The 41,163-nt window shown below is 48.6% G+C and carries 45 protein-coding genes and 3 pseudogenes; 33 read left to right on the forward strand and 15 right to left on the reverse strand.

Annotated elements, in window-relative coordinates; all coding sequences use genetic code 11:
• The first annotated feature begins 118 nt into the window (after positions 1-118).
• Positions 119-325, forward strand: a complete 207-nt coding sequence (locus JCM2765_RS19030) for a zinc-ribbon domain-containing protein (protein WP_082405026.1) — start codon at positions 119-121, stop codon at positions 323-325.
• Between the two features lie 82 nt (positions 326-407).
• Here JCM2765_RS19030 and JCM2765_RS06760 read toward each other — a convergent pair whose 3' ends face one another.
• The 3 genes from JCM2765_RS06760 to JCM2765_RS06765 all read right to left on the reverse strand — a co-directional run bounded on the left by JCM2765_RS06760 (position 408) and on the right by JCM2765_RS06765 (position 1,594).
• Positions 408-716: a hypothetical protein gene (locus JCM2765_RS06760; RefSeq protein WP_156301707.1), complete on the reverse strand. Its 309-nt coding sequence runs from the start codon at positions 714-716 to the stop codon at positions 408-410.
• Positions 717-731: 15 nt separating this feature from the next.
• Positions 732-899 carry a hypothetical protein gene (locus tag JCM2765_RS17555; protein WP_162838523.1) on the reverse strand — a complete coding sequence of 56 codons (168 nt, stop codon included), beginning with the start codon at positions 897-899 and terminating at the stop codon, positions 732-734.
• Between the two features lie 107 nt (positions 900-1,006).
• Positions 1,007-1,594, reverse strand: coding sequence for a helix-turn-helix transcriptional regulator (locus JCM2765_RS06765; RefSeq protein WP_082405027.1), 588 nt, complete (start codon positions 1,592-1,594; stop codon positions 1,007-1,009).
• Between the two features lie 23 nt (positions 1,595-1,617).
• Here JCM2765_RS06765 and JCM2765_RS17110 point away from each other — a divergent pair, with 23 nt between their 5' ends.
• From JCM2765_RS17110 to JCM2765_RS06790, 6 genes are all read left to right on the forward strand, one after another.
• Positions 1,618-1,758: a hypothetical protein gene (locus tag JCM2765_RS17110; protein WP_156301708.1), complete on the forward strand. Its 141-nt coding sequence runs from the start codon at positions 1,618-1,620 to the stop codon at positions 1,756-1,758.
• Positions 1,759-2,088: 330 nt separating this feature from the next.
• Positions 2,089-2,346 carry a Mor transcription activator family protein gene (locus JCM2765_RS06770; protein WP_054735290.1) on the forward strand — a complete coding sequence of 86 codons (258 nt, stop codon included), beginning with the start codon at positions 2,089-2,091 and terminating at the stop codon, positions 2,344-2,346.
• Between the two features lie 104 nt (positions 2,347-2,450).
• Positions 2,451-2,732: a Mor transcription activator family protein gene (locus JCM2765_RS06775; protein WP_054735293.1), complete on the forward strand. Its 282-nt coding sequence runs from the start codon at positions 2,451-2,453 to the stop codon at positions 2,730-2,732.
• 17 nt (positions 2,733-2,749) lie between these two features.
• Positions 2,750-3,382, forward strand: a complete 633-nt coding sequence (locus JCM2765_RS06780; protein ID WP_054735295.1) for a zinc-ribbon domain-containing protein — start codon at positions 2,750-2,752, stop codon at positions 3,380-3,382.
• 2 nt (positions 3,383-3,384) lie between these two features.
• Positions 3,385-4,191: a zinc ribbon domain-containing protein gene (locus JCM2765_RS06785; protein WP_054735298.1), complete on the forward strand. Its 807-nt coding sequence runs from the start codon at positions 3,385-3,387 to the stop codon at positions 4,189-4,191.
• 22 nt (positions 4,192-4,213) lie between these two features.
• A complete protein-coding gene (locus JCM2765_RS06790) occupies positions 4,214-5,062 on the forward strand; it encodes a hypothetical protein (protein ID WP_054735301.1) in 849 nt (282 codons plus the stop codon).
• Positions 5,063-5,149: 87 nt separating this feature from the next.
• Here JCM2765_RS06790 and JCM2765_RS06795 read toward each other — a convergent pair.
• The 3 genes and pseudogenes from JCM2765_RS06795 to JCM2765_RS06805 form a co-directional block, all read right to left on the reverse strand.
• A pseudogene (locus tag JCM2765_RS06795) lies at positions 5,150-6,495 on the reverse strand (dihydrolipoyl dehydrogenase family protein).
• A gap of 63 nt (positions 6,496-6,558) precedes the next feature.
• Positions 6,559-6,987, reverse strand: a complete 429-nt coding sequence (locus JCM2765_RS06800; RefSeq protein ID WP_054735303.1) for a MarR family winged helix-turn-helix transcriptional regulator — start codon at positions 6,985-6,987, stop codon at positions 6,559-6,561.
• Between the two features lie 76 nt (positions 6,988-7,063).
• Positions 7,064-7,666: a stage II sporulation protein M gene (locus JCM2765_RS06805; RefSeq protein ID WP_162231400.1), complete on the reverse strand. Its 603-nt coding sequence runs from the start codon at positions 7,664-7,666 to the stop codon at positions 7,064-7,066.
• A 132-nt stretch (positions 7,667-7,798) separates the two neighbouring features.
• Between JCM2765_RS06805 and arsC the strand changes: the two genes are divergently transcribed.
• Positions 7,799-8,209 (forward strand): arsenate reductase (thioredoxin), encoded by a 411-nt coding sequence (arsC, locus tag JCM2765_RS06810; RefSeq protein WP_054735309.1) that lies wholly within the window; start codon positions 7,799-7,801, stop codon positions 8,207-8,209.
• Between the two features lie 218 nt (positions 8,210-8,427).
• Positions 8,428-9,599: pseudogene (locus JCM2765_RS06815) on the forward strand (multidrug effflux MFS transporter).
• A 58-nt stretch (positions 9,600-9,657) separates the two neighbouring features.
• Here JCM2765_RS06815 and JCM2765_RS06820 read toward each other — a convergent pair.
• Entirely contained in the window at positions 9,658-11,130 is a 1,473-nt protein-coding gene (locus JCM2765_RS06820) for a UbiD family decarboxylase (RefSeq protein WP_054735314.1), read from the reverse strand.
• 109 nt (positions 11,131-11,239) lie between these two features.
• On the opposite strand from JCM2765_RS06820, the gene JCM2765_RS06825 reads away from it, so the two are divergent.
• Positions 11,240-12,124, forward strand: a complete 885-nt coding sequence (locus tag JCM2765_RS06825; RefSeq protein WP_054735317.1) for a LysR family transcriptional regulator — start codon at positions 11,240-11,242, stop codon at positions 12,122-12,124.
• Positions 12,125-12,189: 65 nt separating this feature from the next.
• On the opposite strand, the gene JCM2765_RS06830 is transcribed toward JCM2765_RS06825, so the two are convergent.
• Together JCM2765_RS06830 and JCM2765_RS06835 are read right to left on the reverse strand one after the other, a co-directional pair.
• On the reverse strand, positions 12,190-12,870 hold the full coding sequence (locus JCM2765_RS06830) for a DUF4097 family beta strand repeat-containing protein (protein ID WP_054735321.1): 681 nt from the start codon (positions 12,868-12,870) through the stop codon (positions 12,190-12,192).
• Positions 12,870-13,433 carry a TetR/AcrR family transcriptional regulator gene (locus JCM2765_RS06835; RefSeq protein ID WP_054735324.1) on the reverse strand — a complete coding sequence of 188 codons (564 nt, stop codon included), beginning with the start codon at positions 13,431-13,433 and terminating at the stop codon, positions 12,870-12,872. Before JCM2765_RS06835 ends, JCM2765_RS06830 begins: the two co-directional genes overlap by 1 nt.
• 156 nt (positions 13,434-13,589) lie before the next feature.
• Between JCM2765_RS06835 and JCM2765_RS06840 the strand changes: the two genes are divergently transcribed.
• Positions 13,590-13,955, forward strand: a complete 366-nt coding sequence (locus JCM2765_RS06840; RefSeq protein ID WP_054735328.1) for a Rid family detoxifying hydrolase — start codon at positions 13,590-13,592, stop codon at positions 13,953-13,955.
• Between the two features lie 279 nt (positions 13,956-14,234).
• On the forward strand, positions 14,235-14,669 hold the full coding sequence (locus tag JCM2765_RS06845; protein WP_054735331.1) for a hypothetical protein: 435 nt from the start codon (positions 14,235-14,237) through the stop codon (positions 14,667-14,669).
• A gap of 81 nt (positions 14,670-14,750) precedes the next feature.
• Here the strand turns inward: JCM2765_RS06845 and JCM2765_RS06850 are convergent, their stop codons facing one another.
• Positions 14,751-14,981 (reverse strand): hypothetical protein, encoded by a 231-nt coding sequence (locus JCM2765_RS06850; protein ID WP_054735333.1) that lies wholly within the window; start codon positions 14,979-14,981, stop codon positions 14,751-14,753.
• Positions 14,982-15,312: 331 nt separating this feature from the next.
• Between JCM2765_RS06850 and JCM2765_RS06855 the strand changes: the two genes are divergently transcribed.
• From JCM2765_RS06855 to JCM2765_RS06870, 4 genes are all read left to right on the forward strand, one after another.
• Positions 15,313-16,038: an ABC transporter ATP-binding protein gene (locus tag JCM2765_RS06855; protein ID WP_054735336.1), complete on the forward strand. Its 726-nt coding sequence runs from the start codon at positions 15,313-15,315 to the stop codon at positions 16,036-16,038.
• Complete coding sequence (locus JCM2765_RS06860; RefSeq protein ID WP_054735338.1) at positions 16,035-17,195, forward strand: ABC transporter permease; 1,161 nt, start codon at positions 16,035-16,037, stop codon at positions 17,193-17,195. The genes JCM2765_RS06855 and JCM2765_RS06860 overlap by 4 nt, the downstream gene beginning before the upstream one ends.
• A gap of 112 nt (positions 17,196-17,307) precedes the next feature.
• Entirely contained in the window at positions 17,308-17,949 is a 642-nt protein-coding gene (locus JCM2765_RS06865; RefSeq protein WP_054735342.1) for a TetR/AcrR family transcriptional regulator, read from the forward strand.
• Between the two features lie 158 nt (positions 17,950-18,107).
• Positions 18,108-18,728, forward strand: a complete 621-nt coding sequence (locus tag JCM2765_RS06870) for a PepSY domain-containing protein (protein ID WP_054735344.1) — start codon at positions 18,108-18,110, stop codon at positions 18,726-18,728.
• A 211-nt stretch (positions 18,729-18,939) separates the two neighbouring features.
• Here the strand turns inward: JCM2765_RS06870 and JCM2765_RS06875 are convergent, their stop codons facing one another.
• From JCM2765_RS06875 to JCM2765_RS06890, 4 genes are all read right to left on the reverse strand, one after another.
• Complete coding sequence (locus JCM2765_RS06875; protein ID WP_054735347.1) at positions 18,940-19,743, reverse strand: hypothetical protein; 804 nt, start codon at positions 19,741-19,743, stop codon at positions 18,940-18,942.
• A 166-nt stretch (positions 19,744-19,909) separates the two neighbouring features.
• Positions 19,910-20,221: a transposase gene (locus JCM2765_RS06880; protein WP_054735350.1), complete on the reverse strand. Its 312-nt coding sequence runs from the start codon at positions 20,219-20,221 to the stop codon at positions 19,910-19,912.
• A gap of 79 nt (positions 20,222-20,300) precedes the next feature.
• Positions 20,301-21,704: a collagen-binding domain-containing protein gene (locus tag JCM2765_RS06885; protein ID WP_054735363.1), complete on the reverse strand. Its 1,404-nt coding sequence runs from the start codon at positions 21,702-21,704 to the stop codon at positions 20,301-20,303.
• Positions 21,701-21,916: a hypothetical protein gene (locus JCM2765_RS06890; RefSeq protein ID WP_054735365.1), complete on the reverse strand. Its 216-nt coding sequence runs from the start codon at positions 21,914-21,916 to the stop codon at positions 21,701-21,703. The genes JCM2765_RS06885 and JCM2765_RS06890 overlap by 4 nt, the downstream gene beginning before the upstream one ends.
• 371 nt (positions 21,917-22,287) lie before the next feature.
• On the opposite strand from JCM2765_RS06890, the gene JCM2765_RS06895 reads away from it, so the two are divergent.
• A complete protein-coding gene (locus JCM2765_RS06895; RefSeq protein ID WP_054735368.1) occupies positions 22,288-22,743 on the forward strand; it encodes a nitroreductase family protein in 456 nt (151 codons plus the stop codon).
• A gap of 20 nt (positions 22,744-22,763) precedes the next feature.
• A complete protein-coding gene (locus tag JCM2765_RS06900; RefSeq protein WP_054735370.1) occupies positions 22,764-23,018 on the forward strand; it encodes a nitroreductase family protein in 255 nt (84 codons plus the stop codon).
• A gap of 71 nt (positions 23,019-23,089) precedes the next feature.
• On the opposite strand, the gene JCM2765_RS06905 is transcribed toward JCM2765_RS06900, so the two are convergent.
• Positions 23,090-23,713, reverse strand: a complete 624-nt coding sequence (locus tag JCM2765_RS06905; RefSeq protein WP_054735373.1) for a sugar O-acetyltransferase — start codon at positions 23,711-23,713, stop codon at positions 23,090-23,092.
• Positions 23,714-24,098: 385 nt separating this feature from the next.
• Here JCM2765_RS06905 and JCM2765_RS06910 point away from each other — a divergent pair, with 385 nt between their 5' ends.
• The 15 genes and pseudogenes from JCM2765_RS06910 to JCM2765_RS18070 all read left to right on the forward strand — a co-directional run.
• Positions 24,099-24,311 carry a hypothetical protein gene (locus tag JCM2765_RS06910; protein ID WP_054735375.1) on the forward strand — a complete coding sequence of 71 codons (213 nt, stop codon included), beginning with the start codon at positions 24,099-24,101 and terminating at the stop codon, positions 24,309-24,311.
• A 5-nt stretch (positions 24,312-24,316) separates the two neighbouring features.
• On the forward strand, positions 24,317-25,063 hold the full coding sequence (locus JCM2765_RS06915) for a sugar ABC transporter substrate-binding protein (protein WP_162231401.1): 747 nt from the start codon (positions 24,317-24,319) through the stop codon (positions 25,061-25,063).
• Between the two features lie 11 nt (positions 25,064-25,074).
• Positions 25,075-26,430 carry a sugar ABC transporter ATP-binding protein gene (locus JCM2765_RS06920; protein WP_225352023.1) on the forward strand — a complete coding sequence of 452 codons (1,356 nt, stop codon included), beginning with the start codon at positions 25,075-25,077 and terminating at the stop codon, positions 26,428-26,430.
• Positions 26,431-26,573: 143 nt separating this feature from the next.
• Positions 26,574-26,858, forward strand: a complete 285-nt coding sequence (locus JCM2765_RS06925) for a hypothetical protein (protein ID WP_054735380.1) — start codon at positions 26,574-26,576, stop codon at positions 26,856-26,858.
• On the forward strand, positions 26,849-27,553 hold the full coding sequence (locus JCM2765_RS06930) for an ABC transporter permease (protein ID WP_054735385.1): 705 nt from the start codon (positions 26,849-26,851) through the stop codon (positions 27,551-27,553). Before JCM2765_RS06925 ends, JCM2765_RS06930 begins: the two co-directional genes overlap by 10 nt.
• Before the next feature lie 368 nt (positions 27,554-27,921).
• Positions 27,922-28,527 (forward strand): NAD(P)H-binding protein, encoded by a 606-nt coding sequence (locus JCM2765_RS06935; protein ID WP_054735408.1) that lies wholly within the window; start codon positions 27,922-27,924, stop codon positions 28,525-28,527.
• A 33-nt stretch (positions 28,528-28,560) separates the two neighbouring features.
• On the forward strand, positions 28,561-29,604 hold the full coding sequence (locus tag JCM2765_RS06940; protein WP_054735387.1) for a zinc-dependent alcohol dehydrogenase family protein: 1,044 nt from the start codon (positions 28,561-28,563) through the stop codon (positions 29,602-29,604).
• A 210-nt stretch (positions 29,605-29,814) separates the two neighbouring features.
• The gene (locus tag JCM2765_RS06945) at positions 29,815-31,143 is read left to right on the forward strand and encodes an MFS transporter (RefSeq protein WP_054735390.1); all 1,329 of its coding nucleotides are present in this window, start codon (positions 29,815-29,817) and stop codon (positions 31,141-31,143) included.
• A 13-nt stretch (positions 31,144-31,156) separates the two neighbouring features.
• Positions 31,157-31,573 (forward strand): MerR family transcriptional regulator, encoded by a 417-nt coding sequence (locus JCM2765_RS06950; protein ID WP_054735393.1) that lies wholly within the window; start codon positions 31,157-31,159, stop codon positions 31,571-31,573.
• A 648-nt stretch (positions 31,574-32,221) separates the two neighbouring features.
• Positions 32,222-32,422, forward strand: a complete 201-nt coding sequence (locus JCM2765_RS06955; RefSeq protein ID WP_054735395.1) for a KxYKxGKxW signal peptide domain-containing protein — start codon at positions 32,222-32,224, stop codon at positions 32,420-32,422.
• Positions 32,423-32,433: 11 nt separating this feature from the next.
• On the forward strand, positions 32,434-33,675 hold the full coding sequence (locus JCM2765_RS06960) for a lectin-like domain-containing protein (protein ID WP_054735398.1): 1,242 nt from the start codon (positions 32,434-32,436) through the stop codon (positions 33,673-33,675).
• Positions 33,627-36,479 (forward strand): beta strand repeat-containing protein, encoded by a 2,853-nt coding sequence (locus JCM2765_RS06965; RefSeq protein WP_054735401.1) that lies wholly within the window; start codon positions 33,627-33,629, stop codon positions 36,477-36,479. Before JCM2765_RS06960 ends, JCM2765_RS06965 begins: the two co-directional genes overlap by 49 nt.
• A gap of 32 nt (positions 36,480-36,511) precedes the next feature.
• Positions 36,512-39,721, forward strand: a complete 3,210-nt coding sequence (locus JCM2765_RS06970) for a beta strand repeat-containing protein (RefSeq protein WP_156301711.1) — start codon at positions 36,512-36,514, stop codon at positions 39,719-39,721.
• 11 nt (positions 39,722-39,732) lie between these two features.
• A pseudogene (locus JCM2765_RS06975) lies at positions 39,733-40,881 on the forward strand (Ig-like domain-containing protein); the annotation flags it as partial.
• A gap of 27 nt (positions 40,882-40,908) precedes the next feature.
• A partial coding sequence (locus tag JCM2765_RS18070) for an Ig-like domain-containing protein (protein WP_225352025.1) occupies positions 40,909-41,163 on the forward strand: 255 nt, incomplete at its 3' end.

Raw genomic sequence — 41,163 nt, forward strand, 5'->3', positions numbered from 1 at the left:
ATAAAAATACTTTAGTTCCTGAGTAAATAATTTATTTATAATATTTAATCTGGATAGGTTTGTTAGATGCAAATTTCGAAACGCGCGGAAATAGACTAATTAAAGGGAGATATATGTAATGAAATTCTGTCCAAATTGCGGTCATAAATTAACGGAGAACACCCAGTTTTGTTCAGCGTGTGGGTTACTGCTAATCAATAAGCGGTTGGTAACGCAATTAAGCACATTAAATTTCAGTTTAGAAATCGAGAATGGGCGACAGCGCGACCCCTTTGCCTTTCCAGAACTTGACGACCTCTATCAACAACTTCGATTAAAAAAATAAAATAAAAATCTCGTAAGCATTTACGATAAATGCTCTTGCGAGACTTCATATTTATGTGAACAAATATGTGGCAGCACTTTATTCAAATAATTCCACGTGATGAGGCCTCTTGCTTCAACGCGTATTGTTTGGGAATAGATAAATCAGCACCTTGTTGAACTTTTCGAATTTCTTGACGAATTTGATTATCTGAAAAGTTACTATAAATGTCGGCCGCATGGTCAATTTTAGTTCGAGTTCTTTCTTGCTTATCTTGAAAATTATCAGAAGCTTTTATTAATCGCTCTTGTGCTTCTTCGCTCGTAGCATATTTGACACCTTTAACAACGCCTTTAGCAATTAACTTTGCACTACCGGTTACGGCAACGCCTAGCATATCTCTAAGCCCCATAAAAATCGTCCCCTATCATTTCTTACGCGAAGAACCTGCATCGCTTCGTTTCTTGCGCCATGATCCATCACTATTGCGTGAACGAACATCACCATTGGTTGGACCTGACTTAACGACTGGTCCACCAGCGGTGTGAGGGTTGCGGTTAACTTTTTTCTTTGAAAGCGAATCAAATAATCCCATGATGAAGCCTCCCCTTAGAATTGAATAACTACAACCTTATTTTATCATGTAAGCGCTTTATAGTCACTTAGTGAAGTCAATTAGAGTTGAATGAAACAAATTAGTTATTATAAGTACCGCTTTCGCATCAACTCAATCTCCTTCCCAATCCCCTGCACCAAACTCTCCGGCCCCAACACCCGCACATTAGCTCCCTGACTCAACAACCACATCATCACGCCCCGCTCCCCAAACACCTCAGCCTCAATCACCACAGAACCCCCAGCATCCGGTTGCCGGTTCCGCAACCCGTCATCGGTAATAATTTCCTCATCACCATTCGCCAAATACCGCTTCACAACCCGCGCAGTTGGTAACCGATCCAACGCGGCTTCAACGATGCCCCAGAACTGGAAGCGTACGGTGATCAGGGAGCCGGGATACATGAACTGGATGCGCTGGCGGAACTGGCCGTCTTCGAAGCGGTCAGCGCGAGAACGGGTGATAGTGGTATCAGCGGTAGTGTAGCCCTGGATACGGTCGGCACGGTAGAGGAGGTTGGACGCGTACTTTTCGTTGTAGGACACCACGTAAAAATAATATTCAGAGAAGATAATGGCCTCGGGTAGAATTGTCCGGGTGACCGTTTGCTTGTCGCGACGCTGGTAGGTAATGACCAGCGTCTTTTTTGTCGAATGGCCTGACTGAAGTCCCAGAGGCTGTTGAGGAGGTTTTGGTGGTGGTGCACTGGTTCGTAGAAGAAGGCTTCGTTTTTGATAATCGGTTCAACGGCTTTGCGGTCGCTGGTTTTGATCAGTTGGAGGAGGCCACGCAACGTGCTGTTAAGTTCCTGCTTATTGAGTGCACGGCTAGCCAGTAGCACCTTGATGAGCACGAGAACTTCTCGGGGTGTAAGTTCATGTTGTTCGGACACGAGTTGGTAGCCGGCGTCGGTGTGCACGATGGATTGGTGCGCGCTGGTGTCGGCTAAAAAGACGTTCAATTCACTGATGTCACGCTGAATTGCCCGGGGGCTAACCTCGAATTGCTGCACGAGGTCGGTTTTTTGGAGACGAGCGCCGTTGAGAAGGTCGTAGAAGATTTGGAGTTGTCGAAAGTTTTTAGCCATTTGATCACCTTTTTGATTCTGGTAGACGAAATCTGTCTATCTAATTTGATACCTTGAGTATATCAAAAAGGAGTGGTGAAGATGACAGAAATCGACCAACAGGCCCTACACGAACTTTATAGTCAGTTAAATACCTTGGTGGGCACCGAAAATATGTTGAAAATCTGGCGGGTATTTAACGGCATGCAGGTGACATTTCCGGCACACCTCTACAGCCGCCAACTCGCGGCATTACGGATTCAGCAACTGTACGATGGCACCAATACCCGAGACCTCGCTCGCCGATACCAGTACTCGCAAAAGTGGGTACAGCAGGTACTCAAAGCGCAGCGTAAATAGTGCATTTAATAGTGAACTTTCCACGGGGAGTTCAACCGAAGAGTGCCGTATCTAAGCCGTTTTCTTGTTGTTAAGATAATACTAATAAGAAAGGGGAGGGGTACGTGACAGAACCGGTTGACAAACGACTGTTGCAGCCACTTTACGAACGCCTAGAACAGTTACTGGGACCAGAAGCGATGTTGATGGTTTGGTCGGAATATAAGGGGACGCAGATCAACTTTCCGGCGCACTTATATAACCGCGAACGCGTCCAGCAACGGCTAATGCGAGAGCACCTCGATGACCGCCCGCAACAGCTTGCCAGAAAGTACGGCTATTCGCAAAAGTGGGTCCAACAAGTCCAGCGTGAGGGACGCCAAAGGGCTGAGAAGCAAGATCAATAAACAAGGGGATGTTTTGAATGAAGTTTTGTCCAAATTGTGGGAATGCGTTACAACCAGGGGTTAAATTTTGCCCAGCGTGTGGGATGAAGATTGAAGCGATGCAGTCAGTGAGTGACCAACCAGAGGCACCTGAAACTAATGGTCAATCAACGAAGTCAAACGATTTACAAGCTACTGGTTTGACGGATGCGGCGACAATCCAATCGACACAATCCGTAACTGATGCGCAACCAACGCAACAAGTACAAACCAGCCAGCAAACGGCTTATGAGCAACAAGCGCAGTTTAACCAACCACGTAATAACCAACGGGCGCAACAAGCAATTCCAGATCAACCCCAACTCGGGTTTGTGGGGAGTGTGCAGTACGTGTTACAACACGCCTTTGAGTTTAACGGCAACGTACCAGAAAGCCGGAAGTCGGTGTTTTGGTGGGGGTATTTGGGCATGTGCATCATCAGTATCATTTTGGCCTTTATCCCGGTCGTTGGCGTGCTGCTGGATATCGCGGTTCAAGTCTTGTTGATTTCAGCTTGCATGCGGCGGTTAGCCTACATTGGACAAAATACCGGAGTGGCTTGGTTGCTGATCATTCCAGTTGTTGGTCTCTATCCATACTTTCTCATGCTCCTCGATAGAAAGGCGGCCTGACGATGAAACGACGGGATTTAATTGCGCTGGTATTAGCAATCGTGGTGATCCTGGTTGGTGGGACGTTGTTGGTGAAGACGCGGTTGGTGACGTCTAAGGCACAGTTAGCTAATCAGGTGACGACGGCAGTTGAAAAGCAGGATAGTAAACTATTTTTGAAGCAGTTTGACAAAGAAAGTAAGGTCTCTCGCTTTGCCGATTTAGGTGCCAAATCAGTTTTGAAGGACTGGAAAAAACACGCCACCATTTCACCTGAAGAAATTGGTCAGCGAGTAGTTGCTGATAAATCAATCAGTGGTGCCGATAATGATTATCGTTTTTTCGTTCAAAAGAAGACGCGATTTCTGTTTTTTAAGAGCTACTATCTGCGTGCTGGCTTAACGCGATTAAAACCGGATCAAAATTCTAAGGATGGCAAAATCAAAGTAAACGGTCAAACGGTTCAGTTAAGTGATTTTGATGACGGCTTTTTCCCCGGAATATATGATTTTGTGACTAAGTTGAAGATTAATGGGATTAAATACAGCAATGACTATGATTACAGTTTAACGGGAAATTCAGCAACCTTTGCGTTTGATTTTGAATTTGATGATGACTCAAACGACTCGGATACCAACTACGATGACAGCGCCGATGACGAAGATTCAGACAGCACCGACAAAGCCTACGCCACGATGAACGATTCCGAGTACGAGAGTAAGGCGGATGAAATCGGTGATGCACTCGATAAGACCTATGGGGAAGAACAATCAACCTATAGTTCATACGATGACAGTCAGTATCCAGATTATCAAGGGAATACGAAGTAACGATCGTTAGGAGGAAATGATAATGATTAAAGGCACTTGGACCAAAGCAACCGCAGTGATGTTAGGAACAGTTTTGATGGGAACGGCAATCGTCCCCGCTATCAATCAGCCAATGACGGCGGGCACAGCGAGCGTGCAGGCGGCGGAACGGACGAGTAATAAGGCGGATTTTGAAGCTGTGAAGAAGGCGTTGTCTGAAAGCAGTACCACGACTCAAAATTATATTGCGAAAAGAGTTAACTATGAGGGTAACGGGACAATCACATCTTCGTACGCGCTGCCTAATGATAGTACTGGCAGCATGCCGTATGTCATCAATTCAATCGCGTATAGTTCAGTGTATAATGCACCGTTAAATGATAGTGGGGGTGTTGTTTTAGGATCTGATTTTGAACAGGACTGGGCAGCGGTAACTGACCTTTACCACTATTTCGCGCCACGTTTTTCAAGTGAGGACCAAGCGCAACTGGCTGACATGTATGCGCAGGTCCAAAATAAAACTATTCAAGAGGGAAAAACGGATGCCGTTCAACATTTTGGGCTGACGTTAAGTACTGACGTCTTCGAATACGGCGCCATCGTCTACCACACACCAGCCACTACCAAGAGTACGATCTCAAAGTTATCAGCTAAGAAGACGGCTTCGAAAAAATACGTCAAGGTTACTGGAACGGCCAAGTTAACAAAATCAGCCAATTACGCGCGCATCAAGACGTATAAAGGCTACCGCTACGCTAAGTTGAGTAGCAAGCACACCTTCAGTAAGACCATCTACGCACCAAAGGCCAAGACGGTTAAGGTGACGGTTGGGCACTATGCGAACGGGCACTATACAGCGGTGACGGGGACGAAGACTGTTCGGGTGAAGTAAATCATATTAATGCTAAATTAAAATACGGTATGGACTTCCATTTCGAAAGTTCATACCGTATTTTTTAATGGTTATAAAAATCTGTTGTTATCCCCGCGGCAACAACGTCCCCAACAAATCAATCACCCCACTAGTCGCACTAGGAAAGGCAAAAATTTGTTGTTGCAGTTGGTCGACGGTAAAGTGCGCGTTGATGATCAACGTCAGTAAGTTAACCAAATCATCACCATCGTCAGCGTATAAGCTGGCCCCAACCAAGTAACCGGCCTTATCAAAGACCAAAGTTGCTTCAGCATCCAACGCCAACTTAAACTCGAAGGCTAATTGTTGACCAAATGGCACGACTTGAGTCCGGTAAAGGTCAGCATGCGCTTCAGCTTCCGCCGCGTTCACACCAACTTCGGCTAACCGTGGCATAGTGAAGACCACGCTTGGAATGGCTGGGTAGCTGATTGGGTCAGTATTACCTAGAATGGTCCGGGCAATGTAGTTCGATTCAAAGGTGGCGGTTGGCGTCAGCTTAGGTTGAACCTTGTCGATGACGTCGCCACTGACGAAGATGTTTGGCACAGTCGTTTGAAGGTGGTCGTTAACCTTGATGCCACGGGCAGAAGCTTCGATGTTTAAGTCTTCTAAGCCGAGGTTCTCAACGTTAGCTACCCGACCAGTTGCGCCAAGCACGTAATCAGCATCGATGGTCAAACCGCTCTTGGTGGTAACGGTGTAGGTATCGTCAGTCGCCGAAACTTCAGTTACCGCTTCATTAAAGTGGAATTGAACGCCTTGCGCTTCCAACTTCGCCTGCAGTTTCGCAACGTAGGTTTGGTTAAATGCCCCCAACGCTCGGTCGCCAAATTCCACAATGTGCACTTCGCGGCCCATCGTTGCGGCCATGGCAGTGAATTCCATTGCAATCACACCGGCGCCGATGAAGACGAGCCGTTGTGGCATTTCGGGTAAGTCTAAGAATTCACGACTGTCGTGGATGTACTCGTTGCCCGAAATTGGCAGGGTAGCGGGACGTTGGCCGGTTCCGATGACGATGTAGTCACTGGTATAAGTCTGATCGCCGATACGAACGGTGTGGGCGTCCGCAATCTTAGCTGCGCCAGTCAACAAGTCGATGCCCATCTTAGTGAACAACTGGCTCATCGTAGGTGCCAGTGGGTCGATGACGTTGTGCTTGTAGGCCATCAGGCTGGCCAGTCAATCGTTGGGACACTGTTGACGCCGTGACCTTGGAAGCGTTGAAGCTGTTCAGTTAATTGAAAGGGACCGTCCAGCGCGATTTTAGCGTCGCAACCGTAGTTGGTGCAGGTACCGCCAACTAAGTCTTTTTCAACAATGGCTACTTGCTTGCCGGCTTGCTTTAACGCAACGGCCGCGTGCCAAGTTGCGTGACCGGAGCCGATAAAAATAACATCATAGTTCATATATAAAATGCCTCCAAGGATTTAATTAGTCGTGCACGATTAATATGGGGTAAGAAAACCGCTTTAGTCGTTAAAAGCGGTCATCAGTTTTTGATTGAGGGCGAGCGCTTGCTCGTAGTCGTCGATGGATAGGTCGTGGTGTGCCAAGCACGTGGCGAGGGCGTCGTGGATCGGCGCTTCGTTTTCACGGGCCATGTCAGTCAAGCTGACCAGTAGGCGACGTTTGTCGTTTTCTGGGTGCGTGCGGCTGACCCAGCCACGGTCTTCAAGCCGCCGAACCATCGGCGTCAAGGTGTTGGAATTTAGGTGCAGCGTGGCACCCAAGTCCCGTAACTCGCGGTGATCGTTTTCCCACAAGGTGGTGAGCAGTAAGTACTGCGGGTAGGTGAGGTTGTAGGGTGACAGCGCTTCTTGATAAAACTTGTTAAACAAACGATTGACGTTGTAGACGCTGAAGCAGAGCTGATCTGCCAAGTGAACGTGAGTCGTCATAGCGCACCTCCAAATGTTAGTCGTGTACGATTGAATTTTATATTACGCGTCTTTTTAACAAATAGCAACCGTTAATTTAGCCGTTGATCCAGTTGGCGATAATGTCCGCCACGAAGGTTTCGCAAATTGCGGCCGCTAAACATAATGGCACAACAGCTATCAGGTAGCCTTTGAGAAGTGGTCGGCAGACTGGCATTAGCGGTTGCGTTGTTTCGGTTCGTTTGCGCCAATGATGCCATTTGAGGCGGATGATGCGATTGATTTCAAATAGGAAAGCGGCCAAGACACACATTTCGGTGTACTCCAGTAAGCTGTGTGGCAGGCTGCCAATTAGAATTGCAAGACCGGCACGAACACTATGACGCAGGGCGATACCATACAGAATTCCTGGCAGAATCGCGGTGAGAATCGGGTTCCAGAGATAAAGGTAACCAATCGGTATCAGTGATAAGACCAGCATAACTAATGGAATCTGAACACCATTGTGTAGGAAGTAGGTGCCGACTAACGACCATCCCTTGGCGTGCGCAACGGATGAAGGGGTTACATTACTAGTCGCGTTGATTACGTGGCTCATATCGGGATTGATCAAATAGGTGATAATGGCGGCCAATAGGGTGAGGATTACCATTAGCAACAGAAAATAAGTGGTACGGTGAATAATCGCTTGTCTAGACATATCGAACTCCCAAAATTGAAATTTGACGCTAGTTTCAGTATCACATAGACCCCTTAAAAATTCAAAAGACATCAGTTGCACCAATGGCAGATTTTCGGTAATCTTGATCATAAATAGGTGAAGGAGCGTACGATGAAACAAGTCTATTTCTTATGTACCGGCAACTCCTGTCGTAGTCAAATGGCAGAAGGTTTTGCGCAGGAATTGTTAGGCTCAAACTGGCGAGTTGCGAGTGCGGGCGTTGAAAGGCACGGCTTAAATCCCAATGCGGTCAAAGTGATGGCGGAGGTTGGCGTGGATATTGCTGACCATCACTCTAAGTTGATCGACCTTGATTATCTGAACAGCTCCGACTTGGTGGTGACCCTCTGTGGCGATGCCCGGGACAAATGCCCGATGACGCCGGTCAGTGTCGAAAAACAGCACTGGCCGTTACCGGATCCGGCTGGTGCGACGGGGACCGAGGCTGAGAAGTTGGCGGTTTTTCGGACGGTGCGCGATGAGATTCGGGAACGCGTTTTGGCCTTGCGAGAGGCAGATTAGCTAAAATGGGCTGGTTGTTACTGACGACCAGTCCGTTTTTTGTGTCGTTATCATTGCGAATTATCATTTGCGTTCGCTCCGCATTTCCTGTAACCTAAACCCTTGTATGTTACTGAGAAGGGAGCTGATTATAGTGCCATACGTGACCTTTATCGCCTGTGCAACTGTAAGTGGCGAAGGACGTTTTTCCGCAAATTAACTTTTAGGAGAAATGACATGTGAAAAACGTCCAGAAAAAGTACCATCTATTTTGATCATCATTGCGCTGGTGGGGTTTCCCCAGATCAGCGAATCAATTTTTGCGCCGGTATTGCCGGCGTTGAGTCGGGCCTTCAACGTGAGTGCCCAGACCAGTCAGTTGACCATGAGCAGTTACTTTATCGGCTTTGCGGTCGGCGTTGTGTTTTGGGGCTGGCTGTCAGACCGAATTGGTCGGCGGCAAGCGATGCTGTGGGGCATTGTGGTTTATTTGATTGGGAACCTTGGCCTGCTGTTTGCTGGTCAGTTTCCGTTACTGATGACAGCACGGCTACTTCAGGCCTTTGGAGCAGCGGTTGGTTCAGTGGTCACGCAGACCATTATGCGTGAAAGTTTCAGTGGCGTTTGCGGTGAGCGAGTGTTTGCGCAAGTGAGTGCTGCAATGTCGTTATCACCGGCGTTGGGGCCGCTGATTGGTGGGGCGCTTCAGACTTACTGGGGCGGCTATCACAGCGTATTCTTCGCGTTAGTGATCATGGCGATGTTGCTGTGGGGCTATACGAAACTACGGTTACCGGAAACATTGACGCAGGTCGTGACGCAGACAATCTCATGGTGGCAAGTTGCCGGGCGGTTGGTACGGACTCCACGCGTGTGGGTGTACGGGGTGCTGATTAGTGGCATTAACGGCGTGCTGTTCAGTTACTATGCCGAAGCACCGTTTGTGTTTGAAACCCACTTTGGCCTATCCGCCGTTCAGTACGGCTGGTCCGGGATGGTGATTGCGGCCGCTAGCTTGGTTGGGGCGAGTTTAGCCACCACGCTGGTGGGGCGGGTGACACCGGAGACGCTGATCGATGTTGGGTTAAGGTTAGCGTTGATTGGTTCAGTGGCGCTGTTTGTTGGCATTCAGCAGTTAGTGTCCGCATTTATCGCCATTTTCTTGGCCTTTACTGGAATCAACCTCGCGTTACCGATGGTGCTCAACCGAGTACTGATCGGGTTTGAAGACGTGATGGGGACCGCTAGTGGGCTGTTGAGTTTGGGGTACTACCTTGGCATCAGTGCGCTGACGCTGTTGATGAGTACGATGCACAACGGGACCGTTTGGGTGTTGCCGCAGTACATGACTTTGGTTGTGGCGGTGATGCTGATTGGGAGCGTTGGGTTGCACCGGGTGATGGCTGACTAAATCAAAAAAGCTAGCTGATTGAGGATTGCTCAATAGCTAGCTTTTTGGCATACTAAAGTTACTTCAGATAATCTTGCCAATTAGCAACGTGTTTAAATTGCGCCCGTTCGAATTTGTCGCGCATGTCGAACGGAACGGTACCATCTAAGACGAGTTTTGAACTCATTCCCCGGACTCGGATATGGGTCGGGTCGTATTCGGGTAACTCCGATGGATCCAGTGGGTGATTGCGCATTCCTTCAAGTACCATAATGTCACGGTTAGCTTGAAAGCGCGTATTCAGAGTCCACATCACGTCGTTCATATCAAATATATCGACATCTTCATCAACTAAGATGACGGTCTTAAGTTCTTTAAAGGCTGAAAATGCGAGAATTGCCGCTTGGCGTTGTAAGCCTTCGTCAGCGAGTTCTGATTTATGGATCTGCATGATCGACATGAATTTACCACCACCAGCTGGCGGATTGTAGACGTTGGTGACTTTGCCGGGAATCGCACGGTTTACGAGATCGAGAATCGAAGCTTCGGTTGGAATACCGGCGAGACTGACGTGTTCTTCGGATGGCCCAATGACGGTCTGCATAATCGGATGTTCGCGGTGAGTAACGGCCGTGACTTTGATGACCTGAACGGCTGGGTTCGCGTCACCGTTATAACCAGGAAATTCGGGCATTGCGTGACCGGTGTGGGTGTTGAGATCCTCCTGAATGCGTTCGTTTGGCATGATGTAACCTTCAATGGTGTATTCGGCTCGAGCTAAGGCTTTTTCATCGACGGTCACGCCATCGACAAGTTGAACGGCCTGTTGTCGAATGGCGCCAGCAACGCCGAGTTCATTGAAGCCTAGTGGGGTGGTCGGTGGTTCGAAAGTTGCCCCGATGAGGACGGCTGGATCTAAGCCAATATTGATGGTAATTGGCATTGGCGTGTTGGCTGCCTCGTATTCATCCGTAAAAACACCGATATGACGGCTACCATGGAGAATATAAATGCCAATTTCGTCTTTGCCTTCGATGACCATGCGGTGAATCGTTACATCACTTTTGGATTTATCCATACTAGATCCATAGACAAGGCCGGCTGTGATGTATGGGCCAGCATCATATTCGGTGTTGGTGGGTGCGGGAACCAAGCGGCGAATGTCAAAATCTGGATCGGTGGCGCGATGAATAACGGTGTGGGCTGGCGCCTGATCTTCCGGAACGGTAACGGGTGCTACTGGTTGTTCAACAGCCTGATTTAAAAAATGGCCAAGGTTGCGCCAATTTTGATGAAAAATCTTGCCAACTCGGCGCCGACTGGCCATTAGACCAATTAAGACGCGGGCATCGGGAAACCCGGTAATGGTGTTAAACATCAATGCTGGTCCTTCTTGGGTTGGCCGCTCAACGGTTCCGCCTGCACCAATGTAGCGGTAGATACCACTAATTTCTGCATTGGGGTCAGCTTCAAGGTTCGTTTCATGGTAGTTAGCTGGATCATTTTGCAGTTCAGCTAGGACTTGTCGTAAATCATATTGTTTTTCTGTCATTGTGATGCCTCCATGAGTTTTATTGTGGCGGAACAGTGGCGTAACCTCAATTCCGATTCTGACTAGTATTAGTCGAAAGTGGCATAACTAAAAAATAGGAGGTGGTTAATTGACTTTTGAAGACTTACAGCAATTTATTACCGTTTATGAAGCAAAAAGCGTGTCCAGTGCTGCTGCAACCCTGAACATGTCACAGTCAGCCTTATCAAAACGGCTAAAAGCCATGCAAGAAGAGTTAGGGACGAAGTTGATTCTAACCGCTAACCGGCAGCACCTAACCATTACAGAAACCGGGGAGCGATTTTACCGATTTGCGCAACGAGAGACTGCAACGTACGAACAACTTAAGTCGGAAATCAGGTCGTATGAAGCGCTACATCGTGGCACGCTACGGTTAGATATGATTCCAATCGCCTCACAGTATGGATTGACAGTGGCGCTTAAATCCTTTATTAAACATTATCCGGATATCAACGTTCAATTGACAGAGCAGCCTGGAGATGCGGTTTTGACACGATTACAACGTGGTGAAATTGATCTCGGTATTTTACGAGATATGCAAACCCAACAATTGGAACCAGCACAGTATGTGTGTCAGACGATTGCAACCGATGAGTTGAAGGTTGTGATGGCGCACGACCATCCTTTGGCGCAACGCCAGTCGGTAAACGTGCGGGATTTAGCCGGGTACGATGTGGTGCTACTTGGTGCGGGTTCCGGGGTATATGAGCTGGTAACGGCCCGTTATCACGAGGCGGAATTAATTCCCAATATCCGCCTAACGACGATGCACGCTGAAACGCTTTTGAGTTTGATTCAGACCAACAACTGGGTCACGTTTTTGTTTGATAAAACCGCACAGGCCTTTATAGATGACCGGTTCGCCACGTGTGGGTTTGATGAACCTGTTGTGAGTCAGTTGCAAGTTGCCTACCGTAAAAATCAGTTATCACGAGTGGCGGCTCAGTTTGTGACGGAAGCGTTAGGATTATAAGTACCAAATAAGCCACTGGCTAGTTTCCGGGTTGGAAATTAGCTAGTGGCTTTCGTTGATTTGAATTATTTAGTTGTCACGTTAACTTGGCCGTTGTTGCTTGTTAAGACCAGTTGTTCGGCGTGGTGATCGTTGTAGTGGTTAGAAATTTTTCGACCATTGAGGTGTGCTTGACCGTTTTTGAGCCGGACTTGCAGCCCCGGGACACTCACTCGTTTTAGCGTGGTGCTGCCATTTTGCTTGGTTAGGGTTCCGGCTTCTTTCAGTGAGACATCCGTGAGTTGGGTAGTGCCGTTACTGTGAGTCAAGTTGAGGTGATCGATACTGATGTCGGTCAACTTCAAAGTTCCGTTGAGCTGGTCGGCACTCAGCGTCGTGAGTTGAGTGGGCACCGTAATGGTGATCTTGGCAGAGCGACCCAACTCAAAGTGGTGTTGACCGGCTTGAGCTTGGGTAACGGTGACCGTATCGCCAGCTTCACGCAATTGTAATTCATCGTTGGTCACGTTGGTGGCGTTAATCGTAAATTGTGAGCCAGCTTTAATCTCCACCACGGCAGTTCGCACATTCAATGACAGGTTCCGAACCGCGGTGGTCGAGGTGAGCGTTTTTTGCGTCAGTTTTGACACCGAGAACCGGTTCAGGTCGATGCGATGATTGCTGGCAATCGCCCAGCCGGCACCAGCGCCAATTAGCGCAGCGATGATGACGATAATTGAAATGACCCACAAAATGATTTTTTTCACTAGTTTTCCTCCAAAACAAACTTTTCTAGGTAGGCCTGCACCATTAATACCAGCGTTTCCGTCTGGTTCACAAAGGTTTCAGCCGTTAACACTTGATCTAAATCGTTCAAAAATTGAACGCCCCGTTGTAAATACTGCTGTTGCGCAACGCTTAACCCCAGTTCGCGTTGCTGTTCATCAAACCACCGTACAAGGACATTGCTGAACCCGTAAGTCCCAGCCACCATCCGCTTCTGATAGGTATCATGTAGTAGCGGCCCAATTTCCGGTCGGTACCATTCCATCAACACTTGATTTTGTTTAATCGTGTCAAATACCGTGCGGACGATCATGGTTGCGCCATCGACTAGACCGATACCGTCTTCCAGTTTAGCAGTTAACGTCGCGCGTAACCGCTCGTTTTCAGCATCGTAAACGGCGAGAAAAACGGCTTGCTTGGACGGGTAGAATTTATAGAACGAACCGGTCGCAATTTCGGCAGCCTTCGCAATTTGAACAACGTTAGTGTGTTTATAGCCGTTGGCGAGAAAGGCCGTGGTTGCGGCCTCTAGAACTGATGGCATGGTTGATTAGCTCCGTGAATGAATAATTTATTTTATTCATTCATGATAATTGAAGTTCATCGGGAATGCAACAGTTTGTTTTAGCAACGAAACTAATTACTACTAATGAGTTATTTATGATAAAATAATGGCATTAATCTCAGGAGGATTTAATTTATGGAAACGATTTATAGCGCAAACGCACCAGAACCACTCGGACCCTATTCTCAGGCTAAGAAGACCGGCGACTTAGTCTTCATTTCCGGCCAAATTGGGATTGACCCCAAAACTGGCAAGTTAGCGGGCGACGACATTGAAACTCAAACCAAGCAAGTCATGGCGAACTTAGGTGCCATCTTGGAAGCAGCCGGCAAGTCCTACAAGGACGTGGTGAAAGCGACCTGCCTGTTAAAGAACATCGATGACTTCGGCAAGTTCAACGCCATCTACGGCGACTACGTTGAATCAAAGCCAGCCCGGTCAACGTTTGCGGCGGTAATTCCGGCTGGAGCGTTGGTTGAAGTTGAACTTATAGTTGAGTAGAGAGAGTGTGGAACAAAACGGTTTGAAAGCGGAGCCTAAGTTACTCCCGACAGAAAGGCGTGGGTTTCGGCTTTGTGTCGGGAGTAGCTTAGGTGCAGCTTTCAGTTTTGTGGAGCACGTTTAGGATTGAGGACAGTTACGCACCAAAACGCCAGTTACATACCCAACAAAACACGCAACATGCAATCGGGATACTGATTGCATGTTGCGTGTTTTGTCTAACTGCACAATTTCACGCTAAACATAAATGATATAATCCTCTATTGGGGGGATTTCATTATGAAAAAGTTAGGCACATCATTAATCATCGCAGCTTCACTAGGAGTAGCGTTCGGGGTCAGTAATATCAACACTCACGCATCCGCTGCGACTTGGCACAAAGGAACGCCAACCGTCTTACGTGGCAAGTACCGGACAGCATTTAAGTCGGTGAAACCGTACTATTTCAGAAGTTATCTGCACATCACGACTTATAAACTGCAATTTTGGCAGAACGAGTACAGTCACAGCAAGAAGTATGTGAGTTCAGCCAACGTTTTTGGCATCAACGGCAAGGCCAAATACCGTAAGCTCAAGGCTGGATTGTATGAAATTCGCGGGAACGCCTACGTGGATCAGACTCAGACTTGGTACGTTAAACGGTACAGTCACAACCGGGTTCGGTTGACTTACACGAAATCGTTTGCCGGGCAAGAATACTATCAAAAATACTAGCATCTGCTAGTCGGATATCGCAATCAAAAACAGGCGTCACGAATCGAAAACATCTCGATTACGTGACGCCTGTTTTTCTGTTTATTTCTTCAGTCCCGAAGCAAACTTCGCCATGGCTTCTTGAACCTCAGTCACTTTATCTGGCAGTAACTTTGGCGCTAACTTCGCAGCAAAGTCCTTGAATGCCGTCTGGTCGAAAGTACCCGCTGCTTGTTGCTTAAAGGCATCGGCTAACATCGCTTTAACATCATCTTGCATCTCTGGTAACGTCCGGTCAATCAAAAAAGTGAAAAATTGTTTTTGTGGATCCATCAGATCACCTACTTTGTTAGATTACCCATAGTTTAGAGGAGTGATGATTAAAAGGCAACGATTAAGCAGGTGGTGCTAAAATTGATTATTTCTGAATAGGTGAGAACGGTTACTGATGAGGGCGACCGTTTTTTATGGGTCGGCAGTTAATCAAAATAATTCGAAAAGTGAGCAATTACTTACCACTATTGACGTTAGACGTATCAAGGCCTAAGCCAAAATTAAAAATTCAACCAAACTCACTTGACGTCACCCAAAAGTGAGTTTATACTCACTGGTGAGTAATCAATCACTAATCTATTAAACGAAAACAAGTTAGGGGCGATGCAAGATGACAGCAGCCATTATTAATTTACAACATTTAGTCAAACGCTTTGGCAAACAAACGGTGTTAAAGGACATTAACCTCACCGTGATGTCAGGGGAGATCGTTGGGTTGATCGGACCATCTGGGGCCGGCAAGTCAACGGTGATCAAGACCGCTTTGGGGATGGAAGTCACCGATGGTGGAACGGCGGAAATTTTTGGTGAAACGATGCCGAACCGGCAACTACTTGCCCGGATCGGGTACATGGCCCAAACGGATGCGTTATACGATTCCTTATCAGCGCGAGAAAACCTCAAGTTCTACGCCCAAATGAAGGGCATCGCCAAGGGTGAGATCAAGGCCGCTATTGACCACGTTGCGCAAGTCGTTGACTTAACGGCTGATCTGGATAAGCGGGTCAGCGGTTACTCCGGCGGGATGATGCGACGGTTGTCACTTGCCATTGCACTGTTAGGTAATCCTGAATTATTGATTTTAGATGAACCAACCGTTGGCATTGATCCCGCATTACGGCGGCAGATTTGGAAAGAGTTGAACGCCATTCGGGATGAGGGCCGCAGTATTTTGATCACGACCCACGTGATGGATGAAGCTGAATTGGTTGATAAAGTGGCACTGTTACTGGGTGGCGAAGTCATTGCCTTTGATGAACCGGTTGTTTTGAAGACCCAATACAAGGCCGATTCGATTGAAGACGTATTCTTAAAGGCGGAAGGTGAATTCGAATGAGAGCAATTGCGATTATGAACCGGGTTCTAAAGGAACTCTTGCGAGACAAGCGAACCCTAGCGATGATGTTTTTGGCGCCAATTTTGGTGTTGTGGCTGATGAGTGTGATTTTTACGGCTAATTCAACAACTAGCGTAAAAGTGGCCACGGTTGGCGTAACGTCCAGCTTGAACACCAATTTGGATAATGTGAAGCACGTTCAGGTGCACAAATACGACACGCAAAAATCGGCGCGACAGGCGTTGAAGGATCAAAAAGTGGACGCGATTATCCGCGAAAAGAAGGACAACCACTTCACGATGACGTACGCCAACACGGATTCTAGTAAGACTTCTGCTGTGAAGATGGCCTTCTCCAGTGCCATGACGGCAACTAACGTAAGTAAGATGAAGACTCAGTTAGGCGTGGCGCAAAAGACAATTGCGACACTCCAAAAAGCCTTACCAACCGCGATGCAGCAGCAACTCCAAGCCAAGCAAGCGAAAGTTCAAAGCAGTCAAGCTAAGAGCGCAACGCCGAAGATCACCAGCCACTACGTCTACGGCGATGCGGATACCGGCTTCTTTGATAAAATGCTACCAATTCTGATGGGCTTCTTCGTCTTCTTCTTCGTCTTCCTGATTTCCGGGATGGCGCTGTTGAAGGAACGGACCAGCGGAACCTTATCTCGGTTATTGGCAACGCCGGTGAAGCGGTCCGAGATCGTGCTGGGTTACATGTTGAGTTACGGGATCCTAGCGGTATTTCAAACGTTAGTGATCGTGTTTGCGACGATTTGGTTGCTGGGAGTCGACGTGGTCGGTAACGTGCTCAACATTGTGGTGATCAACCTGATTCTGGCACTGGTTGCGCTGGCGTTTGGCATCTTGCTGTCGACGTTTGCGCGGTCCGAGTTCCAGATGATGCAGTTCATCCCAGTGGTGGTCATTCCGCAGGTCTTCTTCTCAGGAATTATTCCGATGGACTCGATGGCGCACTGGATTCAAGATATTTCATACATTATTCCAATCAAATACGCCGGGGACGCTGTAACGGCCATCATGATGCGGGGCGAGAACCTGTCGTCACTGGGCTTAGACATTGGTGTCTTGCTGATTTTCCTAGTTGTCTTAACGATTGGTAACGTGCTTGGGTTACGGCGTTACCGAAAAGTTTAACTGAATAACAACGTGGAACGCATGAGCGTTCAACGCATTACTGACGAGTATCAGGCAGTTCATCGCCCGGTGAATTGGCTGATACCTTGTCGTATCTAGAGGGAGTGAAACGATGAAACAAGTAATTTTTGCGAGTTACCGGGATTGGCTGACGGAGCAGGAGATGCCCAAGGGCAAGCGCGCAGTGATTCAGTCCGCGTTAGAACTGTTTTCCCGAAATGGGTATGATGGCACGGCCACGATTGAAATTGCGAAGCATGCTGGGGTGAGCCAGGCGACGATCTTTAAGTATTTTAAAACCAAGCAGGATTTATTGGAGAGTATCCTGATGCCGATCGTGAGCGATTTGCTACCAAACTACCGGGAAGATTTTTTGGCAACGATTCCCACAACCAAGACGATCCAGCAGACGGTCCACTTTTTGGTTCAGAACCGGTTTCAGTTTTTGGAAGATAACACCGATGTGATGCTGATCTTCTTCTCCCAGATGATGACCAATCCGCAAATGAAGGCGAAGATGATGCAGTTTATCAAGGAAACGGAGCCGCAATTCGTGACCCGAATCTACGGCGCGCTGAAGCAGACCGGCGAATTGCGGGAAGAGCTAACACCACTGGCCGTTTTTCGAACGTTTGGTGGACAGTTAATCGCGTATTTTCTTCAACGGACCAAGATTCTCCCAGAACAACCGACCGATGAAGAGGACGATTTACGGTTGATCGAAGACATTATTGTAGCGGCACTCAGTAAGTAGTTGCCTATCAGCGGTAACTGATGGATGATCGTCTTAAAAGTTTAATGAGGACATCAAAATGGATTGAAATCGAGTACTTCACCCGGTAAACTAAATGGTAATCAATATCATTAATGCGACGAAACCACTGACCGCCATTTAGAAAGGGTGTCTACGCGATGAAAGCCAAATTAATGTTAGCGTTACTTCTCTCATTGACCTTAGCGGGATGTTCCGCCAACAATGCGTCGAAGTCTGATGATCAAAGTAGTCAAGCAACTAGCAGCAGCCAGTCCGCAAGTAGTCCTAGTTCAAGTACGAGCAGTCAGTCGACAACAACGACAGACGTTACGAAGGTGAAAGTGTCCGCGGCCACCGCAATCAAGCGGTATCAGCAGGTATTTCCAAACAGCGATATTACTGGGCTCTCCCTAGAAAAACAGTTAGGTGACTACCAGTACGAGGTTGAGGGCGTTGATGATAGCAAGGAATATTCGTTAAACCTAAATGCGAAGACGGCGACGGTTACTGATAAAAAGAGCGAGGCACTGGACACGGATGAAGCTAACGGTGTCGAACGAAAGGCTGAGGCGCTGAACTTAGATCACCTGATCAGCGTTAGTAAAGCCGTTCAAAACGCCCGGAGCAAAGCTAAAGGACAAGCTGCGACTGAGATCTCTCTCGAACGAGAAGCTGGTCAAACATACTGGGACATTCAGTTTGAAAATCAGGGACAGGAGACTAGCGTGAAGGTCAATGCGCAGTCTGGAAAGGTTTTGGCGGTGGAACAGGATGATTGATGAGCAGGCTAGTTTGAGTGCTTAAAAAGCTGAAAAAAGGCGATATTAGTAACTATCGAACTAGTGCGTTAACTTAAACCCAATTATATCGACAGAAAAAAGATCCGCAGACTTCCAAACTAGGAATTCGCGGATCTTTTGGTTGATGCAGATGTCTAAACGAACGGTTCTTACCTCGCCAACTACTTGTTGGGAATCAAAATAATGGTCGTCATCCCACCATAGGCGCCTTCATCAGCCAACTGTCAGGCTCAATCGAACCGCCGATGTACCAACCGCTAAATTGTGCTCGCTTTGTAGCATCGTAACCAGCCTTAGTCAAAGCCGTTTCAATCGCTGTTTTAGTGAATGGTTCTGGTTCGCTGACGGAGGCCTTGATAATCACAGGTGTCACGCTACTGTTGACCCCGAGATTTTTTGCCAGTGTGGCCGTTTCATCAGTATCAAAGTAATTACCGCGATCTACGCCGTCATCAAGGTTGTTATAGCTTTTGGCAGTTGAATACAACGCATCGCTGTAGATAGCATTTGGAAACAGCTGCATCAGCGTCTTATCTGCTGAAAAGGTGCCATTACCGGTGATGCTGTTCCAATCAACTTTTTCAACTGGCAATTTGTCGGAATTAGTGACTGTGATGCCGTTGACCGTTTTGTTTGGCGTAGTCGTGGTTGAGCTGGTAGCGCTGGTTTTCAAATACCCATGCCATACCCAGCCGGTCTTTTTACCAACGCGGAATTTGTAGTAAACGTAGGTTTTACCGTTACGTTTGCGGATGTGAGCGGCGTAGTATTGTTGCACCGTTGTGCCGTAATTTTGCATGGTGCCAGATCTGTGCTTCAGTGAAGCAGTCGTCCAGACTGGCGCGTTCGCATTGGTTACCGTCACATTTTGGTTCTTAATGTTGGTGTAGTAGCGAACGGATGCGCTAGCGTGGACCGTCGTCTGCATCGTGCCAATGCCCAAAACACCGCCAGCGACAACTGCTAATGATAACATCCATGTGTTGATTTTCATGTTGAAAGCCTCCCAGTGAATAGGCATATTATAGGCGTAACCTTTTAGACCGACAAGAAAGCAGGGAAGTTATCGTCCTCAAAATTGAGGTGAATACATGGTTTAAGGCTAAATATTAAATTTTTGACATGAAAGGCCCTAACCAGAAAATTGATGCGTGCTTACCTTAGTCCGCTTGTTGATCCAAACCTAATCGACCATCCGTTGCGGTTAAGTTCGTATACTCCCAATCAGTTTTCTGAAGTTCTTCAATAATTTGCGTTAAAATACCCAATTTAATCCACTTTTGTAATTGAGAATAAACAGTTTGCCACGGCCCGTATTCCGGTGGTAGCATGCGCCAGGGGTTATTCGTCCTCGCAATCCAAATAATTCCGTTTAAGATGCGGCGCTTATCAGCAGCGGGACGACCAGTAACCTGAGTCGGAAATAGTGGTTCGATACGCTGCCATTGTTCGTCGGTCAGATTATAGCTCATAGTTGTCAGTCGCTCCTTTTCGTTTGAGATTATAGCAAGTCCCGTCATGTGACGAAACTTTAATGCACTTAATTTTGACTCACTCGTTACGGGAGCGCCGGAAGTGTAGACTCGAGGAAATGGTTAAGAGACTCGCGCCAAGTAAGGTTAGCCAATTTTGACTAGTCACTGGTTCACTCGTTTGAGGTAATTGCGCGTTATCAGTCGCTTCCTGAGCTGGCGTAGCGTGAGCGCTTGAAGTAAAAATACGTGAGGCTGCTGGTCGAACGATGGCCGAACTTGGCGCTTGATGAGCCGAGGTGGTGTTAGTTGTTGTGACGTTATCTAAATCGGTTGAAGGCGCTGATTCGTGAGGCGGACTTGGGCGAGTAGGCAACCCTGGTTTTTCCGGTGCGATTGGTTGATTGGGTTCTGCCGGTTTGGCTGGCTTTTCTGGTGTCGTTGGTTTATCTGGTTCTGTGGGCTTATCGGGGTTAGTCGGTTTGCCTGGCTCCGTGGGCTTGTCCGGATCGGTTGGTTTCTCCGGATCTGTGGGCTTATCAGGATCGGTTGGTTTATCTGGGTCCGTTGGCTTATCCGTATCAGTATCCGTTCCGGGCTGCAAGTCCCAACGATGAGATTCACCGCCAGAAATGGTGACTTGATTAGCAACCAAGTTGCCGTCCACATTAACCTGAGCGTCAAGCAAGGCGTTAGGGGCTAAGACGCTACCCATAAAGCGACCGCCGCTGAAGGTGATGGCCTGACTACCAATGCCAAAATTCCATAAGAGGTGGTTAGGGTAGTGGTGAGATTCGCCGTTGGTGATTGCTTGAGGATCCTGCTCGTATTTTAATAACGTTTGGGTGTTGATTGTTGGTTTGTCGGGCAGATCAGTGACGTTGATGACAACGGTTGGTCCCGTGAGTTCACTGGCAAGCCCCTTGATCGTGAGTGGTTGTGAGTCGTGCAAATACCGGTAGGGAACGCTAACGTAAACGTGGCCGTTGGTGGTCGTTGCGTTCGACACGTCAATTGTGCGATTATTCAGGTCTGAATAGTCGCTCACAACCCCGGCAGATTCTGGCTGACTAGCGAAATCAGTTGCGGTTTGCGTTAATGATTGGAACACAGTTGGCAAATCAATATAGACCTGATCAGCAGGATCTTGACGAACATCTGCCGTTTTCAACGAACTTCGCTGACCGTTGACGTAGACCTGATCGTTTTTGGCATCGAGTTTAATTGAATTGCCAAATACCACGTGGTTAAAGATCGGGTTACGAAAGGCGTTATCCGAAATAGTGGCAGTTAAGTGTTGAATGTAATTAATGTCGCTAGTACTCAAATTAGGCGAAGTGCCACGGGTGCCGAAGTCGTTAGCTTGAGTAAGGCTCCCCACGGCTAAGTTACCATTAGTATCAGCAATCAGTGCAGCCTGATTAGCGAAGATGTGGAAGAGTGCGGCCACTTTCAGGTCATCCGTTTGGTTGATAGCGTTCACGTCGATGCCTGATGGGTTAAAAAGGTGTCACTTTCAATTGGGTTATATGGTGTGCGCACCGTTGGCCGAATTTGAGTTGATGACGGTTGTGGTGCATTTGGTGATGTTGCGGCGTGTGCGGGTAGTGTTGTACGCCCTAGCACGGCTGTGGTTAGTAATAAGCTCATCATTAGCCGAGTTAGATGAGCCAATTGTTTTCGTTGATCCCCCATGTTGCGAACCTCCCATGATTCTGTAAGTATTTGACTTAAACGATTGTCAGTTACCCGGACTGCAATTCAATTGTCCGATAGCGGGTTAATCACGATTTCAGACTATCAAGGGGCAATTAGAGAACAATGGCAGTTCGGTAGTTACTTAACAAAGTAGATGAGTACAAGATTGAATCCCAGTGAGAGAGACAGGCTAGACACCGTGAAAATTGAAGTGCTTTCTTAACGGTAATATGCGGTTTATGAGATGATTTTTTAGAATTTGGTGGGGAAATGTGTTTGTAAACTCGGGGCTTAAGCGGTCTTCAAATACGGTAATCTCCCAAGATTGTGCTATCATAAACGATAATTACAATTCTGGAGATGAGTTCATGGATTCAGCATCATTGCAACACCGTACCATTCGGCGCTTTAAGCCGGTTAAAATTGATTATCGGGCACTGGAAGATGCCGCTCGCGCAACGTCGACCAGTGAGTTTCTACAATCATTTACCTTGATTCGCATCACTAAGCCGGAACTACGGGCTGCAATTTCAAAGATCAGCGGTAGTCTGGCACTGCGTCAGGATAACGGTGAACTGTTCATCTTTGTTGTTGATACCGGGCGTGATATTCGTTTGACTGAACCGGGGAGCAACGTGCACACCTTTACCAACTGGAACGCATTCTTAGCCGGAGCGTTTGATGCCACCTTGGCTGTCCAAAACGTGTTGGCCACGGCGGAACGCTCCGGAATGGGCGGCGTGGTACTGGGGAGTATTTTAAACGATCCGCAACAAATGATTGATTTACTTCATTTGCCAAATACACCTTCCATTACTTGCTGATGGTAGGGGTGCCGGAAACGGTGCCTGATCAAAAGCCACGGTTACCACGGCAGTTGGTGGTTGGTGAAGACAGTTACCCAACTTTCCAAGCGGATGCAATGGCTGACTATGACCAAGCCATTAGCGATTACTATACTAGTCGGGGGAGTAATGCCCGACCCGAAACGTTTACGAGTCTGGTTCGCCGACACCTTGGGGCGGATCAGAAGCACCGGGATGAAATTGGCGCGATTTTGAAGGCACAGGGGTTTGAGATGCCGCAGGAATTGAAGTAACTGAAATTAAATTAAAAGCAGTGCACTAATGATGATCATTGGCGCACTGCTTTTTAGGTTGTAATAGTTAGTTATCTAGGCATACCGTCAGCGCCAAGTTGATCCGCTTCCGTAATCTCTCGAACCACCCGACAAGGATTCCCCACAGCCAGCGAATTAGCCGGAATATCCTTAACAACTACGCTGCCGGCACCAATCACACAGCCACTGCCAATCGTAACACCGCCAATGACGGTGACGTTGCTAGCCAGCCAACAGTTATCGCCAATCGTGATAGGTAGGGCGTGTTCGTAACTGTAATCCTCGCCATCACGATCCTTGGTCTTCATATTGCGTTGCTGATAACGCAGAGGGTGAAGGGCGGTGACCAGTGTAACGTTAGGCCCGCACATGACGTTGTTGCCAACCGTAATCGGTGCTTCGTCTAGTACCGTGAAGTTGAAATTGGCGTAAAAGTTATCGCCCACCGTGATGTAGCGCCCGTAATCAAATTGGACGGGACCCTGTAAGTAGCAACCCTCGCCATGGTTGGGCATGAGGTGATCTACCAACGTTTGCCGTTCAGTTTCCGCTGCTTCAGGGAGTTGATTATAGGCTAAGCAGTCATTATGTGCCGATTCGCGTTGCGCCACTAAATCAGCGTCCATGGAGTTGTACATTTCGCCAGCCAGCATTCGTTCTTGTTCAGTTGTCATGATTGTTCGACCTCCAGTAAGTGAGTAGTTGATTACTTATAGTATAACAAGTTCAGCAAACAGTTGTAACGGAAATAATAAAACGTTGATTTCACAGCCTTACCACGCCATTCTAACGTCAGATTGAAACCAATTGACGGCCTCAACCGCTCAAAACTATTATCACGTAGTAATGAAAACATAAAATTTATTTAACCCACCACAAACCAGCAATTTCCCTGAATGAAAATAAGCTTTCATAAAAATAACACCTGATTTACGCACAAATATGACGTTGAATTTAAAATATCACGATGATACAATGCTTTGCGTAAGGACACAGCTCATATTATGTAATTGTATTTAACGGCTTAATCACGTTGTTAAGTACTGGGGAGGACTTGTAGTGAAAAAATCATTCTTTAAAAAAGCCATGCTTGGCTTAGCAGCAGTTGCGATGGTCGGTGGATTGGCCGCCTGTGGGAATAAGAGTTCAAGTAGCTCGTCTAGCAAGAGTGAAAAAACGATCACCTTCTTGCCACCTGCCATGGTGAGTCCGTTCTATAAATCAACAATCGATGGTGCCAAGCAGAAGCCAAGGCCCAAGGGTACAAGTTGAACGTCTTGGCACCACAAAAGGAAGACGATTACGAAGGCCTGTTGAAGATCGTTGAAGATTCATTGAGTAAGGGCACTAACGCCATTGCCATCTGTACCACTGATGACAAGACGATGGCGGCAGCCGTTAAGAAGGCTAACCGTGACAAAGTACCCGTTGTGGTCTTCAACTCAATTAGTAAAGTTAAAGACGCCAAGGTTTACTCTTACGTTGGTTACGACCAAAAGAAGGCCGGCGCCAGTGTTGCTAAATGGCTTGGCACGAAGTATGCCGATAAGAAGTTGAACGTTGGGATCCTTGAAGGCTTGCCTGGGGTATTTACCGAAAACCGGGAAGGCGGCTTCGTGGACGCAGCTAAGCAATACAAGAACATCAAGATTGTCGCTAAGCAACCTGCTAACTGGGATCGTGGTAAGGCCTTGGATACGGCCACTAACATGTACCAAGGGAACAAGGACATCAACACCTTCTACGGCTTGAGTGATGAAATGGCTTTAGGTGCCGCTTCAGCTGCTAAGCAAGCCGGCATCAAGAACGCCATCACTATCGGGATCGATGGTAACCCGAACACCTTGGCTGCTATCAAGAAGGGTTCCGTCACCGGTTCCGTTTACACTAACCCTAAGATGATGGGTAAGCGTGCTGTGCAAGATGCCATCAAGGCAATCAAAGGTCAAAAGAAGGCTAACGTCATTAACGAAATTCCAACGGTGGTTGTGGATAAGTCAAACGTGGCCAAATACACAAAGTAAGGTGAGACAACGTGGAAAAAACTGACATCATTTTAGAGATGCAAGACATCAATATCAGTTTCGCGGGCGTTCAGATTTTAAAAAATGCCGCGTTGACCCTGCAGCGTGGGAAGGTCAATATTTTGCTGGGGGAAAATGGTGCCGGTAAATCCACGTTGATGAAGGTTCTAACCGGAGCCTATCACAAGGACAGCGGGACGATCCTTATCGACGGTAAGCCGGTGACAATCACGAACGCAGCTGACGCCGAACAAAACGGCATCAGTATGATTTATCAGGAATTCAATTTGGTTCCTCAGCTCAGCGTTGCTGAAAATATTTTTCTGGGACGCGAACTCACGGGTCGTGGCGGACGGATCGACTTTGACGCCATGAACCGTGAAGCACAGGCGGTGTTAGACCGACTGCACGTTGCCATCAATCCTAAGCAGCGGATCTCTGAATTGGGCGTTGCCCAGCAACAAATGGTCGAAATTGCGAAGGCCCTTTCGACCAAAGCCCGGATCGTCATCATGGACGAGCCAACGGCGGCTTTAACGGACGAAGAGATCACCCACTTATTTGAAATCGTGAATGACATGAAACGCAACGGCATTTCGATCATTTACATTTCCCATCGGTTGGAAGAGTTCAAGTTTGTGGGCGATACGGTCACCACGATGCGAGACGGCAGTACGATTGGTGAAATCGCCATTGAAGACGCCACCCATGATCGGTTAGTCACGATGATGGTCGGGCGGGAGATCAAGAATCAGTTTCCACACGTTGACGTGGCACCGGGGCCGGAGCGGCTGCGGGTGCGTCATCTCAGCGGCACCCGATTCCAAGACGTGGACTTAGCGGTGCACGCGGGTGAGATCGTTGGCTTAGCTGGGTTGATGGGGGCTGGTCGAACGGAAGTGGCTCGGGCTATCTTTGGGGCCGACCGCTACACGGCGGGTTCGGTGACCTTGAACGGTGAGGTCGTGCAGTTTCGGACGCCGGCGGATGCGATTCGCAACCACGTGGGCTTTGTGACTGAAAACCGGCGTGACGAAGGCTTAGTGATGACCTTGGATATTTGTCAAAACATCACCCTGCCAGCGTTGAAGTCGGTTCAAAGCGGTAGTGGCGCGCTGAGCCTCAAGCGTGAAAAGCAGGTTGGACAGCAATTTATGGATGAGTTGGCGATCAAAGCGGTCAGTGGTCAGCAAAAAGTTGCGACTTTAAGTGGTGGTAATCAGCAGAAGGTGGTTTTAGCCAAGTGGCTGGAAGTCGCACCCGAAGTGCTGATCATGGACGAACCCACCCGAGGAATCGATGTGGGCGCCAAGACTGAAATTTACGCGATTATGAATCAACTGAAGGAAAAGGGCGTCGCATCCTGATGATCTCATCAGAATTGCCCGAAGTTCTGGCATGAGTGACCGAATCATGGTCATGCGAGAGGGCCGGATCTCCGGCGAACTCAACCGTGAAACGGCCACTCAGGCCAGCATCATGAAATTAGCGACGAGTGAGGTCGAGGACAATGGATAATGTGAATGGAAAAAATACGGTTCAAAAGCAACCTGGTCTCTTGACCAAACTCATCGCGAACGATAACTTCGGCGTGTCGATCGCGCTGATTATCTTAGTGGTTGCCATGGCGTTATTTGCGCCAAACTTTACCACCGTCAATAACATCTTCAACGTGCTGCTACAAATTGCGCAGGTTGGGATCGTAGCGGTGGGGATGACCTACGTGATCTTAACGGCCGGCATTGACCTGTCCGTTGGTCGATCATCGCCTTTGATGGTCTGGCAATGGCCATGATGATGAAGGCGGGTGTACCAGTGATCGGTGCCATCCTAGCGGGCATCGTCGTTGGTGGCTTGGTGGGGGCCTTGAACGGGTTCCTGATCGCCAAGTTAAACCTGCAACCCTTCGTGGCAACGTTGGGGACCATGACCATGTTTCGGGGGTTGGCCTACACCATCTCCGGCGGGCAGCCCGTCTATACGTTACCCCAGAGTTTTGACGTGTTAGGCGGCAGCATTGGCGTGATTCCAATTCCCGCCATCATCATGGTGGTGATCTTCATTTTGGGAGCATACGTGTTACGCTACACCAAGTTTGGCCGCCACATCTACGCCATCGGTGGTAATGAAGTGGCCGCTAAGTTATCCGGCATCAATGTCAAGCGCCACATTGCATTTGTCTACATCATCTCGGGTGTCTGCTGTGCGTTGGCGGCCATCATCTTAACGGCGCGGTTGGACTCTGCTGTGCCAACCGCTGCTGACGGGATCGAACTGGACGTCATCGCCGCGGTTGCGATTGGCGGGACCGACATGCAAGGTGGGAAGGGTGCCATTTCCGGGACCATCATCGGGGCGCTGATCACCGGCGTTATCGCCAACGGGTTGAACCTGTTGGACGTGGCGCAAGGGCCGCAACGGTTCGTTAAAGGTGTGATCATCATCTTGGCCGTGATCTTGCAGGTGGTTAAGAAACGCAAACAAGCTTAATTTGTAGGACGGCAAGGTTAGTGAAGTGCACGAACCCGTGGTGTTAATGCGATTTCTCAGAATCAAGCGGGTTCGGTTGTTGAATTGCTGTCTAATGGTATTGAAACAAGGTCATGAGTATCGCCAAGTAGGTGGTGATGCTCATGGCCTTTTTCATTGATATTTGCTGTCGTTTGTGTCCAGCGTAAGCATTGGGTGGATTTTGGGTGAAGGCTGTTTGTCATCGCTTCGCTCGCCAAAGCCGCATAAAAATCAGCGCTCTCAGTATTGGGTGAAAAAACTTCAAAATAACCCTTGCCTTGAAGTTACTTGAAGGGTCTAAAGTAAGGGTATTGAAAGTTACTTCAGGAGCGAAAGTGAGGATGACGATGACCAATATTTTAATTATTGGCGCCACGGGTTCGGTTGGGCGCGTGACGCGGCAGTATTTCTTAGATCACACGGATGATCAATTAACGTTGATGGCGCGCAATGTTGGGCGATTAGGACAATTGGATGCGGCTCGTGAAACGGCGGTTGCTGGTAGCGTGCTGGATGCGGATGCGTTGCAGCGGGCGCTGGTTGGCCAAGACGTGGTTTTTGCGGCGTTGAGCGGGCAATTGGCTCAGATGGCGACACGCTTAGTTGATGCGATGCAGTCGGCTGGCGTTTCTCGGTTACTGTTTATTACCTCAATGGGGATTTACAACGAGATTCCTGCCAGCGTTGGTGCCAGTGGTAACTTACGTCGTAACCCGGTTTTGCAGGATTATCGTGATGCCGCTGACGTGATTGCGGCTTCTGAACTAAACTACACCACGATTCGACCGGGGTGGTTTGATAATGGCAATGATACCGATTATCAAATTACGCGACAGGATGAACCATTTGGCGGTCACGATGTTTCTCGGAAGAGCATTGCTGATTTAGTGGTGCGGTTAGCGCATGATGACACGTTCGGTGCCCGGGAGAGTTTGGGCATCAATCGGAAGTAACTATTATATAGAAGAGATTGGAGATTTTTAATGATGAAAACAGCAGTCTTTATTGAACCAGGTAAAATGGCCGTTCAAGAATTGCCAAAGCCAACGATTCAGGATCCGAAAGATGCAATTTTGAAAATTGTGCGGGCCTGCGTTTGTGGATCTGATTTGTGGTGGTATCGTGGCATTTCAAAGCGGCAGGCCAACAGTCCAGTGGGGCACGAAGCCATTGCGGTAGTTGAATCAGTGGGTGAAGGTGTGACCAACGTGAAACCCGGTGACTTTGTGATTGCGCCATTTACTCACGGCTGTGGGCACTGTGCCGCTTGTTTGGCCGGCTTTGCGGGTGATTGTCAAAATAAGCCAGCGAGTGAAATCGTTGGGTATCAGGGCGAGTATTTGCGATTCGTCAATGCCGATTGGGCGTTGGTGAAGATTCCGGGCAAGCCAAGTGACTACACGGATGCGCAGTTGAACGATTTGCTGACGTTGTCTGATGTGATGGCAACCGGGTACCATGCGGCGGCCAGTGCCGAAGTTAAGGCCGGCGATACCGTTGTTGTGATGGGCGATGGCGCGGTTGGTCTGTGTGGTGTAATTGCCGCTAAATTACGGGGCGCTACTCGGATCATTGCGATGAGTCGGCACGAAGACCGGCAACGGTTGGCCACGGAATTTGGTGCAACTGATATTGTTGCTGAACGAGGCGATGCCGCCGTTGAACGCGTGATGGCTCTGACTGATGGCAATGGCGCAGATGCCGTTTTGGAATGCGTTGGGACCGAACAGTCCGTTGATACGGCGGTGAAGGTTGCGCGAGCTGGCGCAATTGTTGGTCGCGTTGGCGTGCCTCAGAAAGCAACGATGGATACGAATGCGCTGTTTTGGCGGAATATTGGCCTGCGTGGTGGCGTGGCACCGGTAACAACAGATGACCGCAATGTCTTGTTGGACGCCGTTTTAAGCGGTCAGATTCATCCCGGAAAGGTGTTTACCAAGCGGTTTACGCTGGACCAAGTTCAGGCGGCCTATGAAGCGATGGATAAGCGAGAAGCGATTAAGTCGTTGTTGTTGATTGATGGGGAATAGGCGTCATCGCTAATGAAATTAAATTGAAAAGTAGTGCCTTACGGTTAGGATTTATAAGCGTGAGGCACTACTTTTTCGTTGTTTTAGCAAGCATCGGCAAAATAGTTTGAATTTTTTTTTCAAAATAACCCTTGCCTTCAAGTTACTTCAAGGGGCTAACCTTAGTTCTCGTAGGTGACACAACGAAGCAAAACGGAGGCAATTTAATTCATGGCAAAACAATCCAAATTCGGGATGGTGCTCCCCATCATTCTGATCAGTTACTTTATGATCCTGCTGGACAATTCCATCGTGTTCACGAGCACGGTGAAGATGGCGCAGGATTTAACCCTTAATGCCCAGACCTTATCGTGGGTGACAAATGCTTACGCCTTAACTTTTGGCGGGTTATTGATGTTAGGCGGCCGGGCTGGGGATATCTTTGGGCGCCGGCGGGTCTTTTTAATTGGCTTGGTGATTTTCAGTATCGGCTCACTGCTAGTTGGACTGGCAATGAATGGTGCGATGCTGATCGCGATGCGGGCACTGCAAGGTGTCGGTTCCGCAATTTTGGCGCCGACCACGTTAGCACTACTGATGGACAGCTACCAAAACAACATGCGCACCCGCGCCATCGTTTACTACGGCGCTACTGGTGGGCTAGGTGCCAGCTTTGGCCTAGTGATTGGCGGTTTGATCACCAGCTACCTGTCTTGGCGAGTGGGCTTCCTGCTCAACGTCCCCATTGGCATCGTGATGGTGTTGTTGACGTTAAAATACATTCCGGCAAGCGAACCCACTCGTGGTAAAATTGACTGGGTAGGGGCCTTCGCCTCAGTAATCGGCATTGTGGCGCTAGTCTACAGTATCAACGGTGCGAGTCACCCAGCAGTGACGTTACTCATCGCCGTTGTGTTCTTAGCCATCTTTATCTGGCAGGAGCACCGAACCGATGCGCCAATCATGCCACTCCGGTTGTTCAAAGACCGTGAACGCAGCAGCGCCTACATTGCCCGATTCTTCTTTCTCGGTGCAATGATCTCGTACTTCTTCCTTACCCCACAGGCGATGCAAAACGTGTACCACTTTACACCACTGTTGGCAGCGCTAGGATTCTTACCCGAAACAGTGCCACAATTTATCTTTGCAACCTTGGTAACGCGGTTGAACGACCGGTTCAGTAATTTTCAAATCATGTTGGCGGGCACGATTTTAACCACCTTGGGCTTATTGATGGCGGCGATCGTTAAAGTGCAGGCAGGGTATTTCTGGGCTATCGCGGTGCCAATGGTGATCATTGGTATCGGGCAAGGCTTCACGTTAAGTCCGCTGACGGTATCCGGCGTTGCCAATACGGATCCGGAAATTGCCGGCTCAGCGTCCGGTGTTGTGAATACGGTGCACCAAGTCGGCAGTTCGTTTGGGCTGTCCGTGATCACGTTGTTGACGTCGGGCATTGTTAATCCAACGGTGAGCTACAATCATTCGGTTACGTTAATGGTCGTATTGATGGGCATCGCGCTGTTGGCAGTCATCAACATTGGTTTGAAGAAACGGTAGGAGGAATTTTAAAATGAACATTAAACAAGCAAGTGAACTGACGGGGGTCTCATCGGCAGCAATTCGCTACTACGAAAAAGAGGGCCTTATCCCAACGATTGACCGCACCGATACGGGTAACCGAGACATCGACGAGCGCATTTTGCGCCGAATTAAATTCGCACGCCAAATGCGGGCAGCGGGGATGAGCATCGAAAACCTTCGCCGCTACATCCAACTGTTTGACGCGCAGGAAGATAACACGCGTGAACAAATCGAGCTTCTCCAAACGCAGTTAGCAGAGATGGAAGAGCGGCGCGATGATATTCAAGCCGCAATCGATCACCTGCACTTTAAGTTGGACCATTACGATGACCATATGGTGGCTACGGAAGAGGAGCTACGGGCGTTGGAACGGCAGCGGGTTGAGAGTGAACGAGAGCACGATTAGGTACGAAAAATAAAGTAAGCAGGCATCAACTTCGATTTGGGGTTGATACCTGTTTTTTGCGTTCGTGAGATGTTACAAAAGGCTGTAGCAATAAAAATGTTTCACAGGATAATGATTGAAAAAAGCAAACGCTTGTGAATTTCAACCCTCACCTTTCCCGGTAATTGGCACAAACTGATAGTGTACAAGTCAATTGATAGTTGAATTAGTCAAGAATGTTAAAAAAGTTAACAAAAAAATTATAGCTTATTGGTGCTATTCCACTTACTTTTAATGTATAATATAGGGACCAATAGAATTTAAGCGGATGAACGTTTTTAATGATAGCGGTATGTTTATCACTACGATTAGAAACGACTAGCCTCGATGGGTGGAACCAACGAGGTGATCAGGCCAATTCGATAACGGGGACGTTGGCACTGATTCGCATAGGAAATGTCTAATTGGGGGAAGTTTTAGCTAACTAACAATTAAATAATGGCTTATTTTTCAAGGAGGAGTAAAAATGAGTGCACACTTGAAGCAACGGCTTCTCGTGTCAAGAGCAATCAAGTTTGCTGACGAATCGACACCGCTAAGGGAATAGTGGTTCCGGATTTTTTTGAAGTCTAAAACTGGGTTACTTTTGATATTGGAGGAGTAATGAATATGGGGAATCGTAACAAGATCATGCGCTGCAATGCGAAGCAGCACTACAAAATGTATAAAGTGGGGAAGCGTTTCGTTTACGCAAGTTTATCAGTTGTTGCGCTGGGTTCAGTGATGCTGTTAAGTCATACCACAGCCTCAGCGGATAGCACGACGGCAACAGTTGTAGTACTGGCACGACCGAAACTGACAAGTCGGTAACGGCTTCTGATGTGACAACGCCAACGACAATTGCTACTGGTAACGAAACGGCTGGGACGCCTGCGTCTGATAACAGTGCAGTCACCAACCCAACCACAACTGATACAACAACGAATAACACGACAAACAACACATCGACAGATACCACCGGTGCGCAAACGGCAAGTGCGGCTTCAAACCAAGTTGTCGCCGATGAAACCACTACGGCAACGGCCGCCAAGCAGAGCTTAATGATGTCTAGAGCCCTCGTTGCAGAACCAAAGTCGATTGCAACTGTGGACCAGTTAGATGGCAAATACGTGGATGATGACGGTAACGTGTCGGATATTGCCTTGGCAGTTAATGCTGGTGATGCCTCTGCCGCAACTTCAACAACAATTCCAACTGATATTACTGATGTTTTTAACGGTCAAACTGACTCAAAAGTTACCGCTAATAAGGACATCTTTGGACAACTTTACACGGATCCAGCGACTGGTAAGCAGTGGATTCAATTGCTGACAGATAAGGTAACAAATACGGCGACATCTTATTCATTTGGAAATCAAATTGATACGACGCAGAGTTTTGAAATTCAAGGTGAACTATCACTAGATAAGCTTAACGGTGGTGGCGGTATTGGGATTATTTTGCAACCCGTTAATCCTAGTGAAGCTGGGATTGGTGCGGGCGCAAGTGCAAGTGCTGATATTGGGATTATTGGTCAAAAGGATACGACTTTTATCGGCTTTGACAACTATCAATCTGGTCAGCCTGGTTATAATGACACGCCTAACGGATCATTAACGATTCGTCAAACTGATGGTACTGGAACGCCTGATGGTAGTGCGTTCGTTCAGATGAATATGGATAAAGCCAATAGTACCTCTGACGTAACTAACCCAGCTGGGACCAACCCCCACACGGCTCAAGTTAATGGTAAGGCCTATGATGTTTTATTTGATTACAAGTGGACCCCTGATACTGGAACGGTAGTTGATGGTAAGGTGACCGGAACGATTACCGCAACTGTAACCGATGTGACAAACGGTGCGGTCAAAAAATTGACGGTGACAAGCGTTCAACTCAATCAAGCTGAGTCAGTCGCAATGTTCGCGGCAGCCGGAAGTGGTGGCGCAAACTACTTGGGCCGAATCAACTCTTTTACCTTAACCAAAGTTACAGAACCTACCACGGTCAACTACATCAACGTGAAACGGGTGAGGTGCTTCAAACTTCAACGACAGTTAATACCAACGTTGGGAGCAATCTAACCGTATCTGGGACCACAACAACTGGTGAAACGGTCTTTGGTGCACCAACCATTGAAGGCTTTACCTTTGTTGGGGCTGCCGGGACGGATGATAACGGCACTTACCAAAACGGCAAAGTGACCACGGTGAACACGGGTATGATGGGTGCTTCAACTAGTGGTGCCTACAACACGTTGAACGTTTACTACAAGGCCAATGGGACCCAACCAACCCGAAGCGTTGCGGACTACACGATGCCAGACGGCACTACGGTTTCGGGTGTCGTTCAAACTGACACTGGCACCACGATAGCCGTTGATACGACCAACACGCCGGTCAAAGACGCTAGCGGTAGCAATATCACTTTCGGAACAGCGCTGACAGCAGTACCGATTCAACAAGTTGACGGCTACATTTCCGGCTACACCAAGGATGATGGTTCGTGGACTGAAGCAACTGAGATTCCAGATGATAAACAAACTGGAAACTACGTTGTGAGCTACATTAAGCAGGCCCAACAACTGAACTCAACGGTGATGCAACAAGGCGATGCCAACCCAAGTATTTCACTAAACATTGCTGAAAATACAATCGATCCAAACGTGACGTTAACGCGTGATGACGTTGTGATCTCTAAGGATGGCACAGTTGTGAGTGGCGCTTACGCTAATTTAGTAGCGGGCGGTTACACGATCGACCTATCTGATACTGGTAAGCAAGCAATTGCGACGGCTTACGGTGTGAGTGTTGATGAGCTGGATTTTACTAACTCAACTGCGACCTTAACCGTTGTTAGCATGACGGTGAGCGGTAACGACAACGGCACGACAACTGTGACCGGGACGACGGCGCCTGGAACGACCGTTAGTATAACGGATGATGCAGGCAATACCTACCCTGTCACCGTTGGCGACGATGGTAGTTACACAGTTGACGTTCCCGTTGGCACTGATGGTGGCCAATTGACGGTGACGACGACCGATGACAATGGTGGCAGTTTAACCAAGGATGTAACGGTAAATGCAACGCCAACGTTATCAACTGATCCAATCGTTAATAACAATGGCACAACGACGGTCACGGGGACAACGGTCCCTAACGCAACTGTCGACGTGACCGATGCAAATGGTGATAAACATACAGTTACAACTGGTTCAGATGGTAGTTATACGGTGGATAATGTTCCCGTTGGTACCACAGACGGACAAGTCACCGTAACGACGACCGATCCAAGTGGTAACAGTACGAGTACCAAAGTCGATGTGCCCGGCACGCCAACGTTAACGACTGATCCAGTCGTTAACAATAATGGAACGACTGACGTAACGGGTACGACAACGCCAGGTTCAACGGTAGTTATCACGGATGGTAACGGTGATCAGCATAATGCTACCGTGAACCCAGATGGCACTTACAGTTTTGATGATGTGCCAGTGGCTACAGATGGCGACAAGATTACGGTGACGACCACGGACTCTGATGGCAATACTAAGAGTACTGATATGACAGTATCGGGGACGCCAACGTTGACTACAGGTCCAGTAGTCAACAATAACGGCACGACCACGGTAACGGGTACCGCAACGCCAGGGACAACGGTAGTCGTTACTGACGGTAATGGCGATACGCATGATGTGACGGTTGACCCGGATGGCACTTACAGTTTGGCTGATGTGCCAGTTGCTGCAGATGGTGGCAAAGTTACGGTAACCACAACTGATAAGGATGGCAATACTAAGAGCGTTGATACGGCAGTGCCGGCAACGCCAACGTTGACTACCAATCCAGTAGTCAACAACAATGGCACGACGACGGTAACGGGTACGGCAACGCCAGGTTCAACAGTAGTCGTTACTGATGGTAATGGCGATACCCATGATGTTACGGTGAAGCCAGACGGCACCTATAGCTTAGACAATGTGCCAGTTGCTACAGATGGCGGCAAAGTTATGGTAACCACAACTGATACGGCTGGCAATACTAAGAGAGTTGATACGGCAGTGCCGGCAACGCCAACGTTGACTACCAATCCAGTAGTGAACAACAACGGGACGACTGACGTAACTGGTACGACTAAACCAGGTTCAACGGTAGTCATCACGGATGGCAACGGCGCTCAGCATAATGCTACCGTGAACTCAGATGGCAGTTATACGTTAGATGATGTCCCAGTCTCTACAGATGGCGGCAAGATTACAGTGACGACCACGGATCCTGATGGTAATACTAAGAGTACCGATGTGACAGTATCGGGGACGCCAGCGTTGACTACAGATCCAGTAGTCAACAACAATGGCACCACGACGGTAACGGGTACCGCAACGCCAGGGTCAACGGTAGTCGTTACTGACGGTAATGGCGACAAGCATGATGTCACAGTTGACCCAGACGGCACCTATAGCTTAAATAATGTACCGGTTACGGATGGTGGCAAAGTTACAGTGGCCACAACTGATACTGACGGCAATACTAAGAGTATCGATACGGCAGTGCCAGTAACACCAGCGTTGACTGCCAATCCAGTAGTGAACAACAACGGCACGACGACGGTAACGGGTACGGCAACGCCGGGAACAACGGTAGTGATTACTGATGGTAACGGTGAAACACATGATGTGACGGTAACCCCAGATGGTACCTATAGCTTAGACAATGTCCCAGTTACAGATGGTGGCAAGGTAACTGTAGCTACGACCGATACAGATGGTAACACAAAGCGTACCGACGTGACGGTACCAGCAACACCAGCGTTGACTGCCAATCCAGTAGTGAACAACAACGGCACGACGACGGTAACAGGTACGGCAACGCAGGAACCACGGTAGTCGTTACTGACGGCAACGGTGACACACATGACGTGACGGTCGATTCAGAAGGTACCTATAGTTTGACTGACGTGCCAGTTTCAGCAGATGGTGGCAAGGTTACGGTAGCCACAACTGACCCAGCTGGTAATACAACGAGTACTGATGTAACGGTGCCAGCAACACCAGTGTTGACTGCGAACCCAGTAGTGAACAACAATGGCACGACGACAGTAACGGGTACCGCAGTGGCCGGTACGACAGTAATCATTACGGATGGTAATGGCGGCACGCATAACGTGACGGTTGCCCCAGATGGCACTTACAGTTTGGCCGATGTGCCAGTTTCAACAGATGGCGGTAAAGTTACGGTAGCTACAACTGATGCGGCTGGTAACACGAAGCGTACCGACGTGACAGTACCAGCAGCGCCAGAGTTGTCTACAAATCCAGTAGTGAACAACAATGGCACGACCACGGTAACGGGTGCGGCAACGACAGGGACAACAGTAGTCATTACTGACGGTAATGGCGACACACATGACGTGACGGTTGGCTCAGACGGTACCTATAGCGTGAATGATGTGCCAGTTTCAACAGATGGCGGCAAGATTACAGTAGCCACAACTGATGCTTCTGGAAATACAAAGCGCACTGATGTAGTTGTACCTGCAACGCCAGTGTTGACTGCAGATTCAGTAGTGAACAACAATGGCACGACTACGGTAACGGGTAAGGCAACGCCAGGGACAACAGTAGTGATTACTGATGGCGACGGCAATACCACAACTAAGGACGTTGCCGTAGCAGGTACACCAGCGTTGATTACTAATGATGCTAAGAACGTCAACGGCACAACAACGGTAACTGGTACAACAACACCAGGATCAACGGTTACAGTAACCGATGGCGACAAGAGCTACACAGCTACAGTTGATGATCAAGGTAACTACACGGTAGATATTCCGGTTGGAGCTGACGCCGCAACCTTAACTGTTAAAACTGATGATGGTGCCGGTAATGCTACAACCCAAGATATTACGGTAGCGAAGACACCAACGTTGACGACGAATGATGCCAAAAACATCAACGGAACAACAACGGTAACGGGTACGACGACGCCGGGTTCAACGGTGACGGTAACTGATGGCGATAAGAGCTACACAGCCACGGTTGATGATAAAGGTAACTACACGGTCGATGTTCCAGTTGGGACAGACGCTGCAACCTTAACCGTTAAATCTGACGATGGTGACGGCAACGCCACAACTAAAGATATTGCGGTAGCGAAGACGCCGACGTTGACTACGAATGACGCCAAAAACGTCAACGGTACGACAACAGTAACAGGTACTACGACACCGGGCTCAACGGTGACGGTAACTGATGGCGATAAGAGCTATACGGCTACGGTCGATGGTAAAGGTAACTACACGGTAGACGTGCCAGTCGGAACTGATGCCACAACGTTAACTGTTAAATCTGACGATGGTGCCGGTAACGCCACAACCAAAGACGTTGCGGTAGCTGGCACTCCAGCGTTGACGACTAACGATGCTAAGAACGTCAACGGTACGACAACGGTAACGGGTACGACCACGCCAGGGTCAACGGTGACAGTAACTGATGGCGATAATAGCTACAAAGCCACAGTTGATGACAAGGGTAACTATACTGTTGATGTGCCAGTCGGGACGGATGCCACAACCTTAACTGTTAAGTCTGATGATGGTGACGGCAACGCCACAACGCAAGAAGTTGCAGTAGCGAAGACGCCAGCGTTGACGACTAATGATGCCAAAAACGTCAACGGAACGACAACAGTAAAAGGTACCACGACACCGGGATCAACGGTGACGGTAACTGATGGCAACAACAGTTACACAGCAACAGTCGACGCCGATGGTAACTACACGGTCGATGTTCCAGTCGGGACAAACGCCGCAACCTTAACCGTTAAATCTGACGACGGTGACGGTAACGCCACGACTCAAGCCATCACGGTAGCCAAAACACCGGATTTAACAACTAATGATCTTAAAAACACGGATGGTACAACGACTGTTGCGGGTACGACCACGCCAGGTTCGACCGTGACAGTAACTGATGGTGATAAGAGCTACACAGCCACAGTTGATGATAAGGGTAATTACACGGTGGATGTGCCAGTCGGAACTGACGGTGGATCATTAACGGTTAAAACCACAGATGCTGATGGCAACATCACCAGCAAGGACGTTACGGCGGACCCAACGCCAGCTTTAACAACTGCACCAATCGTTAACGCGAATGGGAACGTTACGGTAGCTGGTACCACTGATGCCGGTAACACGGTCACGGTAACCGATGCTGCTGGTAAGGTTTACCCAGTAACGGTCAAAGCTGACGGCAGTTACACGGTGGATGTACCGGTTGGCACTAATGGCGGTGATTTGACTGTTAAGACGACCGACGCTGATAGTAACAGTACCAGCAAGAAGTTGACCGCGGACAGTACGCCAGTTGTGACAATTTCGCAAGTCACGAACCAGGATAACAACGCAGCGGTTACAGGAACGACGACTCCGGGCGCAACAGTCAAGTTAGTCGATCACGATGGTCAAACTGTAACAACAACGGCGGATGCTGATGGCAAATTCAGCTTTGCGACTGTCGCAACCATCGCTGAAGGTGAACCACTGACGATGACGACCACTGATCCGGCGGGCAACAGCACGGTAACCACGGTGACAGTACCAGCAACACCAGAAGTGACGGTAACGACACCGATCAACACGGATGGTGGGACCACGATCACAGGGACTACGCCAAAAGGTAGCACCGTCGTTGTGACCGATGAAGCGGGGAATAACTACCCAGCCACAGTTGATGCCGATGGCAATTACACTGTTCCGGTAACAGTTGGAACTGATGGTGGCAAGCTGACAGTGACAACCACTGATCTAGCAGGTAACGTGACGACTAAGGACGTAATGGTTGCCGCTACACCGGATTTGACCCCAGATGATGCTAAGAACGTTGACGGCACGACTGCCGTTACCGGGACCACAACGCCAGGTAGCACCGTAACCGTGACGGATGCCGATGGCAATACGTACACGGCAACGGTCGATGGCAGTGGTAAATACACTGTTCCAGTAACAGTTGGCGCTGATGGTGGTAAATTGACGGTGAAAGCTACGGATGCTGCTGGTAATAGTAAGCGTACTGAAGTAGATGTAGCCGGGACCCCAGCGCTGACTGTGGCTCCAGCTGCAACGTAGATGAAACTGCAACGGTAACGGGTACGACAGAACCAGGCAACACAGTTGTTGTGACTGATGAAGCCGGTAAGGAATATCCAGCTACAGTTGATGTGGATGGAAACTACACGGTCGATGTCCCAGTTGATGCGGATGGTGGCAAGTTGACGGTAAAGGCAACCGACACTGATGGCAACAGCAAGAGTACCGAAGTAGACGTCGCCGGGACCCCAGCGTTAACGACTAATCCAGCGAAGAACGTAGACGGCACAACCGCAGTAACGGGTACGACAGAACCAGGCAACACGGTCGTTGTGACTGATGAATCTGGTAAAGAATATCCAGCTACAGTTGATGCGGATGGAAACTACACGGTCGATGTCTCAGTTGATGCGGATGGTGGCAAGTTGACGGTAAAGACAACCGACACTGATGGCAACAGTAAGAGTACAGAAGTAGACGTAGCAGGTACGCCGGTATTGAGCGTAAATCCAGCTGCTAACGTGGATGAAACTGCAACGTTAACGGGTAAAGCTGAGCCGGGCAACACGGTTGTTGTAACCGATGAGGCCGGTAAAGAATACCCAGCCGAAGTTGACGCCGATGGTAACTACACAGTTGATGTTCCAGTGGAAGCCGATGGTGGTAAGCTAACCGTCAAAACGACTGACACGGATGGTAACAGTAAGAGTACCGAAGTTGATGTAGCGGGTACGCCAGCGTTGACTACGGATCCAGTGAAGAACGTAGACGGTACAACGACGGTAACGGGTAAAACTGAACCAGGCAACGCAGTGGTAGTCACTGACGAAGCCGGTAACGAATATCCAGCCGAAGTTGACGACAACGGTAACTACACAGTCGATGTTCCAGTGGATGCGGATGGTGGCAAGTTAACGGTAAAGACGACCGATACTGACGGCAACAGTAAGAGTACTGATGTTGATGTAGCAGGAACCCCAGCGTTGACCACTGATCCAGCGAAGAACATTGACGGCACAACGACAGTAACGGGTAAGACAGAGCCAGGCAACACAGTTGTTGTGACTGATGAAGCCGGTAAGGAATACCCCGCTACGGTTGACGACAACGGTAACTACACAGTCGACGTTCCAGTAGATGCCGATGGTGGCAAGTTAACGGTAAAGACAACCGATACTGATGGTAACAGTAAGAGCACCGAGGTCGATGTCGCCGGCACCCCAGCGTTGACCACTGATCCAGCGAAGAACATTGACGGTACAACGACGGTAACGGGTAAAACTGAACCAGGTAATACAGTGGTAGTCACTGACGAATCTGGCAAAGAATATCCAGCTACAGTTGATGCCGATGGTAACTACACAGTCGATGTCCCAGTAGATGCCGACGGTGGTAAGTTGACGGTCAAGACGACCGATACAGATGGTAACAGTAAGAGTACCGAGGTCGATGTCGCCGGTACACCAGCATTAACGACGGAC

The sequence above is a fragment of the Secundilactobacillus similis DSM 23365 = JCM 2765 genome (genome assembly GCF_001311075.1).
Lineage (GTDB): Bacteria > Bacillota > Bacilli > Lactobacillales > Lactobacillaceae > Secundilactobacillus > Secundilactobacillus similis.

Coding starts and splice junctions, on each gene's coding strand:
- JCM2765_RS06760 (WP_156301707.1), bottom strand. CDS start 716: ATGGGGCTTAGAGATATGCTAGGCGTTGCCGTAACCGGTAGTGCAAAG.
- JCM2765_RS19030 (WP_082405026.1), top strand. CDS start 119: ATGAAATTCTGTCCAAATTGCGGTCATAAATTAACGGAGAACACCCAG.
- JCM2765_RS06870 (WP_054735344.1), top strand. CDS start 18,108: ATGAAAGCCAAATTAATGTTAGCGTTACTTCTCTCATTGACCTTAGCG.
- JCM2765_RS06940 (WP_054735387.1), top strand. CDS start 28,561: ATGAAAACAGCAGTCTTTATTGAACCAGGTAAAATGGCCGTTCAAGAA.
- JCM2765_RS06840 (WP_054735328.1), top strand. CDS start 13,590: ATGGAAACGATTTATAGCGCAAACGCACCAGAACCACTCGGACCCTAT.
- arsC (WP_054735309.1), top strand. CDS start 7,799: ATGAAACAAGTCTATTTCTTATGTACCGGCAACTCCTGTCGTAGTCAA.
- JCM2765_RS06930 (WP_054735385.1), top strand. CDS start 26,849: ATGGCCATGATGATGAAGGCGGGTGTACCAGTGATCGGTGCCATCCTA.
- JCM2765_RS06880 (WP_054735350.1), bottom strand. CDS start 20,221: ATGAGCTATAATCTGACCGACGAACAATGGCAGCGTATCGAACCACTA.
- JCM2765_RS06820 (WP_054735314.1), bottom strand. CDS start 11,130: ATGACAGAAAAACAATATGATTTACGACAAGTCCTAGCTGAACTGCAA.
- JCM2765_RS06785 (WP_054735298.1), top strand. CDS start 3,385: ATGAAACGACGGGATTTAATTGCGCTGGTATTAGCAATCGTGGTGATC.
- JCM2765_RS06800 (WP_054735303.1), bottom strand. CDS start 6,987: ATGACGACTCACGTTCACTTGGCAGATCAGCTCTGCTTCAGCGTCTAC.
- JCM2765_RS06895 (WP_054735368.1), top strand. CDS start 22,288: ATGGATTCAGCATCATTGCAACACCGTACCATTCGGCGCTTTAAGCCG.
- JCM2765_RS06925 (WP_054735380.1), top strand. CDS start 26,574: ATGGATAATGTGAATGGAAAAAATACGGTTCAAAAGCAACCTGGTCTC.
- JCM2765_RS06790 (WP_054735301.1), top strand. CDS start 4,214: ATGATTAAAGGCACTTGGACCAAAGCAACCGCAGTGATGTTAGGAACA.
- JCM2765_RS06835 (WP_054735324.1), bottom strand. CDS start 13,433: ATGCCATCAGTTCTAGAGGCCGCAACCACGGCCTTTCTCGCCAACGGC.
- JCM2765_RS06805 (WP_162231400.1), bottom strand. CDS start 7,666: ATGTCTAGACAAGCGATTATTCACCGTACCACTTATTTTCTGTTGCTA.
- JCM2765_RS06950 (WP_054735393.1), top strand. CDS start 31,157: ATGAACATTAAACAAGCAAGTGAACTGACGGGGGTCTCATCGGCAGCA.
- JCM2765_RS06865 (WP_054735342.1), top strand. CDS start 17,308: ATGAAACAAGTAATTTTTGCGAGTTACCGGGATTGGCTGACGGAGCAG.
- JCM2765_RS06860 (WP_054735338.1), top strand. CDS start 16,035: ATGAGAGCAATTGCGATTATGAACCGGGTTCTAAAGGAACTCTTGCGA.
- JCM2765_RS06955 (WP_054735395.1), top strand. CDS start 32,222: ATGGGGAATCGTAACAAGATCATGCGCTGCAATGCGAAGCAGCACTAC.
- JCM2765_RS06855 (WP_054735336.1), top strand. CDS start 15,313: ATGACAGCAGCCATTATTAATTTACAACATTTAGTCAAACGCTTTGGC.
- JCM2765_RS06945 (WP_054735390.1), top strand. CDS start 29,815: ATGGCAAAACAATCCAAATTCGGGATGGTGCTCCCCATCATTCTGATC.
- JCM2765_RS06935 (WP_054735408.1), top strand. CDS start 27,922: ATGACCAATATTTTAATTATTGGCGCCACGGGTTCGGTTGGGCGCGTG.
- JCM2765_RS06875 (WP_054735347.1), bottom strand. CDS start 19,743: ATGAAAATCAACACATGGATGTTATCATTAGCAGTTGTCGCTGGCGGT.
- JCM2765_RS06770 (WP_054735290.1), top strand. CDS start 2,089: ATGACAGAAATCGACCAACAGGCCCTACACGAACTTTATAGTCAGTTA.
- JCM2765_RS06780 (WP_054735295.1), top strand. CDS start 2,750: ATGAAGTTTTGTCCAAATTGTGGGAATGCGTTACAACCAGGGGTTAAA.
- JCM2765_RS06850 (WP_054735333.1), bottom strand. CDS start 14,981: ATGGATCCACAAAAACAATTTTTCACTTTTTTGATTGACCGGACGTTA.
- JCM2765_RS06845 (WP_054735331.1), top strand. CDS start 14,235: ATGAAAAAGTTAGGCACATCATTAATCATCGCAGCTTCACTAGGAGTA.
- JCM2765_RS06890 (WP_054735365.1), bottom strand. CDS start 21,916: ATGGGGGATCAACGAAAACAATTGGCTCATCTAACTCGGCTAATGATG.
- JCM2765_RS17555 (WP_162838523.1), bottom strand. CDS start 899: ATGGGATTATTTGATTCGCTTTCAAAGAAAAAAGTTAACCGCAACCCT.
- JCM2765_RS06905 (WP_054735373.1), bottom strand. CDS start 23,713: ATGACAACTGAACAAGAACGAATGCTGGCTGGCGAAATGTACAACTCC.